We start from the raw sequence: 56,170 nt of genomic DNA on the forward strand, positions 1-56,170 counted from the left end.
TGCTCACCCCGCGCGACAGCGGCGTCCTGCGCTCGTCGGTGCTGTGGGCCGTCGGCCTGGTGGGCGCGGTCTGCTTCGGGGCCGGCATCATGGGCCTCGGCGCCACCGCGCTGCTCGGCCGGGACACCATCGAGAGCACGGACCGCACGGGCAACGCCTCGGTGCTGCTGCTCGCCCACGAGCTGGGCGGCAGCCTCCTCACGGCGCTGCTGACCTGTCTGGCGTATCTGACGCTGCTGGCCGTGGCGGTCGGTCTCACCCTGGCCGCGGCCTCCTCCCTCGCGCACGACCTGTACAGCGAGGTGATCCGCAAGGGCAGGGCGAGCGAGACCGAGGAGCTGACCGTGGCCCGGCTGTCCGGAGCGGTCATCGGCGTCCTCGGGATCCTGCTGGCGCTCGTCGCCTGGGGGGCGAACACCGCCACGCTCGCCTTCCTGGCCTTCGCCATCGCGGCGTCCGCGATCCTGCCGACGATCGTCTACACCCTGTTCTGGCGGCGCTTCTCGGCGAAGGGAGCCCTGCTCAGCCTCTACGGCGGACTGCTCTGCTCGGTCCTGCTGACCGTGTTCTCCCCCGTCGTCTCCTCGGCCCGGGGGTCGTTCTACCCGGAGGCCGACTTCGCCTGGTTCCCGCTCCAGAACCCCGGCATCGTCTCCATCCCCGTGGGCTTCCTGCTGGGCTGGCTCGGCACGGCGCTGGACAAGGACCCGGGCGAGGACGCCGCCGCTCATGAGGAGTTCGAGGTGCGGATGCTCGTGGGCACCGGCGACTGACCCTCCACTGCCGCCCGTCGAGGAGGCGTGCGGAACGCTACGCGCTGAGGGCCGGGCGCTCCGCCTGGGCGTAGAAGTGCGCCCGGACCCGGCGCAGCCACGCCTCGACGGGCGCCTCGACGGGCTCGCCCGGCAGCGCCGTGGGGCCCTCGTCGAAGGCGGCCTCGTAGTGCCTGAGCAGGGGCAGCGCGGCCGACGGGTCGGCGGCGACGCGCTCACCGAAGGCGTGGTACTCCTCCGGGTTCTCGACCCGGATCATCAACCGCCCGGTGGTGTACAGCTGAAGACCCTGCTCGCACAGCCGCTTGAGGTGCCGGGCGTGCTTCGCGGTGCGCCCCCGGGTGTCCGCGGAGAACGCACCGTCGCCGCGGGCCTCCAGCCGCCGGAACTGCTGGGTGGCGTAGCCGAGGTAGGCGTCCCTGACCCGCTTGGCGCTCAGGAACGCCGTGCGGATGCCGATGAGCTCGTCGCCGAGCGGGGTGCGCACCTCGTACAGGTCGTCGGGGAGCCACACCAGCTCCATCGCGGTCGGATTGCCGCCCAGGGCCAGCCGGCACCACTTGGCGGCCTCGTGCAGGGTGCGGTCCGGCGCGGTGCTGACATGGGACTCCTTCGGCCGGCGCAGCCCGTGCAGCTCCTCGGTCGGCGCGGCGAAGAGGCCGAGCCGGTCGATGTCCGAGCCGGGGCGTGCGAGGCCGTAGGCGGTCGATCCGACGATGCCGGAGAGCAGGACGTTGGGGACGGTCACGGTCGGCCGCCTTTCGCTACGGGACACCCGACATTGTCCTGACGTGCCGGGACGCGGTCACCCGGTTTTCCGGCGGTGGCCGCCGCGCCCGACGGCGGAATACCGGCGGCCCCGTCCGGCGTAGAACCTCGTATGGAACCCGTGCGCCTGTCCGTCCTCGACCGCTCCCGCACCCGCGAGGGGCACACCCACCCCGAGGCGCTGCGCGACACCGTGCGGCTGGCGCAGGAGCTGGAGCGGCTCGGATACCACCGGTTCTGGGTCTCGGAGCACCACGGGGTGCCCGGGGTGGCGGGTTCCGCGCCGACCGTGCTGGCCGCCGCCGTCGCGGGCGCGACCCGCACGATCCGGGTCGGCACCGGCGGGGTGATGCTGCCCAACCACCGTCCGCTGGTCGTGGCCGAGCAGTTCGGGGTGCTGGAGTCGCTGTTCCCCGGCCGGATCGACATGGGTCTCGGCCGGTCCGTCGGATTCACGGACGGGGTGCGCAGGGCCCTGGGCCGCGACAAGGGCGACGCCGAGGACTTCGAGGTGCAGCTCGGGGAGCTGCTCGGCTGGTTCCGGGGCACCTCGCCCACGGGAGTCCACGCGCGGCCCGCCGAGGGCCTGAGCGTGCCGCCGTTCGTCCTGGCCATGGGCGAGGGCGCCGGCATCGCCGCGCGGGCCGGGCTGCCGATGGTGATCGGGGACCTCAGGAACCGGGAGAGGATACGGCGCGGGATCGACCACTACCGCGACCTGTTCCGCCCCTCCCCCTGGGCGGCGGAGCCCTACGTCGTCGTCTCCGGCACCATCGCCGTGGCCGCCACCCCCGAGGAGGCCCGGCGGCTGCTGATCCCCGAGGCCTGGTCCATGGCGTACTCCCGCACCCACGGCACCTTCCCGCCGCTGCCGCCCGCCGAGCGCGTGGCGGCGCGCGCGATGACGGAGAAGGAGCGCGGCTTGTACGAGTCCGGCCTGACCGGGCACATCGCCGGCACCGAGGAGCAGGTCGCGCACGAGCTGGAGACGGTGCTGAAGGAGACGGGCGCGCAGGAGGTACTCGTCACGACCAGCACGTACGACCGCGAGGCCCTGCTGGACTCCTACCGTCGGCTGGCCGCGATCACCTCCGGTTAGAGTCGTCTTCCATGCACGACCGCGACCCCCATGACCCGTTCGTCCGCGTGCGCGGAGCCCGCGAGCACAACCTCCAGGGCGTCGACGTCGACATCCCCCGGGACGTCCTGGCCGTGTTCACCGGCGTGTCCGGCTCGGGCAAGTCGTCGCTGGCATTCGGCACGATCTACGCGGAGGCCCAGCGCCGCTACTTCGAGTCGGTCGCGCCCTACGCGCGGCGGCTGATCCACCAGATCGGCGCGCCGAAGGTCGGGGAGATCACCGGTCTGCCGCCGGCCGTCTCGCTCCAGCAGCGCCGCGCGGCACCCACCTCGCGCTCCTCCGTGGGGACGGTCACCAACCTCTCGAACTCCCTGCGGATGCTGTTCTCCCGGGCCGGCACCTACCCGCCCGGCGCCGAGCGGCTCGACTCCGACTCCTTCTCGCCCAACACGGCGGTGGGGGCCTGCCCGGAGTGCCACGGGCTCGGGCGGGTGCACCGTACGAGCGAGGAGCTGCTGGTGCCGGACCCGTCGCTGTCGATCCGCGACGGCGCGATCGCCGCGTGGCCGGGAGCCTGGCAGGGCAAGAACCTGCGGGACATCCTCGACGCGCTCGGCCACGACGTGGACCGGCCCTGGCGGGAGCTGCCCCCCGACGAGCGGGAGTGGATCCTGTTCACGGACGAGCAGCCGGTCGTCACCGTGCACCCGGTGCGGGACGCCGACCGCATCCAGCGGCCCTATCAGGGCACGTACATGAGCGCCCACCGGTATGTGATGAAGACGTTCTCGGACTCGAAGAGCCCGGCCCTGCGGGCGAAGGCCGAGCGGTTCCTGACCAGCGCGCCCTGCCCGGCGTGCGGGGGCAGCCGGCTGCGTCCCGAGGCGCTGGCGGTGACGTTCGGCGGCCGGACCATCGCCGAGCTGGCGGCGGTGCCGCTGGTGGAGCTGGCGGCCGGTCTCGACGCGCGGTCCGAGGCCGCCCGGGTGCTCACCGACGACCTGAGGTCGCGCATCGCGCCGGTCGTCGAGCTGGGGCTCGGCTACCTCAGTCTCGACCGCCCCACCCCCACCCTCTCGGCGGGCGAGCTCCAGCGCCTGCGCCTGGCCACGCAGCTGCGCTCCGGCCTGTTCGGCGTCGTCTACGTCCTGGACGAGCCGTCGGCCGGACTGCATCCGGCGGACACCGAGGCCCTGCTCACGGTGCTGGAGCGGCTGAAGGCGTCCGGGAACTCGGTGTTCGTGGTGGAGCACCACCTGGACGTGATGCGCGGCGCGGACTGGCTGGTGGACGTGGGCCCGGACGCCGGCGAGCACGGGGGCCGGGTGCTGCACAGCGGCCCGGTGGCCGGCCTGGCGGGCGTCGCGGAGTCGGCGACTGCGCGCTACCTGTTCGACCGCTCCCCCGCCCCGGCCCGGGCGGTACGCGAGGCGGCCGGGTGGCTGAAGACCGGCCCGGTCTCCCGTCACAACCTGCGCGGGGTGAGGGCCGCGTTCCCGCTCGGGGTGTTCACCGCGGTCACGGGGGTGTCGGGCTCGGGCAAGTCCACGCTCATCGGCGAGATCACGCAGGACACCCCCGGGGTGGGCCGGCTGGTCTCGGTCGACCAGAAGCCGATCGGGCGCACCCCGCGCTCGAACCTCGCCACCTACACGGGCCTGTTCGACGTCGTACGCAAGGTGTTCGCGGCCACCGAGGGGGCCCGCGCACGCGGTTACGGGGTCGGGCGGTTCTCCTTCAACGTGGCGGGCGGTCGCTGTGAGACCTGCCAGGGCGAGGGGTTCGTCAGCGTGGAGCTGCTGTTCCTGCCCAGCACGTACGCGCCCTGCCCGGACTGCGGAGGGGCCCGCTACAACCCGCAGACCCTGGAGGTGGCGTACCGGGGTCGGACCATCGCGCAGGTGCTGGATCTGACGGTGGAGAGCGCGGCGGAGTTCTTCGCGGACACCCCGGCCGTGGCGCGCAGCCTCGGCGCCCTGCTCGACGTGGGTCTGGGCTACCTGCGTCTCGGCCAGCCCGCGACGGAGCTCTCCGGCGGGGAGGCCCAGCGCATCAAGCTGGCGAGCGAACTGCAACGCGGCCGGCGCGGCCACACCCTCTACCTCCTTGACGAGCCCACGACCGGTCTCCACCCGGCCGACGTCGACGTCCTGATGCGGCAGTTGCACGGCCTCGTCGACGCGGGCCACACGGTGATCGTCGTGGAGCACGACATGTCGGTCGTGGCGCGCGCGGACTGGGTGATCGATCTCGGGCCGGGCGGCGGTGACGAGGGCGGGCGGATCGTGGCGGCGGGACCGCCCGCGGAGGTGGCGCGCGCCGCGCAGAGCCGGACGGCTCCGTATCTGGCGCGCGCCCTCACCGGCTCCCGCTGAGGGGGCTACGCCACGAGCGCGGTGTGCGCCCAGGCCGGCGCAGCCGTCTGCCGCGGCTGCGCCGAGCGGGCGAGCGAGCGGCGGTCGGGGCTGCTGCCCGGGCGGATGGCATCCCGGACCTCGACCGTGGCGACGAGGCCGCGGGCCGTCACCACCCGCCACACGGAGGCCACGAGCGTGTCCTCACCGACGTACGCGGGGACCGTGGTGGCCGTCGCGCCGCCGGCCCGGTAGCCGATGCGTACCGGCTGGACCGGCACCCCCGCGTCCAGCGCCGCCTGGAAGACGGCACGGCGGAAGGTGCCCTGGGCCCGGCCGCACCAGGTGCTGCCCTCGGGGAAGGCCGCGACCGCGGCGCCCGTGCGCAGCGCCCCGGCGATCCGGGCGACCGTGTCCGGCAGGGCCCGCAGCCGGTCCCGGTCGATGAACAGGGTTCCGCCGCGCGCGGCCAGCGCACCGACGACGGGCCAGCGCCGCACCTCGGCCTTGGCCAGCATCCGCGCGGGGCGCACGGCGGCCAGCAGCGGGACGTCCAGCCAGGAGATGTGGTTGGCGACCAGCAGCAGTCCGCCGGTGGGGGCGGCGGCACCGGTGAAGCGGACCCGGACCCCCGCGGCCCGTACGATGCACCGGCACCACCGCCGGACCATGGACTGCGGTATCCGGGGGCCGAGGGGCGTCAGCGCGATCCCCGCGAGGAGCAGCAGCAGGACCGCGGCCAGCCGCAGCACGGCCCGGGGCACGGCCCGCGCCCGCACGGCCGCGGGGGTCTCGACACAGGACCGCGGTGTGCAGGGCGCGGTGGGCAGCCAGGTGCTCATCAGGCCGGCACAAGGGAGAGGAAGTGCCGCAGGTAGCGTGCGTTGACGCGGCTCATCGGCAGCAGCACGTACAGGTCGGCGACGCCGAAGTCCGGGTCGTGGGCCGGTTCCCCGCAGACCCAGGCGCCCAGGCGCAGATAGCCGCGCAGCAGGGCGGGCAGTTCGACGCGGGCGGCGGGCGGGGGACCCGGGGTCCACGGCAGCAGGGGCCGCACCCGGAACTCCGCCGGGGCGAGGTGCCTGCCGCTCACCCGGTCCCAGGTGGCGGACGCGAGGGTGCCGCCGTCGCCGAGCGGGACGGAGCAGCAGCCGGCGAGCCACTCGTGGCCGCGCTCGACCATGTAGCGGGCGATGCCGGCCCAGATGAGGCTGATGACCGCGCCGTCGCGGTGGTCGGGGTGCACGCAGGAGCGGCCGACCTCGACGAGCCGGGGCCGGATGTCGTCGAGCGAGGTGAGGTCGAACTCGCCCTCGGAGTACAGCCGTCCGGCGACCGCCGCGCGCTCCGGCGGCAGCAGCCGGTAGGTGCCGACGACCTGGCCGGTCGTCTCCTCGCGGACGAGCAGGTGGTCGCAGTACGCGTCGAAGGCGTCGGCGTCGAGGCCCGGCTGCGGGCCGGACAGCGCGGCCCCCATCTCCCCGGCGAAGACGTCGTGCCGCAGCCGCTGCGCGGCCCGCACGTCCTCCTCGTTCCGGGCGAGGGCGACGGTGTAGCGGGTGGGGGCCGTGGGCTGCGCGGGGCGGTCGACGGTCAGTACGCCGGTCATGGCTCTCTCCTGGTCACGGGCCGGTTCGGTGCGGCGGGGCAGGGCGCTGAGCGGTGTCGTGCGGTCCTCAGGACCCTGTTTTCCCGACGCCGGCTGACCGTCGCGTGTCATGCACAGAGAGAGCGGATGTGGGGTTGCTGAACGGCTCGCGCCCACGGACGCGGGGAACCGCGCGCTCCGCCACGACGCACCCACGGCCGCCGCGGCACCGGAGCCCCTGCGCCGCTACCGCTTCACCTTCCGCGCCGCCCGCAGCCACTCCTTGTTCATGCTCGTGATGGACATCAACGGGATGCCCTTCGGGCAGGCGGTGGCGCACTCACCCGCGAGCGTGCACCCCCCGAACCCCTCCGCGTCCATCTGCTCCACCATGTCCAGCACCCGCGTCTCCCGCTCGGGTGCCCCCTGCGGCAGTACGTTCAGATGGTTGATCTTGGCGGAGGTGAACAGCATCGCGGCGCCGTTGGGGCAGGCCGCCACACAGGCCCCGCAACCGATGCACTCGGCGTGCTCGAAGGCGAGGTCGGCGTCGGGCTTGGGCACGGGCGTGGCGTGCGCCTCGGGGGCCGAGCCGGTCGGCGCGGTGATGTACCCGCCGGCCTGGATGATCCGGTCGAACGCCGACCGGTCCACGACCAGGTCCTTGATCACCGGGAACGCCGACGCCCGCCACGGCTCGACGTCGATCGTGTCGCCGTCCGAGAAGGACCGCATGTGCAGCTGGCAGGTGGTCGTCCGCTCGGGTCCGTGCGCGTCGCCGTTGATGACGAGCGAGCACGCCCCGCAGATGCCCTCGCGGCAGTCGTGGTCGAAGGCGACGGGATCCTCGCCCTTGACGATGAGTTCCTCGTTGAGGGTGTCGAGCATCTCGAGGAAGGACATGTCGGGCGAGATCCCGTCCACCTCGTACGTGGACATCGTGCCGTCTGCTCGGGCGTTCTTCTGCCGCCAGACGCGCAGGGTGAGCTTCATGCGTAGCTCCGCTGGGTGGGGTGGACGTACTCGAAGACCAGGTCTTCCTTGTGCAGGACGGGAGCCTCGCCGGTGCCGGTGAACTCCCAGGCGGCCGCGTACGCGAACTCCTCGTCCCCGCGCGCGGCTTCGCCGTCGGGTGTCTGGGACTCCTCGCGGAAGTGACCGCCGCAGGACTCCTCGCGGTGCAGCGCGTCGAGGCACATCAGCTCGGCGAGCTCCAGGTGGTCGACGATGCGGTTGGCCTTCTCCAGTGACTGGTTGAACTCCTCGCCGGTGCCGGGCACCTTGATGCGCCGCCAGAACTCCTCCCGGATCTGCGGGATGCGCTCCAGTGCCTTGCGCAGTCCCGCGTCGGTGCGGGCCATGCCGCAGAACTCCCACATGAGTTCGCCGACCTCGCGGTGGAAGGAGTCGGGGGTGCGGTCGCCGTCGACGGACAGCAGCAGGTTGAGCCGGTCCTGGGTGTCGGCCAGCACCTCCTGGACGACGGGGTGTTCGTCGCTGACCGCGTCGGGGTGCGGGGTGCGGGCCAGGTAGTCGTTGATGGTCGCGGGGAGGACGAAGTAGCCGTCCGCGAGTCCCTGCATCAGCGCGGAGGCGCCGAGCCGGTTGGCGCCGTGGTCGGAGAAGTTGGCCTCACCGATGGCGAACAGTCCGGGGATCGTGGTCTGGAGGTCGTAGTCGACCCACAGTCCGCCCATCGTGTAGTGCACGGCGGGGTAGATCCGCATCGGCACCTCGTACGGATCCTCGTCGGTGATCCGCTGGTACATGTCGAAGAGGTTGCCGTACTTGGCTTCCACGGCCGCTCGTCCCATCCGGCGGATGGCGTCGGCGAAGTCGAGGTAGACGCCCTGCCCGCCGGGTCCCACTCCCCTGCCCTCGTCGCAGACGTTCTTCGCGGCCCGGGAGGCGATGTCGCGCGGAACGAAGTTGCCGAAGGACGGGTAGACGCGCTCCAGGTAGTAGTCGCGCTCGTCCTCGGGGATCTCGCCCGGGGACCGGTTGTCGCCCTTCGTCTTCGGCACCCAGATGCGGCCGTCGTTGCGCAGCGACTCGCTCATCAGCGTCAGCTTGGACTGGTGGTCGCCGGTGCGCGGGATGCAGGTGGGGTGGATCTGGGTGAAGCAGGGGTTGGCGAACAGGGCTCCGCGCCGGTGGGCCCGCCAGATGGCGGTGGCGTTGGAGTTCATGGCGTTCGTCGACAGGTAGAAGACGTTGCCGTAGCCGCCGGAGGCCAGGACGACGGCGTCCGCGAAATAGGTGTCGATCTGCCCGGTGATCAGGTCCCGGGCGACGATGCCGCGCGCCCGCCCGTCGACGACGATCAGGTCGAGCATCTCGGTGCGCGGGTGCATCTCGACGTTCCCGGCGGCGATCTGCCGGCTGAGGGCCTGGTAGGCGCCGAGGAGCAGCTGCTGGCCGGTCTGGCCGCGGGCGTAGAACGTGCGGGAGACCTGCACGCCGCCGAAGGAACGGGTGTCGAGCAGCCCGCCGTACTCACGCGCGAAGGGCACGCCCTGGGCCACGCACTGGTCGATGATCTCGACGGAGATCTGCGCGAGGCGGTGGACGTTGGACTCGCGGGCGCGGAAGTCGCCGCCCTTGACGGTGTCGTAGAACAGGCGGTGCACGGAGTCGCCGTCGTTGCGGTAGTTCTTGGCCGCGTTGATGCCGCCCTGCGCGGCGATCGAGTGGGCGCGGCGGGGCGAGTCCTGGTAGCAGAACTGGACGACGTGGTAGCCCTGTTCGGCGAGGGTGGCGCCGGCGGAGCCGCCGGCCAGGCCGGTGCCGACGACGATCACGGTGTGCTTGCGCCGGTTGGCCGGGTTGACCAGCCTGGCCTCGAAGCGGCGCTTGTCCCAGCGCTCGTGAATCGGCCCGGAGGGGGCCTTGGTGTCGGTGACCGGCTCGCCGGTGACGTAGTCCGCGTAAGAGGTCATTCAGCTCACCACTCCGGTCATGACGGCCACGGGTACGGCGATGAAGCCGGCCGTGAGCAGCAGCGCGAGGACGTTCGCGAGGGTCTTCAGGGCGCGGTCGCGGGTGCGGCTGCCGGCGCCGAGGGTCTGGGCGGCGCTCCAGAAGCCGTGCCGCACGTGCAGGCCGAGCGCGAGCATCGCGACGATGTAGACGACGTTGCCGTACCAGGTGGAGAAGGTGTCCACGACGTTCTGGTACGGGCGGCCCGTCTCGAAGCCGGGGTGCACGGTGCCGGTCGTCAGGTCGAGGATGTGCCAGACGATGAACAGGCCGAGGATGATCCCGCCCCAGCGCATGGTGCGCGTGGCGTAGGAGGCGCGGGGCTTCTTGTGCACGTACTTGCCGGGCCGCGCCTTGATGTCGCGGCGGCTGAGCTGGTAAGCGGAGACCGCGTGCGCGGCCACGGCGACCACGAGGACGACGCGGACGAGCCAGAGCGTCCACTCGTAGTGCATGAACGGCTCGCCGACGGTGCGCAGCCAGTGCGCGTAGTGGTTGAACTCGCCCGCCCCGAAGAAGATCTTCAGGTTTCCGATCATGTGGACGACCAGGTACAGCAGCATGATGAGACCGCTGACCGCCATCACGGTCTTCTTGCCGACGGTGGAGTCCCACACGGTGCGTGCGAAGGACGGCCGCCGGTCCGTCCGCGTTGCCAGAGCCATGGAACAGCACGCTACGGACACGCGGCCGATCGGTCCAAGACATGGTCCGGCTTGTTTCCATAGGTTGGGGCTATCGTGTGAGGGTGCAGTTCCAGCAGCTCCAGTACTTCGTCGCCGTAGCCGAGACCCGGCACTTCACCCGGGCCGCAGAGCTGGTCCATGTCGCGCAGCCGTCGCTGTCGCAGCAGATCAAGGCGCTGGAGCGGGAGCTGGGGGCGGATCTGTTCCTGCGCGCCCGGGGCAACATCACGCTCACGGACGCCGGGGAGGCGCTGCTCCCCCTCGCCCGGCGCATCCTGGCCGACGCGGACACGGCCCGGCACGAGGTGCAGGAACTGGCGCAGCTGCGCAGCGGGCGGGTGCGGCTGGGGGCGACGCCCAGCCTGTGCACCGGTCTGCTGCCGGACGCGCTGCGCGCCTTCCACGACCGCTACCCCGGGATCCGGCTCCTGATCGAGGAGGGCGGCTCGCACGATCTGGTGCGGGAGCTGGCGCGCGGGGCGCTGGACCTGGCGCTGGTGGTGCTGCCCCTGCCGTCACCGGCACCGGCGCTGACCACGGTGGAACTGCTGCGGGAGGACCTCGTCGTGGTCTCCTCGCCGGATGCCCCGCGTCCCGGCCGGGGGCGGCGCACCGTGCGCGTCGCCGACCTGGAGGGTGAGCGGCTGGTGATGTTCCGGCACGGGTACGACCTGCGGGAGCTGACGGTGGCGGCGTGCCGGGCCGAGGGCTTCGAACCCGACTTCGCGGTGGAGGGCGGGGAGATGGACGCGGTGCTGGGGTTCGTGCGGGCCGGGCTCGGGCTGGCCGTGGTGCCCCGGATGGTCGCGACGCGGTCGGGGTCCGGCCTGCGGGTCACACCGCTGGCCGGACCGGGTCTGCATCGCACGATCGCGCTGGCACATCGCAGTGACGTGGCTCCGCCCCGGGCCGCCCGGGAGTTGCAGCGGATGCTGCTGGAGCGGTGAGGGCCCCTACCGCGCCGGGAGGTGGCCGGTGGCCTGCCGGGGGGAGGACGCGAGCCGCAGGAGCTCGTCGACGGGCCACTGGTCGTAGACGTGGTCACCGTACTTGGCCGCGAGGATCCGGCCGTCGGGGCCGATCAGGAAGTCGGCGGGCAGGCCGAGCCTGCCACCGGGCTGGCTGGCCGCGGGGAGTCGCTCGCGGCCGCGGAGCACCTCCCATCCGCTGCGCAGCACCGCCCCGACGACCGGCCCCCAGGCGCGCGGACTGAGCAGGGCCCGGGGAGCCGACTCGACGCCGAACTCGACGTACAGACGCTTGTCCGGATCGGCGACGACCGCGAAGGGCAGGTCGGCGGTGTGCGGGAGCAACTCCTGGGCCGGTGAGTGGAAGACCACGACCTCGCGGATTCCCGCGGCCTCGATCTCGGCGTGCCGGCGGACCACCGACCGCAGGTGCAGCTGGCACACGGGGCACCCGGCGAACCGCCGGAACTGGAGGTGCACCAGGCACTCCGGGTCGGGGACACCCACGGGATCGCCCGAGACGGTGGCGAGCCGGCGCGCGGTGACGGTGGAACCGGGCCGTAACGGTCGTGCGGGCATACGCGTCAGCATGGACATCCCTCCGTAGGCGTACGATGTACTCCTACGGAGCGTAAGCGTATCCCGTACACCTGACAAGGTAGGCGTATGACGTACGCTGATGGGCGTCATGCCTCGTCCCCGCTCACTCAGCCACGCCCAACTGGCCTCGGCCGCCCTCGCGGTGATCGACCGCGACGGCCTCGCCGGCCTTTCCATGCGCTCGGTCGCGAAGGAACTCGGCATGAGCACCATGGCGCTCTACCGGTACGTGGACGACCGCGAAGAGCTGGAGAGGCTTGTCGTCGACCTCGTCCTGGAGAGCATGGACACCGAAGCTCCCGGCCCGGGAACGCACTGGCACGAACGGATCGAGGCGCTGGTGCGACGGCTGCGCGACGCCATGGCGGCCCATCCGGAGACCGTGCCCCTGACGGTCGCCCACCGGCACCGGTCCCTCGCGGGGCTGCGCTGGTCGGAGTCCGTGCTCGGCGTGCTCACGGAGGCCGGGTTCGACGGCGAACGGCGGGTGGTCGCGCTGCGGGGCCTGCTGGGCTACGTCATCGGCGCCATCCAGCTGGAGCACCTCGGTCCCCTGTCCGGCGAGGGCACGGTCGCCATCTCCGAGCTGCCGCCCGACGCCTTCCCCCACATGACCGAGACCGCCCGGCACGCCCGGAAGGTCAGTGCCGACCGGGAGTTCCTGGGCGGTCTCGCGCTGCTGCTGCGCGGGTTGGGCACCTGACCCGGTCGCGCGGCGGCCCCGGAGCGTCAGCCGGTGGCGTCCACCAGGGCCAGTTCGTGCAGGCGCTCGGGCGGGCCGGGCCTCGCGTAGTACCAGCCCTGCGCCGTGTCGCAGCCGAGTACGCGCAGTTGTTCGGCCTGGGCTCCCGTCTCCACGCCCTCGACGGTCACGGCCAGGTCCAGGCTGTGCGCCAGCGAGACGATCCCCTCGACGATCTTCAGGTCGACCGGGTCCGCGGGGAACTGCTGCATGCTCTGGGTGAAGGAGCGGTCCAGCTTCAGGACGCTGACGGGCAGCCGGCGCAGATTGGCGAGGTTGGAGTAGCCCGTCCCGAAGTCGTCCAGGGCGATGTCGACGCCCATCTCCGCCAGCCGCCGCAGCGGCTTCAGCAGGTCGTCGTCGGCACCGATCAGCGCCGACTCCGTGACCTCGAGGCACAGCGCGTCGGGCGCGACTCCGGTCCGCTCCAGGATGTCGACCGTGTCCTGGACGAGGCCGGGGTGCGTCAACTGGCACGGCGACAGGTTCACGTTGATCCGCAGCGGCCCCACCGCCTCGACGCCGCCCTGCAGTTCGCGCCATTCACGGGCCTGGCGCACCGACTGCTCCAGCACCCAGCGCCCCAGCGGCACGATGAGCCCGGTGTGCTCCGCGAGCGGGATGAACCGGTCCGGCCCGAGCACACCGTGCTGCGGATGCAGCCAGCGCACCAGGGCCTCGGCGCCCCGGACGCTGCCGTCCCCGAGATGCACCAGCGGCTGGTACTCGATGAAGAACTCGCCCCGCTCCAGCGCCGTCGGCAGCGCCGTGGTCAGGCCGTGACGCGTGATGACGCGGGCGTCCGCCTCCGGATCGGCGAGTTCGAAGCGATTACCGCCCGCCGACTTGGCCCGGTACATGGTGATGTCCGCGCTGCGCAGCACCTCCGCCGGGCTGCGCTCCCCGGCCGGGCCCTCGACGATGCCGATGCTGCCGCGCACGGTCAGCTCGCGGCCGTCGACACTGATCGGCGCGAGCAGCGCGTTCATGATGCGGCCGGCGAGTTCGTCGACCTCGCGCTGGGTGTCGGGCCCGGTGGTCAGTGCCACGAACTCGTCACCGCCGAGCCGCGCCACCATCTCGCCGGGCGCGGTGGCGCAGGACTGGAGCCGGTCGGCGACCTCCACCAGCAGCCGGTCGCCGGCCGCGTGGCCGAGGCTGTCGTTGACGGTCTTGAAGCCGTCGAGGTCCAGGTAGCACAGCCCGAACCGCTGGCCTTCCCCGGCGCCCAGGGCCTTCTCCAGGCGCTCGAAGAAGAAGGTGCGGTTGGGCAGCCCGGTCAGGGCGTCGTGCGTGGCCTCGTAGCGCAGCCGGAGGTTGAGCAGCCGCCGCTCGGTGGTGTCCTCCATCAGGGCGAGCTGGTACTGCGGATCGCCGTCGGCGTCCCGCAGCAGGGAGACGGTCAGATTGGTCCACAGGACGGTGCCGTCCGGGCGGTAGAACGCCTTCTCCAGGTGGTAGTGCTCCCGCTCGCCCCGCACGAGTTCGTCGTAGAGCCGCCAGGTCTGCGGAGCGTCGTCGGGGTGCGTCCACTCCCGGACGTTGCGGCTGCGCAGGGTCTGCTCGGACACTCCGAACATGCGCAGCAGGGCGCCGTTGACCTGCAGTATGTTGCCTTCGAGGTCGGCCATGCCGATGCCTATGGCCGCGCCCTCGAAGACGGCGCGGAACCGCGCCTCACTCGCGTGCAGGGCCTGCGCCACCACGCCCTGCGCCTGGAGCGCGGCCCGTGCGATGGCCTCCTGCTCGGCCAGGGTCCGCTCGCGCAGCGCCCGGGCGAAACCGGCGGCCATCGCGTGCTGGAGGCGTGCGCACCGGGCCCGCAGGCCCTCCTGGTCGCCGTCGCCGCCGCAGTACAGCACCAGGTAGGCGTCGACGCAGTCCAGGGTGCGGCTGAGCGCCTCCGGGTCGGTGCAGTGCACGTCCACGAGGGCGGCGCCGACCGTCCGGGCCGCGTCGGAGTCGAAGGTCCGGGCCAGCAGCGCCTCACTCAAGCGGCGTGCCAGGGGCAGCAGTTGGGCCTCGAACTCGGGGCGGGTCGACGACGTCGAGGTCACCGGGAAGACGGCCCGGCTCCAGATCGTCGCGAAGCGGCGCAGTCTGTCCTCCGGCCCGTCCGGCTCCGCGATCACGCCGTACGCCCCACGCCGGCGAACCCCGAGAACGCGTACGGATCCTCGTCCTCCGGTGCCGTGTCGGGCCGCCAGTGCGGCGGCGGCACCAGTCCGGGTTCCACCATGTCGTACCCCTCGAAGAACCGCGCGATCTCCTCGCGCGAGCGCATGATCAGCGGGTTGCGGATGTCCTCGTACACGTCAACCGCGCCCCCGGCCCGCTCCGGCGGCAGGGGGATCCCCTCGTAGGAGGCGTGGGTGAGCACGAGCAGGCTGCCCGGTGCCAGCGCCGCGCCGAGCTCCGCCACCGCCCCGTACGGATCGTCCTCGTCTTCCACGAAGTGCAGTATGGCAACGAGGAGCAGCGCCACTGGCTGATTCAGGTCGATCAGCCGCTCCACCCCGGGGCTGTGCAGGATCTCCTGGGGCTTGCGCAGGTCCGCGGCGACGACGCCCGCGTCCGCGTTGCCCTTCAGGACCGCTTCGCTGTGCGCCACGGCCACCGGGTCGTGATCGACGTACACCACGCGCGCACCGGGGCGGGCGGCCTGGGCCACCTCGTGCACATTGCCGAAGGTGGGGATGCCGGAACCGATGTCGAGGAACTGGGAGATGCCCTGCCCGGCCGCGTGGCGCACGGCGCGGCGCATGAACGCGCGGTTCGCCTGCATGATCTTGGGGAGCCCCGGCAGGAACTCCATGGCCCTGCGGGCCGCTTCCCGGTCCACCTCGAAGTTGTGCGATCCGCCCAGGTAGTAGTCGTACATCCGGGAGACGCTGGGCACCGAGATGTCGATGCTCCGTGGGGCCCAGGCGGGACGCTCCATCTATCTCTCCAAGGCGTAGGCGATCCGGTGTTCGAGCAGAGGCTACTGATCGCCCGCCAATGGAGCGACCCGAAACGGAAATTGACCATCCGTTCCCGGTCACTGCCTGCGGCACGTGCCGAATTGATACCCCTCCGCATGCGCCTCGAACATATGACGATCAGTGTCCGGGGCAATGCGGAGAGTTCCGGTCCGCAAGGGGAGGAAGGTCAGGGGGTCGAGGGGTTCGGGTGAAGGCACGCACAGCGGTCCGCCCCTCCGTGGGGTACGGAGGGGCGGACCGGGTCTGCGCTTCGGACGGGCGGGGCGATCCGCCCCGGGGAGGTCTCCTCGCTACTCCGAGGCGCCGACCAGCTTCCCGTCGGGCCGCACGGCGTACCAAGTGCCGCCGACGCCCTGGCCGTTGGTGTCACCGGGAGCCTTGTCACCGGCGAAGGTGTAGATGGGAGAGCAGTTGATTGTCTGCTGCGCGCCCTGGCCGTCGGTCCGCTCGAAGGTCATGTAGCCCTTCTTCTGGATGCCCTTGGTGTCGGCGAAGTCGACGGGCTCCACGAGCGGCCACTTCTCCAGGCACGCTCCACTGCAGTTGGAGACCGGCTTGGGCCAGGCCTCGTCCTTCTTGAACCGGTAGACGGTCATGCCGTTCTTGTCGACGACGATCTCGCCGAGCTTGGGGTCCTTGCGGGTGGACAGCCCGGCCTGGACCACTTCGCCACCGGCGTCGGCCCCGCCGCCCTGCGCCTTCTTGCCGTCGGGGGCGAGCGCGTACCACTTGCCGCCCACGCCCTGGCCCTTGACGTCACCCGCGTTGACGTCCTTGGCGTACCGGTAGGCGGGCCAGCCGCCGACCGTGAGCTGCTTGGTGCCGTCGGCCCGCGTGACGGAACCGAGCAGCGCCTTGTCGATGCCCTCGCCGGCCTCGGCGTCGTCGGCCGGGACCGGCGGCCAGGTCTTGGCGCAGTCGCCGTCGCAGTTCGTCTTGGGCGGCTCGGCCGTGTCCTGGTCGAACCGGTACAGGGTGAGGCCGAGGCTGTCGGTGACCACCTTGCCGACCTTTTCGGCGGTGGAGACGGACAGCTTGCCCGCGGGGCTGGAGGGACTGGAGGGGCTCGGCGCGGCCGGCTGGCCGGTCGCGGTGGTGCCGCCCGTCCCGCTGCCCGCGCCGATGCTCCCGTAGTCCCCGGCCGCGGCCGTCGCGCCCACGTTCTGGCTGGCCGCCGGTGGGCTGTCCTGACCGCACGCCGTCGTCAGCGCCAGGACCGCCGCGGCGCTCGCCACGAGTGAGGCGCTCCGCCAGGAGGTCTTCATCGTCAACTCCCCATAATCGCAAGGGTGTTGCAGCGCCCTGCTGCGCCGCCGCACGGCCATGAGTACGCATGGGGACCCCGGTGGCGTTCAACCGTCGGCCGAATTTCTTTCCGGGACCCGTCACGAGCGCCGCACGTCGTCGCACACGCGTGCGCGCAAGGCCCCCTGCGGGCTACCTCTGATCAAACCGGCGACACCCGAAGATCCCTCTTTCGGGGCAATACCCTTGCGCTCCGGCACGTCCTGGCGGCAGAAGGTTCATGATCTTCGTCGTGCATGGACCCCTTTCGACCCAACCCGCCCTTGCCGCACGGGCCTTGGCGGTGGCGACGCTGACCTGGGTGCTCGTCGGCGCACCGGCCGGCGTGGCTGCGGCCGACGCCTGCGCGTACGCCTCGACGGGGCCGGACGGCACCGAGGCGGTGGCGTACGCCGGAAGCAGGAAGACCTGGCCGACCAAGCCGCCGTGCCCACCCCCCACACCGACCCCCACGCCGACCCCGACCCCGACTCCACCACCGCCGAAGCCGACACCTCCGCCGAAGCCGACACCCCCTCCGAAGCCCACGCCCCCGCCCCCGCCGAAGCCGACACCGGACCCGCCGCCCGCGCCGAAGCCCCCTCCCCCACCGCCGAGACCGGCACCCACGGCCGAGCCCGAGCCTCCGCCCCCGCCACCACCCGCGCCACGCCCGGCTCCGCCCCCGCACCGGCCCGCTCCGCGGCCCGTGCCGCCACCGCCTCCGCCCGCACCCCCGGCACCGGCTCCGCCGGCCACGCCCGCACCGAGTCCGTCCGCGGCACCCGTGCACTACCCGCGGTACCGCGTGACGCCGCCGCGGCCACGGACCGCCGACGGCACGATGTCGCCGCTCACCTTCGTCCTGCTCGTCACGGTGCCCGCGGTGGTGGCCGTCGCCGCGCTGCGCGCGCGCTGATCCCTGAAGCCCTGGAGGTACCCCTTGCCGGAATGGCTTGTTCTCACCCTCGCGATGCTGGCCGCCTGCGCCGTGGTGGTCGTCATCACCTTCCTGCGTCACCGCACGGCGGCCGAGGACGAAGACCCCAGTGAGACCCCGGACGTCATCGAGTACATGACGATGTGGATCGGCGTGGTCTACGCCATCGTCCTGGGCCTGGCGATCGCCGGCGTCTGGGAGGGGCGCAGCGCCGCCCAGGACCACGTCCAGGCCGAGGCCACCGCACTGCACGAGATCTCGGAGCGGGTACGGGTCTACCCGGCCGACGAGCGCGACCGCATCCGGACCGACATCCACGCCTATGTGAGCCACGTCGTCACCACCGAGTGGGACTCCATGGCCGACAAGGGCGAGATGACCGAGCGCGGCACCGAGCTCTTCGAGCGGATCCGCCAGGACGTGACCGACTACGAGCCGGCGACGGACTTCGAGGCCCAGGCCTACCAGCCGCTGCTGGACCAGGTGACCGCGGCGAACCAGGCCCGGATCGCCCGGGCGGAGTCGACCGGGGAGACCATGCCGGGCGTGGTGTGGTTCGGGCTGATCGCGGGGGCCGTCGTCACCATCGGGATGATCTTCGTTCTCCAGATCCGCAGGACGACCCGCGAACTGATCCTCGCCGGGCTGTTCTCGGCCCTGATCGCCTTCCTGCTGTTCCTCATCTGGGACTTCGACTCGCCCTACAGCCGGGGCGTGACCGCGTCGGCGGATCCGTTCCTGAACCTCTTCCCGGGCGCCGGGGACTGACGGCGGCCCAAGCACGGATCCCGGCCGGGGGGCGCGCGACACACCGTCGCCGTCCCCCGGCCGCGTGGGCGGCGTTCCCCCGGGCGGCCCACACCCGTGACCCATTCGCGCTACTGCGATCGCGCCCTCGTGTGCGCCTTTCTAGCGTTTCGGGCATCGAGGTGCATTTGTGACGTGAGCGGAACAGGTCCGCGACTGCTCCTCGGGGACCCGGAGGATTCACCATGCGCGCGATAGGCCTCGCTTCGGCCGTACTGCTGGGCGCCGGCGCCCTCACCTCCTGTGTGCCCGCCGACGCGGCGATGCGTAACGACTTCGTCTTCAGCGTCGCGCCCTCCACCATCAGGCCGGGCGGCGAGGTGGCCCTGCGCGTGGAGCGCAACCGTGCCTGCCGGGGCGAGGCGGTCGTCAACTCGGCGGTCTTCGACATGGTCACCATCGCGCCGCACGAGACCTGGGCCCCGGCCGTCGTCGACTGGGACGCCGAACCCGGCGCCGTCTACGACGTGGAGTTCGAATGCGGCAGGTCGAGCGGGGTGGCCCGCCTGACGATCGCGGGCGGCCACCCGACGCATCACCCCACGCACCGCCCCACCCATCACCCCCACCATCCGCACAAGGGGGTGCACGCCGGTGAGGGCGGCACCGTCGCCGGTTTCGACCTGAAGGAGATCGGCCTCGGCGCCGCGTTGATCGCCGGGTCTCTCGGCGTCGCCTACCGCTTCTCGCGGCGCCGCACCGACGAGGACGCCGGCTGACGAGGACGCGGGCCGCGTGGACGCCGGCCGCCGCACCCCGGGCCGCATGCCTTCGCCCCGGCCCCCCTTGAGAGGGGGCCGGGGCGAAGGCCGTCCACGTGCGAGGCGAGGACGTGTCGGAGCAGTGGCGCGGGGCGTGGCGTCAGATGTGCCGCTCGGCCCGGCGGCGCATCCAGAACACCCCGCCGCCCACGACCGCCGCGGCCACCAGACCGCCGCCGATGGCCATGTCCGTCGGGGTCGCACCGGTGGTGCTGCTGCCGCCGATGCCGCCGCGGACGCCGCCGATGACGGTGAAGGCCTGCGGCTTGGTCAGGGTCCTGCCGTTGCAGGTGACCGTGATGTCGTACGAGCCGGGGCGGGCGTTGCTGTTGATGGTGGCGGTGCCCCGCGCGGTCCCATTGCCGCCGTCGCCCCGGCCGCCGTCGTTACCGCCGTTGCCCCGGCCGTCGTTACCGCCGTTGCCCCGGCCGTCGTTACCGCCGTTGCCCCGGCCGTCGTTGCCGCCGTTGCCGCCGTTGCCCCGGCCGTCGTTGCCGCCGTTGCCCCCGCCCGCGTCGTTGCCGACACCGCCCCGGTCGCCCTCGTTGCCCTTGCCGGAGTGGTGGACGGGCGACAGCCGGGTCGGCGCGAACGCGTTGGAAGTGGCCGTGCCGCCGTTGCGGCAGCCGTCGACCGTGATGGTCAGCTGGCCGCCACGGGCGATCACGCCGGGCAGGGCGACGATGTTGCTGGGCGTGTCCCACGCGAGGGCCGCGGGGGCGGAGAGGCCGACGGCGGCGACCGCTGCGCCTGCCACCGCCAGGGCACGAGTGTTACGCATGTGAACCTCCGCGGAAGACGCCCCGGGACCCGTCCCCGGTCGATCGGCGAGAAAGCGCCTCCCAGAAAGACAGTCAGTTGCCGTGCCCTGTACCGCATGTCGGGAATGGTCCGTCCTGGTGAGCGGGGGTGCTGCGGGGAAACCGCGCGATCGGGTAACGCCGCAGGTCACGGACCGTCAGAAAATTCCTGGGGGCGGCAACTCGGATGGCGCACCTGAGATCCCCGGCGGCCCGCGGCACGCCCCGCCCGGCCCCGGTCCACCCGTTCGCACCCGCCCCGTCGCCGGTTTCCCGCAGGCCACTTAGCTTGCTGGTATGCGCGATTGACCCGGCGACGGCCGCGTCGAGAGGGGAAGGCGAATGTCTGCGTCCGAGCTGGCCGAGGCCGAAGAGGAGGCGCGGCCGAAGAAGCGGGCCCCGTGGGGCGTGATAGCGCTGGTTCTGCTGACCGGCCTGGCGCTTATCCGGAACGGCTCGGGAGAGTTCGACGAGGGCCCGCCGCAACCGGCGACGGCGGCCGCGGCCGACAGCCGGGTGCCCGCCCGCACCTTCGCCGGATCCGTGCCCCCCTTGCCCTACGCGCTTCCGGACCGGGTCAGGATCCCGGCGATCCAGGTCGACGCGCCGGTCATCCCGGTGGGCCTGGACGCGGACGGCTGGGTCGGCGCGCCGCCGCCGGAGGACCCCAACCTGGCCGGCTGGTTCACCGGTGCCGTCACGCCCGGGGAGAAGGGCACCGCGGTCGTGGTGGGCCACGTCGACAACCAGCAGGGCCCCGCCGTGTTCTACGGGCTCGGGGCGTTGAAGAAGGGCAATCGCGTCGAGGTGGCCCGCCAGGACGGGAAGACGGCCGTGTTCGAGATCTACGGCGTCGAGGTTTTCGAGAAGGACAACTTCCCCGGCGACCGGGTCTACGCGTCCAAGGGCGCGCCGGAACTGCGGGTCATCACCTGCGGGGGCGGTTTCTCCCAGCAGGAGGGCTACGCGGGGAACGTCGTCGCCTTCGCCCGCCTGACCGAGGTGCGCTGAGCGTTCCCGGCCGGGCGGGCGAGGGCCCCGGTGGCGCCCCTCACGCGTAGTGCCGCCGGGGCACGGTGACGCGGTAGCCGGAGTCGAGCAGTTCCGGCAGATAGCGCCGCAGGGCCCGCACACTCTGCGAGCGGTCGCCCCCGGCGTCGTGCGAGAGCACCACGACCCCGGGGGCGGCGCCGTGTTCGACCCGGTCGGTGATGGAGCGGACGCCGGGGGTGGTCCAGTCGAGGGTGTCGACGGTCCAGGAGAGCGGTTCCATGCCGAGTTCGGCGCCCAGTTGGAGGGCGGCGCGGTTCCAGGTTCCGTAGGGGGCGCGGAACCACTCGGGGCGCTCCCCGTAGGCGTCCTCGATGACGTCGCAGGTGCGTTCCATCTCGGAGCGGATCTGCCGGCGGGTGAGCCGGGTGAGCAACGGGTGGGACCATGTGTGGTTCCCCACGACATGTCCCTCGTCGGCCATCCGGGCCAGCAGGTTCTTGTTGCCGACGGCCATCTCGCCGCACACGAAGAACATCGCGCGCACGTCGTACTCGGCCAGGGTGTCCAGGATGTCCGGGGTGTAGCGGGGGTCGGGCCCGTCGTCGAAGGTCAGCACCATGGTGCGGCCGCGGCCGGAGACGCGCAGCAGCGGTTCGCGGCGTACCAGGGTCCGGCGGGGCGCGGCGTGCGGCGGGCCGTAGCCGGTGATGGGCTGGAGGCGGTACGCGGAGGACGTGACGGGGCGGTGGGCCTGCGGGCCCGCTGCCGGGGCGGCCGGGCCGTCCACGGTGACCGCCGTGAGCACACCTGCCGTCGCGGCCGCTCCCACGGCACCGGCGCCCGCGATCAACGCCCGGCGCCGGGTGAGCAGCCGGGAGGGCATCTGATCCTTCTTCATGACTCATCAGTCGCCCGGCGGGTGGCCGACGCACCTGAGCAACACCGGTGTGGCGGCACGCATTCACCCGTTCGGCGTACGCAGCTGGGTCAGCGGCGGCGCACCAGGGGGAAGGGCAGGGTCTCGCGGATCGTCAGGCCGGTGAGGAACATGACCAGCCGGTCCACGCCGATGCCGAGGCCGCCGGTGGGGGGCATGGCGTATTCGAGGGCGTCGAGGAAGTCCTCGTCGAGTTCCATCGCCTCGGGGTCTCCCCCGGCGGCGAGCAGGGACTGCGCGGTGAGGCGGCGGCGCTGCTCGACGGGGTCGGTCAGTTCCGAGTAGGCCGTGCCGAGCTCGGTGCCGAAGGCGACGAGGTCCCAGCGTTCGGCCAGGCGCGGGTCCGTGCGGTGCTGGCGGGTGAGCGGGGAGACGTCGGTCGGGAAGTCCTTGTAGAAGGTGGGCAGCTGCGTCTTCTCCTCGACGAGCCGCTCGTACATCTCCAGGACCACGTCGCCGTGCGCGTCGTCTGCGGTGTAGGGCACGCCGGCCCGGTCGCACAGCCGGAGCAGCGCGGGCAGTTCGGTGCCGGGGTGGATCTCCTCGCCGAGGGCCTCGCTGATGGCGCCGTAGACGGTCTTGACGGGCCACCGGCCGGAGATGTCGTACTGCGTGCCGTCCTTGTGGGCGACGGGCCGGCCGAAGGCGGCGGTGGCGGCGCCCTGGACGAGTTCGCGGACGAGGTCGAGCATCACGTCGTAGTCGGCGAAGGCCTGGTAGGCCTCCAGCATCGTGAACTCGGGGTTGTGCTTGTAGGAGACGCCCTCGTTGCGGAAGGTCCGGCCGAGTTCGAAGACCTTCTCCATGCCGCCGACGCACAGCCGCTTCAGATACAGCTCGGGGGCGATGCGCAGATAGAGGTCGAGGTCGTAGGCGTTGATGTGGGTGGTGAAGGGGCGGGCGTTGGCGCCGCCGTGGATCTGCTGGAGCATCGGCGTTTCGACCTCGAGGTAGCCGCGCTCCAGCAGGCCCTGGCGCAGCGCCTGGACGGCGGTGGAACGGGCGCGGATCACCTCGCGGGCGTCGGGGCTCGCCACCAGGTCGAGGTAGCGGCGGCGGACCTTGGCCTCGGGGTCGGCCAGGCCACGGCGTTTGTCGGGCAGGGGGCGCAGGCACTTGCCGGTGAGCTGCCAGGAGGTGACGAAGACGGTCGGCTCGCCCTTGTCGCTGACGCCCGCACGGCCGGTGGCGGTGATGTGGTCGCCGATGTCGGTGTCGGCGCGGAAGCGCTCCAGGGCGGGGCCGGAGCGGTCGCGGGTGAGGGCGAGCTGGTGGTCGCCGGACCAGTCGCGCAGGACGGCGAAGACGATGCCGCCGAAGTCGCGGACCAGCATGATCCGGCCGGCGACGGTGACCTGCTCGCCCTGCCGGACCTCGGCGAGGGTGTGGGTGCGGGCCGGGATGCCCACCGGGTAGGGGTCGGTGCCGTCGGCGCGCAGCCGGTCGAGCTTGTGGTGCCGGACGCGGACCTGGTCGGACAGGCCGGAGAGGGGGTCGGCGGGCTCGGTCCCGTCCCCTCCGGCGAGGCCGAGCGCCGCCAACGACGGCAGGCCCGCCGTGGTGGCGGGCCGCTGCCCGCTCTTCGGGTGCCCTTTTCCCCAGAGTTTGCGCAGGGACGGTACGGAGACGAAACCCTCGGCGATACCGGAGGCGAGGCCGACCCGGGCGAGGGAGGCGGCCTCCGCGTAGCAGAGGAAGCGGGGGTACCACTCGGGGTGGTACTTGGCGTTGGAGCGGTACAGGGCCTCCAGTTGCCACCACTTGGAGAAGAACAGCAGCAGCCGGCGCCACAGGCGCAGCACCGGTCCCGCCCCGATGCGGGCGCCTTCCTCGAACACGGAGCGGAACACGGCGAAGTTCAGCGAGACCTTGCGTACGCCCAGCTTGGGTGCGACGGTGCACAGTTCGGCGACCATGAACTCCATGACGCCGTTGGGGGCAGTGCGGTCACGGCGCATCAGGTCCAGGGAGACGCCGTCCCTGCCCCAGGGCACGAAGGACTGGAGGGCGAGGAGCCGGCCGTCCGGGTCGAGGGCCTCGGCGAGCAGGCAGTCGCCGTCCGCGGGGTCGCCGAGGCGGTCCAGGGCCATGGAGAAGCCGCGCTCGGTCTCGGTGTCGCGCCAGGCGTCGGCCCGCTCGACGAGCTGCCGCATCTCCTCCTCGGAGAGGGTGGAGTGGCGGCGGACCCGGCAGGTGACGCCGAGGCGGCGTACGCGGTTGACGGCCTGGCGGGTGACGCGCATGTCGCGGCCGTCGAGGTCGAAGTCCAGGACGTGCAGGATCGCCTCGTCGCCGAGCTGGAGCGCGCCGAGTCCGGAGCGGACGAAGGCCCGGGCGCCCTCTTCGGAGGCGCCCATCACGGCCGGGACCCAGGCGTGGCGGCGGGCCACGTCCTGCCAGGCGGCGATCGCGTGCGGCCAGGCCTCCCGGTCGCCGACCGGGTCGCCGCTGGCCAGGCACACCCCGGCCTCGACGCGGTAGGTGACGGCCGCCTTGCCGCTGGGGGAGAAGACGGCGGCCTTGTCGCGGCGGGTGGCGAAGTAGCCGAGGGAGTCCTGGTCGCCGTAGCGGCCGAGGAGGGCGCGGATGCGGGCTTCCTCGTCGTCGTGCAGGGCGGCTTCGAGGCGCTGGGAGCGGAAGAGGGTGGCGGCGGCGTTCAGCAGGGCGAGGGCGCCGAACAGGCCGAGCAGGAAGAACAGGGCGTGCGGCGGGCGGCCGTCGAAGCTCCCGGCGGGGACCAGGCCGCCGCAGACCCGGTTCGCGGCCCAGGCCAGGCGTTGGGCGCTGGGCAGGCTGCCCGGGAAGGCCTCGACCAGGGCCCAGCCGATCAGGATCGCCACGACCAGGCCGGCCACCAGAACGGCGAGGGCACGGCGTACGGCGGCGCGGCGGGAGGCGGCGTAGAACTCCTTGCGGGCGTAGATCAGCAGGATCAGGGCGAGGCCGCACACCACGAAGGAGGGGACGGACTCGGCGAACTCGCCGACGGCCATGCCGAGGATGTCGGTGAGGACCAGCAGGCCGAGGTAGACGACGACCAGCCACCAGGCGATCTTCTTGCGGGCGCCGGTCGCGGCGGCGAGCAGGAACAGGAAGACGGCGTAGGCGAGGTTGGCGCTGACCGGGACGAGCAGCAGGTCCAGGAAGCGCACGAGCGGGCGCAGGCCGGTGCGCAGCGGGGGGATCAGGGCCAGCAGGGCGCAGAGCAGGCCCAGTGCCCCGAAGAAGATCGCGAAGCCCTCGGGCACGCGGCTCAGCACGCCGTGCGCCCGATGGGGCGGCCGTATCGGACCTGCGGTGTCCTCGGCCGTCCCGGTGTCCGCGATGACGCTCATGCTTTCGACTGTAGGAACCGCCGGGCCTCCTCGCCCGTCGAGCGCCCGCCCGGCGGTCCGGCCACGGGGTTCCGATAGCCTCGCGGCGTGACGGAACAGCACTCCTCCCGGTTCGAGCGGGGCACGGACGGGCCGAAGGTGATCGTGGTCGGGGTGGACGGCTCCGACTCCTCGTGGCGGGCCGCGGCCTACGCCGCGGGTCTGGCCCGGCGGCAGGGCGCGCTGCTGGCCGTGGTCTACGTGCAGCCGGTGCTGGCGGCGGGTGCGGCGTTGGGGGTGCCGGTGGCGGAGACGACCGACGAGATCGCCGAGGACCTGGTGGCGCAGATCCGGGACTCCGCCGAGCGGCTGAAGGGGATGTTCGAGGTCCGCTGGGAGTTCCACACGTTCCGTGGTGACCCGTACAACGGCCTGGTGACGGCGGCCGACGAACTCAGGGCGGACGCGGTGGTCGTGGGCGCCTCGGAGCAGGCGGGCCACCGCATCGTCGGCTCGGTGGCGGTCCGTCTGGTGAAGGCCGGCCGGTGGCCGGTGACGGTGGTGCCGTAGACCGGAACGGGCGTTTCATCCGATCCATGCGTGGTGTCTTCCGTCGGGCGGTCGCGTGAGCCATCATGATCCGCCGTCAGCCGTTTGCCACTCGTGAAGAGGTGAGGCGCATGGCCGGGATCCGGATGGGTGAGGGGATTCTCCGCCGCAAACCCATCGAGCAGATCGACGAGACGGAAGCCGGCGAGGGCGGCGGTCTTGAACGGTCGCTGGGGCTGTGGCAGCTGACCGCGATCGGCGTCGGCGGCATCATCGGCGCGGGCATCTTCACGCTCGCCGGAACCGTCGCCAACGGCACGGCGGGCCCCGCCGTGCTCCTGTCCTTCCTCATCGCGGGCGTCGCGAGCGCCGCCGCGGCCCTGTCCTACGCCGAGTTCGCCGGGCTCATCCCGAAGGCCGGCTCGGCCTACACCTACGGCTACGCGGTGCTCGGCGAGCTCGCGGGCTGGTTCATCGGCTGGGACCTGCTGCTGGAGTACACGGCGATCGTGGCGGTGGTCGCGATCGGCATCTCCGGCTACTTCAGCTTCCTGGTCGGCGAGATGGGCGCCGATCTGCCGGCCTGGATGCTGGGCGCCCCGGGCACCGGGGACGGCCACCGGGTCGACCTGTTCGCCGCGCTGCTGTGTCTGCTCACCGCCTACCTGCTGAACCTCGGCATCAAGAACGCGGCCCGGTTCGAGACGGTCGTGGTGGTCCTGAAGGTCCTGGTGGTGCTGCTGGTGATCGGCGTGGGCGTGTTCCACATCGACACGGCGAACTACAACCCCTTCTTCCCCTACGGCGTGGGCGGGGCGTTCACGGGCGCGGCGACGGTGTTCTTCGCGGTGTTCGGCTACGACGCCATGTCGACGGCGGCCGAGGAGTCCAAGGACGCGCAGCGGCACATGCCGAAGGCGATCATCTACTCGCTCGTCATCTCGATGGTGCTGTACGTGGCGGCCTGCCTGGTGCTGACGGGCATGCAGAACTACAAGGACATCGACAAGGAGAGCGGCTTCTCGACGGCGTTCAAGTCGGTGGGGCTGAGCGGTCTCGCGGACGTCATCGCGGTGGGTGCGATCATCGGCATCCTCACGGTGATGTTCACGTTCATGCTGGGCGTGACCCGGGTGTGGTTCTCGATGTCCCGGGACGGACTGCTGCCCAAGTGGTTCGCGAAGACCCACCCGACGCGGCACGTCCCGACGCGGGTCACCTGGATCGTCGGGGTGGCGTCGGCCGCCATCGCCGGGTTCCTGCCGATCGGCGAGGCGGCCGAGCTGACCAACATCGGCATCCTGCTGGCCTTCGTCGTGGTGTGCACGGCGGTGGTCGTGCTGCGGTACCGCCGGCCGGAGCTGCCGCGCACGTTCCGAACGCCGTGGATGCCGGTGGTGCCCGCGGTGGGCGTCGTGTTCTCGATCTGGCTGATCACGTTCCTGCAGTGGCAGACCTGGGTGCGGTTCGCCGTCTGGTTCGTCCTGGGGCTGGTGGTCTACTTCGCCTATTCGTACCGCCGTTCGGAGTTGGCGCGGCGCGGGACGCCGGAGCGGACGTAGGCGCTACTCCCCCATCACCAGGCCGTCCTCGGCCGCGCCCCGGCTGAGCACGACGTCGCGGATGCGGTCGCGGACGGCCCGGAGGTCGGCGCCCTCGGCGATCGCCCGGTTGAGGTTCACCACCCGGCCCGCGTCGACGTCGAAGAGCTGCGGTACGAACTCCGCCTTCGTGACCTCCCAGCGCCCGCCGGGCCGCGCCGGCGGGGCGAAGGTGAAACGGCCGAGGGTGGACTGGTTGCCGCGGGGGTCCTTGGCGCCCTCGTGGTTGGTCATCTCGCCGGCGATCTGGTCGCCCATGCCGTAGATTACCCAGGTGCCGTTGACCTTCTCGTAGGCCTGCGGGACGTGGGCGTGGGTGCCGAGGATCAGGTCGATGTCGGGGCGGTCGCCGGTGCGCGCGGCGGTGAGGTTCCGGGCCAGGGTCAGCTGCCGGTCGTCGGGGGCGTCCTGCCACTCGGTGCCCCAGTGCAGGGAGACCAGGACCACGTCGGCGCCCGCCCGGCGCGCGGCCCTGGCGTCGGCCACGATCGTCGCCTCGTCGATGAGGTCGACGGCCCAGGGCTGCCCGTCCGGGAGCGGGAGGCCGTTGGTGTCGTAGGTGTAGGCGAGGTGGGCGATCCTGGCGGGGCCGGCCCGCAGGACGGTCGCGGTGGCCGCCTCCTCCTCGGTGCGTGCCGAGCCGGCGTGCCGGACACCCGCGCGGTCGAGGGCGTCGAGGGTGCGGCGGATGCCGTCGGCACCGTCGTCCAGGGTGTGGTTGGAGGCGGTGGAGCAGCCGTCGTAGCCGGTGACGGCGAGGGCCCGGGCCACCTCGGGCGGGGACTTGAAGGTGGGGTAGCCGGTGTAGACGCCGTCCGCGCCGTAGACGGTCTCCATGTGGCACAGGGCGAGGTCGGCGCGGGAGACGACGGGGCGGATCCCGGCGAGCATCGGCCGGAAGTCGTAGCCGGCGCCACCGGCGTCGAAGCGGGCCCGGTCGATGATCGTGTCGTGCGGGAGGACGTCACCGGAGGCGACCAGCGTGAACCCGCGAGGCCCGGCGTCCGGTGCCGGGCGTCCGGGGCCGGGTGTGTCGTGGCCGCGGGCCTGGCAGGCGGCGCCTGCGGCGAGGACGACGGTCAGGGCCAGGGCGATCTGTCGACTGCGTGCGAGCATGCATTCACCCCACTGTGGGCGTTGTGGTCGTATTTACACACAAACAGGAAAGAAGGCCCGCGCCGCCTCACACGGCTCCGACACGCTCATCGGCCCCTCCGGCACCCGCATGGCCGGGCGTGCCGACCGTTCGTCGAACCGTTCGTCGACGCGATCGACCGTCCGCCGCACAGCCGGGTACGTGCCCTGTGCCCCGGCCGCCCCCTGCGGTGGCATACGGCCATGACGGCCGGATCCACACTCATGAACGGGACGACCGCCGAGCACGAGCTCGCCGCATTGCAGCGCGAGCACGGCCGGCCTCTCTTCGCGCTGCTGCTCCGGCTCTGCGACGGTGACCGGCAGCGCGCCGAGGACCTGGCGCAGGAGACGCTGGTGCGCGCCTGGCAGCACCCCGAGGCCCTGCGCGCCGACGACTTCGACTCGGTGCGGCCCTGGCTGATGACCGTCGCGCGGCGGCTCGCGATCGACGCCCGGCGGGCCCGTCAGGCGCGTCCGGCCGAGGTCGGCGACGCGGTGCTGGAGAACGCGCGTGTCAGCTCCGACCACGCCGAGCGGGCCGCGGCGATGCTCGACGTCCGCCGGGCTGTGAAGACACTCACTCCCGAGCACCGTGAAGTCCTGGTGCTGGTGTATTTCCAGGGGGCGAGTGTGGCGGAAGCCGCGTCGGCCCTCGGGATCCCGCCCGGTACCGTGAAGTCCCGCGCGTACTACGCGCTGCGTGCCCTGCGCAGGGTGCTCCCGGGATACGCCGCCGACCTGCGGTGAAACCAATGGGTGGGTCAAGCCTCCGTAAAGCGCCTTGCCGGGGACCCCGGTTGAGTAATCGGCTGTCCTCATCCGTGTTCCGGAGGGGGCCGTCAGTGTCCCCGGGGGCCCGGTGTCGGGCGACGCGCACGTACCGGAGGAAGGCAGGAAGGGATGCTGGACGAAGAGCAGGGGAGCACGGACGGTGCCGACGGTGAACTGACCGTCCCCATGGCGTGGTTGTACGCCGAGTACATCGCCGACGAGCTGCTGCGGACCGGCGATCTGATGCCGCCGACGTCCTTCGAGTTCCGCGCCGGGCGGGATGCCCTGGCGCTCACCATCTTCCTGTCCGACACCGACGGGGAGCTGTCCGGCATCCGGGTGGTCACCCAGCTGGAGACCTGGCTGTCGCTGACCGCGTACGACCAGCCGTGGCAGGAGTGGGTGCGTGAGCGGCTGGCGCAGCTCGCCGTGGGCGCCGCGCGCTCGGGCCGGCCCGCCCCGGACCTGGACCTCGCGCGGGAGGCCTGGCGCTGGCTGCGGGAGACGGAGCTGCTCGCGCCCGATCTCAACGCGGTGCCGGGGGGCGCGCCGGTGGTCGGGGAGGACGAGGGACCGAAGGTCTGGACGCCCGCCTGGCAGCTCGGACTGCCGCTGGGACACCTCGCGATCCATCTTTTTTAGATTTCCGCGGCCCGGGACCAATCCGCGGGCCGGAGGGCTCCGAATCCTTTGGTTGCGATTGTGTCACCGGCTTGAGTGATTCCGCTGCCTGGTCCGTACCGGTGGGAGCAAGGAGTAACCCCACCCGCACCCAACGGCACGAGGATTCGGCATGAGGTCCCTGGAGAGGCATCGCGACGTCGCGGCCTACGCGCTCGGCGTGCTGGACGAGGCGGAGGCCTTCCGCTTCGAGGACCACCTCATGGAGTGCCCTCGGTGCGCTGCAGAGGTGACGGAATTCGGCGCGACCACACGGCAGTTGATGCTGTACCGGCGCTCTACGCCGAGGTTCGTGCACCCGATGGCGCAGCCCGGGCCGCGCATGCTGGACGGGCTGCTGGCCGAGGTCGCGACCCGGCGCCGGACCGGACGCAGGCGCCTGCTGTTCACCCTCGCCGCCTCGGTGGTCTTCGCGGCGTCGGTGCCCGGCATCGCGATGATGGCCGAGGGCGACTCCCCGCAGCCCCGCACGGTCGCGGCGACCGACACGCGGACGGGGGTGTGGGCGCAGGTCACCACGGCGGACGAGGCCTCCGGCAGCCAGGTCGAGCTGAAGGTGAAGGACGGCTCGGGGCCGCGCGCCTGCCACCTGGTGATCATCGGCCACGACGGCACCGAGGAGACCGCCACCAGCTGGCACGGACCCGGCCACGACGGCCCCGACACGATGATGGCCAGCTCCTCCATGCATCCCGGGGACATCGCCCGCTACGAGATCCGCTCGGCGGCCGGTGAGGTCCTGTGGAGACTCCGGCCGAGCTGACCATCCGTCCGCCCCCGCCGCCGGGCGCCCGGCGCGCCCCGGTGTGAGACTGCCGGGTGACGCACCCGGACAGCGCGCGAGGGGAGACGAAGTGGCGACGGCGGAGACCGGCGACAGTCGTCTGGAGGAGTTCCTCGCCGACCCGCGGACCGCGGCGCTCGACCTGGCCACCGCGGCCGCCCGCTGCACCAAGGCCCTGGGGATCCCGCGCTCCGTGGTCTACCTGGCCGACATCCAGCAGCGCCGGCTCGTGCCCCTCACCGACGTCACCGCGTCCCTGCTCGTCGACGACTCGCTCGCGGGCTGGACCTACCGCACCCAGTCGCTGCGCGTGACGGACTCGGAGTCGGGCGGCATGACCGCCTGGCTGCCCCTGGTGGACGGGGCGGAACGGCTCGGCGTCCTCGCCGTGCATGTTCCCGCGCTGACGCCGGCCGTCCTGCGCAGCAGCCGGGCCCTCGCCACGCTGATCGCCATGATGATCACGACGAGCCGGGCGTACGAGGACTCCTTCGTCCGGCGGACCCGCACGCACCGGATGCGGCTGCCCGCCGAGATGCTGCGGGCCTTCCTGCCGCCCCGCACGATCGGCACCGCCCATGTCGTCTCCACGGCCGTGCTGGAGCCCGCCTACGAGATCGGCGGGGACGCCTTCGACCACTCCCTGACCGAGACGGCCCTGCATGCCACGGTCCTCGACGCCATGGGCCACGACCTGGCCGCCGGGCTCACCACCGCCGTGTCGCTGGCGGCGTGCCGCAACGCCCGGCGGACCGGCGCGGACCTGCCGGAACTGGTGCAGTGCGTCGACGAGGCGCTGGCGCAGTGGCTTCCCGACCAGTTCTGCACGGGTGTCCTGGCCCAGCTGGACCTGGCCTCGGGAGTGCTGCGGTGGGCCAACTGCGGTCATCCCGCACCGCTGGTGATCCGCGACCGGCGCCTGCTCGGGGACGCCATGCTGCGTGAGCCCGAACCGCCGATGGGCCTGCCCTCGCTGCTCGCGGGACGGAAGCGGTCCGTGCACGAGATCGCGTTGAAGCCCGGCGACCGGGTGCTGATGTACACCGACGGGGTCACCGAGGCGCGGTCGGCGGACGGCGGGGAATTCGGCCTCGAACAGTTCGCCGACTACATCATCCGGGCGACGGCCGCCGGTGAGCTGGCGTCCGAGACACTGCGGCGTCTCATCCACTCCATCCTCGACTCCTCGACCAGCCGGCTGCGCGACGACGCGACCATCCTGATGTTCGAGTGGGCGCCGCCGTCCCGGTGACCCGGGCGCGGTCCGCGGGTCACTTCAGCAGGCGGGACATCCTGCGGTCCGCGAGCGGCTTGCCGCCCGTCTGGCAGGTCGGGCAGTACTGGAGCGAGGAGTCGCTGAAGGACACCTCCCGGACGGTGTCGCCGCACACCGGGCACGGCTCACCGGTGCGGCCGTGGACCCGCAGTCCGCTCTTCTTCTCGGCCTTCAGCCGCCCGGCCGCCACGCCCCGGGAGCGTTCGACCGCCTCGGTGAGTGTGTCGCGCAGGGCCGCGTACAGCCGCCCGGTCTCGTCCTCGCTCAGGGACGCCGCCAGCTTGAACGGCGACATCCTCGCCGCGTGCAGGATCTCGTCGCTGTAGGCGTTGCCCACGCCCGCGATCAGACTCTGGTCCCGCAGGGCGCCCTTGAGCTGCCGCCGTTCACCGGCCAGCAGCCGGGCCAGGCGCCGCTCGTCGAAGTCGTCGGCCAGCGGATCGGGACCGAGCCGGGCCACGCCGGGGACCTCCCCCGGGTCGCCCACCACGTACACCGCGAGCCGCTTCTGGGTGCCGGCCTCGGTCAGGTCGAAACCGGCGCCGGTCTCCAGGGCCACGCGCAGTGCGAGGGGTCCCTTGCCGGGGCGCGGGGGCCCGTCGGGCAGACGGTCCTTCCAGTGCAGCCAGCCCGCGCGGGCCAGATGCGTCACCAGGTGCGGTCCGTCGGCGGTGGCCAGGTCGAGGAACTTGCCGTACCGGCGCACGGCGGTGACCTCGTGGCCCTCCAGCGCGGACAGGGGCGGTTCGTACGTCTTGAGGACGCTGATCGCGACGGGCAGCACCCGTACGATCTCGTGGCCGACGAGGTGCTCGGTCAGGAAGTCCTTGAGCGCCTCGACCTCGGGGAGTTCCGGCATGGTTCCAGAGTGCCACGCGGGGTCAGTCCTGGCCGGGCACGACGAACTCGCACCACACCGCCTTGCCGCCGCCCCGGGCCTCCACGCCCCACACGTCGGTGAGCAGCTCGACCAGGAGCAGGCCCCGCCCGGAGACGCCCGACTCGCCCGCCTCGCGGCGGCGCGGCAGGGCGCTGGAGGAGTCCTCCACTTCGACGCGCAGGCGGCGCCGGGAGCCGGTGAAGGCCCGCAGCGTCACGACCGCGGAGCCCTCGGTGTGCATCAGGGCATTGGTGATCAGCTCGTCGGCGACCAGTTCGATCTCGTCGGCGCGATCGCCCGCTCCCCAGGCGGCGACCGCGGTGCGGATCATCCGCCGGGCCTCGGTCAGGGCCGCCGGGTCGCCGGGGGCGACGTGCTGCTGGAGCCGGCGGCCGGACTGCGGGTGGTCGGGGCCGCGGCGGCGCAGCAGGAGCAGGGCCACGTCGTCGTCGCCGCAGCGTTCGGCGGCCACGTCGATCAGCCGGTCGGCGAGCTCCCGTACGTCGTCGGGGCCGGTTTCGACGAGCGCGCCCAGGGTGCGCATGCCGTCGTCGAGATCGGCGCCGGGCTGCTCCACCAGGCCGTCGGTGCACAGCAGCAGGGTGTCGCCCGGGTCGAGCTCTATGGCGCCGACCGGGTATTCGAGACGGCCGAACTCGGCGGACAGCCCGAGCGGCAGCCCGCCCGGGACGGTGACGCGGCGGCAGGAGCCGTCGGTGTGGCGCACCAGCGGGTCGATGTGGCCGGCCCGGACCATCTGGAGCACGCCCGTGGACAGGTCGGCCTCGGCGTAGAGGCAGGTCGCCGAGCGGTCGGTATCGAGTTCGTGCAGGAAGACGGAGGCCCGGGCCATGACGGTGGCCGGGGGATGGCCCTCGGCGGCGTAGGCGCGCAGCACGATGCGCAACTGGCCCATGACGGCGGCCGCGTGGGTGTCGTGGCCCTGGACGTCGCCGATGACGGCGCCGACCCGGCCGCCGGGCAGGGGGATCAGGTCGTACCAGTCGCCGCCGATGTCCCGGCCGACGGGGCCGCCGATGGTGGCGGCGCGGTAGCGGACGGCGACGTCGGCGCCCGGCACGCTCGGGATGGTCCGGGGCAGCATGGCCTGCTGGAGTCCCTGCGCGAGGTCCATCTCCTGTTCGAAGAACATGGCCCGTTGCAGGCTCTGGGCGATGCTGCTGCCGAGGGCGACGAGGATGTTGCGCTCCTCGGGGGTGAAGCCGTACCGGTCGCTGTAGAGCAGGCCCATCGCGCCGATCGGCCGGGCCTGGACGATGAGCGGCAGATAGGCGGCCGAGGTGATGTCGAGGCCGGTGATGTGGGGCCACAGGACCGGGTAGCGCTCGGCGAACTCCTGCGGCGACTCGATGAAGCACGGGCCGAGCGTGCGCACGGCCTCGCTCATCGGGTAGGGCTCGTCGATCCCCGTGACGCGGGTGCCGGGCACGAAGCTGTCCGTGGGGCCCTCGGCGACCAGGCGGATGCGGCCGGCCTCGACCAGGCCCATGACGAGGCTGGTGGCGCCGAGGTGAACGAGGCCGTGGGTGTCCTTGAGGACGTCGATGACGTCCTGGACGGTGCGGGCGTGGGCGAGGGCGGCCGTGGTGAGTTCGACGACGCTGGTCTGCTCCCGGCGGGCCTCGTCCTTGGCGGCCTGGTCGCGGCGGGCGTCGCTCTCGCCGAGCTCCTGGGTGGCGTCCCGGACGATGCCGATGATGCGGCGCGGGCGTCCGGTGTCGTCGCGCCGGATGTAGCCCTGGGTGTGGGTCCAGCGCAGGGTGCCGTCGCGGCGGCGGACGCGGAAGTAGGCGCCGTAGTTCTCGCTGCCGTTCTTCAGCGCCTGGGAGACCGCGGTGTCCAGGCGCCGGGACTCGTCGGGCGGCACGCGCTTGGCGAGGGTCTCGGGATGGTCGTCGTACTCGTCGGGGCGCACGTCGAAGATGTCGTGGGCCTGGGCGTCCATCTGCATCAGGCCGGTGTCCAGATCCCAGTCGAAGCTGCCCATCCGGTTGAGCGCGAGGATCGGGTCCGGGTGGGCGGGCCAGTCGTCCGGGAGGGAAAGGGCGTTCGCTCCCCGATCAGCCATGGGCCCACCTTGCCAGGATTCGTCCGATTCTTCGACCGGATGTGCCGAGTGTACGGGCCGCCCCGCCGGAGCGGCCCTCAGTCACCGAAGACGCCTGTGGGGCCGCCGGGGATGCGTTCGGCGGCCCGGTCGTCGGGGATCAGCCCGGCTCCGTCGGGCGGATCGGGGTCGTCCGGGACGGCCGCGGGGCCCACCTCCTCGGGGTCGTCAGGGTCCTCCGGGGCGGCCGGCTCGTCGGGAAGCGGGACGGTCTCCTCGGGCGGGGGCAGGGCCGCCTGCGTGTTCGTGTCCGCTGCCGGGCGGCTGGGGGCGGCGGGGATGTCACGAGGGGCGGAGCCACCCGGGTCGGGGGCCGGTTCCGCGAACGGATCCCTTTCGGGCGAGACCTGGGGCCGGGTCGGGGTGGGCGGTGGGGGCGGCTCCGGGGTGCCCGTCGCCCGGGCCGGTGACGGCAGGGCCCGGTCGTGGCGTACGTCGTGGCCGGTACGACGCTCGATCCAGGCCCGGGCGACGATGTCGACGATCGTGAAACCGGTGACGGCCCGAGGGGCGGGCGTCACGACCATCACGTCACCTGGCCGGTAGCCGGGCCAGGGGGTGCCCCGGGTGACCGGCGTGCCGCGCGGCGCCGTCGGAGGGCGCAGCGGGTTGCCGCAGGCGCAGCGCACGCGCGGCACGCCCCGGTCGTCGACCAGGACGGCGGTACCGGCCTGGAGGACGGACTGGTGACGGGTGACGCGTCCGGCCCGCAGCCCGTGGCCGGTGACGCGGGTGTCGGCGCGCAGCACGACCGGGGTCAGCGCACGGATGTAGTCGGGGACGGCCGCCGGGGAGACGCCCACGACCCGGGCGAAGGCACGGCGCCCCACCCGGTCGCGGGTGAGGTGGCCGATCTGCCGGCCGATGTCACAGCTGCCGGTGCGCTCGGTGCCGCCGTACAGGCCGGGTGTCGCGCCGGACAGGGAACGCGGCCCGCTCCGGGCGGCGAGGGCCCGATCGGTGCCGCTCGGCGTTCGCGGGGCGGTGGACGGGGTAGCCGCCGTGAGGGCCGTGGAGTCCGTGAAGGGGTCGGGCCCCGGAGCGGCGGCCGGCTGGAGGAGGAGTTCCTCCCGGGCGCCCGCGCCGCCGCGGGCGGTGGCGTCGCCGCGCCCGGTGATGTCGCCGCGCCCGGTGATGTCGTTGCCGCCGCAGCCGGAGAGGAGGAGCACCGTCACGAGGGCGCAGGTCGGAACGAGGGTCCCGGTGGGTGTCCGCACCTCGTCCTCCCGCTCACCTCGGCCCTTTTCGGCCCCTGCGTCACTATTGTTTGCTTCGCTCACTCGGGTCACGCAACCGGAAGCGCCGGTACACGCTGCGTGACGACCGGGCCGGGCGCCGCACCGGAAGGAGGACCGCACGGCCGTGGACTGGTTCACCACGTCCGGCTACTGGCTGACCCGGCTGGTCTTCCAGCGGGCGCTGGCCGCCGTGTACCTCGTGGCCTTCTTGACGGCGGCCCTTCAGTTCCGGGCCCTGATCGGGCGGCGCGGCATGCTGCCGGTGCCGCGGTTCGTCGAGCGGGTGCCGTTCAAGCGGGCGCCGAGCCTGTTCCAGCTGCACTACTCGGACGGCTTCTTCGCGCTGTGCGCGTGGGCGGGCTGCGCCGTGTCGGCGGCGCTGCTGGCCGGAGTGGACTCGCTGCTGCCGTTGTGGGGCGCCATGCTGCTGTGGCTGGTGCCATGGGTGCTGTACCTGTCGATCGTGAACGTCGGGCAGACCTGGTACTCGTTCGGCTGGGAGTCGCTGCTGCTGGAGGTCGGGTTCCTCGCCGTGTTCCTCGGCAACGACGAGGTGGCGCCGCCGGTCGTGGTGCTGTTCCTGCTGCGCTGGATCCTGTTCCGGGTGGAGTTCGGGGCAGGGCTGATCAAGATGCGCGGCGACGCGTGCTGGCGGAGGCTCACCTGTCTGGACCACCATCACGAGACGCAGCCGATGCCGGGCCCGCTGAGCTGGTTCTTCCATCACCTGCCCAAGCCCCTGCACCGCGTCGAGGTGGCCGCCAACCACGTCACCCAGCTCGTGGTGCCGTTCGCGCTGTTCACCCCGCAGCCCGTCGCGACGGCCGCCGCGTCGTTGATGATCGTCACCCAGCTGTGGCTGGTGCTGTCGGGCAACTTCGCCTGGCTGAACTGGATCACGATCGTGCTGGCACTGTCGGCGGTGCGCTTCCCGGCCGATCCACCGGACCTGCCCGGCGCGCCCCTCTGGTACGTCGTCGTGGTGCTCGCGGTGTCGGCGCTGCTGGCCGGCCTCAGCCACCGGCCGGTCCGCAACATGCTCTCCCGCCGCCAGGTCATGAACCGCTCCTTCGACCCGCTCCACCTGGTCAACACCTACGGGGCGTTCGGCAGCGTGAGCCGGGTGCGCTACGAGGTGGTGGTGGAGGGCACGGCCGACGAGGTGCCACGCGCGGAGTCGGGCTGGCGGGAGTACGAGTTCAAGGGCAAGCCGGGCGATCCGCGGCGCTGGCCGCGCCAGTTCGCGCCCTACCATCTGCGCCTCGACTGGCTGATGTGGTTCGCCGCCCTCTCCCCCGCCTACGCCGAGCCCTGGTTCGGGGCGCTGGTGGAACGGCTGCTGGAGAACGACCGCGCCACCCTCAAGCTGCTGCGCCGCTCACCGTTCCCGCCGGACCGACCCCCGACGTACGTGCGCGCCCGTCTGTTCCGCTACCGCTACACGACGTGGCGTGAGCTGCGGGAGACGGGCGCGTGCTGGGAGCGGACGTACGTCAGGCAATTCCTGCCGCCGACGCGGCTGGCGAAGCCGGTTCACAGGCCGTAGACGCGGGGGGTTCGCCCTGGACCTGGTGGCGGATGCCCTTGAGGTACCGGCCGCCGGGGAGGGCGCGCAGGCGGGCGAGTTCGTCGGCGACGTCGGGGCGGGTGAGGTCGGTCCAGCCGACGACCCCCGCGATCAGGTCGTGCTCGTCGGCCAGGGCCAGGAACTCGGGGGTCTCCTCGGCCACGGTGACGGTCTGGACGAGCACCGTGCGGTCCACCCCGGCGGCCCTCGCCTCGGGTTCGAGGTGCTCCATGGTGAAGTCGCGGCGCAGGGGCGCGAGTTCGGGGCCGGTGAGCCAGTCCTGGTCCCGGACGGACAGGTCCCAGACGTGGTGGTGGGCGTCGACCGCGGTCATGACGGCTCCTCGCGGGGTACCGGGGCGTCGTCGGGCAGCAGGCCCCCGGCGCGCAGGTCCCGCCAGAACCCGTCGGGCACCCGGGCGGCGAACTGGTGGGCGCAGTCGCGCACTTCGTGCGCGGAGCGGGTGCCGACGAGGACACTGGCGACGGCCGGGTGGGCGGCGCAGAAGGCCAGGGCGGCGGCGCGCAGCGTGGTGCCGTGCCGGTCGGCGACCGACTTCAGGCGCAGGGCGCGCTCGACGAGGTCGGAGGGGGCGACGGTGTAGTTGTACCTGGCCCCGGGCTCGGGGTTGGCCAGCAGGCCGGAGTTGAAGGCGCCGCCGATCACGACGGACGTGCCGCGTTCGTGGGCCGCGGGCAGCAGGTCGGTGAGGGCGCTCTGGTCGAGCAGGGTGTAGCGGCCGGCGCACAGCACCACGTCGACGTCGGTGTCGCGGACGAAGCGGGTGAGCATCTCCGCCTGGTTCATCCCGGCGCCGATCGCGCCGACGACACCCTCGGAACGCAGGCGCTCCAGCGCCGGGTAGCCCTCCCGGAAGGCCGCCTCGGCGTGCTCGTCGGGGTCGTGGAGGTAGACGACATCGACCCGGTCCAGGCCGAGGCGTTCCAGGCTGGACTCCAGGGTGCGGCGGATGCCGTCGGCGGTGAAGTCCCATACGCGACGGTGGGTCGCGGGCACGGCGAAGCCGTCCGCCAGGTCGTCGCCGGAGCCGTCCGAGGGCTCCAGGCGGCGGCCCACCTTGGTGGAGATCGTGTACCGGTCGCGCGGGTGGGCGCGCAGGGCGGCACCGAGGCGGCGTTCGGACAGGCCGAGGCCGTAGTGCGGGGCGGTGTCGAAGTAGCGGATGCCGCGCTGCCAGGCGGCCTCCACGGCGTCGTGGGCCTGCCGCTCACCGACCTCGGTGTACAGGTTGCCGATGGCGGCGGCGCCGAAGGACAGGGCGCTGACCGCGACTTCGCTGCGGCCGAGCCGGTTCACCGGGCCACCGGGCGCAGTCGCAGGCCCTGCATGCCGCCGTCGACGGCGAGCGCGGTGCCTGTGGTGGCGCCGGACAGGGGGCTCGCCAGGTAGGCGACGGCGCCCGCGACCTCGGCCGCCGAGACGAGCCGGCCGGTGGGCTGGCGGGCCTCCAGGGCGGCCCGTTCGGCGGCCGGGTCGGGCGCGGCGTCGAGGAGGCGGCCTACCCACGGGGTGTCGACCGTGCCCGGGTTGACGCAGTTGACGCGGATGCCCTCGCGGACGTGGTCGGCGGCCATGGCCAGGGTGAGGGAGTACACCGCGCCCTTGGTCGCGCTGTACAGGGCGCGCTGCGGCAGGCCGGCGGTGGCGGCGACGGAGCAGGTGTTGACGATGGCGGCGTGCGCGGAGGCGCGCAGGTGGGGCAGGCAGGCGCGGGTGGTGCGGACCATGCCGACGACGTTGACGTCGTAGACCTGGTGCCATTCGTCGTCGGGGTTGTCCTCGACGGTGCCCTGGGCGCCGATGCCGGCGTTGTTGATCAGCACGTCCAGTCCGCCGAGGCCGGCGACCGCGGCCGCGACGGCCTCGCGCACGGACGTGTCGTCGGTGACGTCCGCGCGGTGGCCGGTCAGCGGCTCGCCGACCGGCGAGGGGTCGAGGTCGAGGACGGCGACGCGGGCGCCGCGTTCGGCCAGGAGCTCGGCGGTGGCCCGGCCGATGCCGGAGGCGCCGCCCGTCACCAGGGCTCTGAGGCCCTCGAAGTCGCTCATTCAGTGCTCCTTCACGAGGTCGGCGGCCCAGAACGCGCCGCCCGGGTAGCTGTAGCGCGCGAGCGACTCGGGCCGCATGGCCGCCGAGAAGCCCGGCGCGGTGGGTGCCGTGTAGTGACCTTCCCGGATCACCACCGGGTCGAGGAAGTGGTCGTGCAGATGGTCGACGTATTCGATGACGCGGTTCTCGGTGGTGCCGGTGAGGGCCACGTAGTCGAACATCGACAGGTGCTGGACGAGTTCGCACAGGCCGACGCCGCCCGCGTGCGGGCACACCGGTACGCCGAACTTGGCCGCGAGCAGCAGGATCGCGAGGTTCTCGGGGACGCCGCCGACCCGGGCCGCGTCGATCTGCACGATGTCGAGCGCGCCGGCCTGGAGGAGCTGTTTGAAGACGATCCGGTTCTGCACGTGTTCGCCGGTGGCGACCTTCACGGGGGCGACGGCCCGGCGGATCGCCGCGTGGCCGAGGATGTCGTCGGGGCTGGTGGGCTCCTCGATCCAGTAGGGGTCGAACTCGGCGAGGGCCCTGGTCCAGCGGATCGCCTCACCTACGTCCCAGCGCTGGTTGGCGTCGACGGCCATGCGCACGTCCGGGCCGATGACCGAGCGCGCCACGCGGCAGCGGCGGATGTCGTCGTCGAGGTCGGCGCCTACCTTGAGCTTGATCTGCCGGAATCCGTCGGCGACGGCCCGGGCGGCGAGCCGGGTGAGTTTCCCGTCGTCGTAGCCGAGCCAGCCGGGCGACGTGGTGTAGGCGGGGTAGCCGGTCTCCAGCAGGCGGGCCGTGCGCTCCTCGGCGCCCTGCCGGCCCCGGCGCAGCATGGTCAGGGCCTCCTCGGGGGTGAGGGCGTCGGTCAGGTAGCGGAAGTCGATCTGGCGGACCAGCCATTCGGGTTCGGCCTCGGCGAGCAGCCGCCACAGCGGCAGGCAGGCGCGTTTGGCGGCCAGGTCCCACACGGCGTTGACGACGGCGCCGATCGCCATGTGCATCACGCCCTTCTCGGGTCCGAGCCAGCGCAGCTGGCTGTCGCCGATCAGGTCGCGGTCGAGGGTGGAGGGGTCGGCGCACAGCGCGTCGAGGTCGCGGCCGACCAGGTGCCCGCGCAGCGCCTCGATCGCGGCGACCTGCACCTCGTTGCCCCGCCCGATGGTGAAGGCGAATCCGTGCCCCTCGTGCCCGTCGGCCGCGTCCGTGCGCAGGACGACGTAGGCCGCCGAGTAGTCGGGATCCGGGTTCATCGCGTCGGAGCCGTCGAGTTCGCGCGAGGTGGGGAAGCGGATGTCGTGGGTGTCGACCGCGGTGATGCGGGCGGGCGTCGGGGACACGGAGGGCCTTTCGGGCGGAGGCGCGGCGGGGAGGTCGGTCCTGGGCGGGGCCGGTGATGCCCCGGGCGTGCCGCGGGCGGCGAGCAGCGGGGGTTCCGGCGGCCGGCGCACCCGCGCCGGGGCCCGTGACTGGTCCGGTCTCCGCCCTGTGCTTCCGGGCATCCCAGGGGGCTCCCTCCGACCGGTGGTCCAGCAGATGTCCGCATACCTATCAGACCAGTCGCCCGCCAGAACACCCTCCGGCAGCGGATTGCCCCATCTGCGGTCCGGAGTGGTCCGACCACCTGGCTGGTTAGACTGCGCCGGAGCTCGTGATCGGAGGAACGGCGTGGACGACGGAACAGCCCCGCGGAAGGGCACCGTGACGCAGCGCGCCATCGAGCGGATCAAGGCGATGATCGGCGAGGGCCTGCTCGAGCCCGGCCAGCGGTTGCCGACCGAGCGCGATCTGGCCGTCCAGCTCGGCATCTCGCGCAGTTCGATGCGGGAGGCGATCCGCGCGCTCACGGTCCTGGGCGTACTGGAGGCCCGGCACGGCTCGGGCATCTACGTCACCCGGCTGGAGGCCGGCGATCTGCTGGAGACCTTCGGCGTCGTGGCCGACCTCTCGCGCGGCCCGCAAGTGGTCGAACTGCTGGAGATCCGGCGGGTCCTGGAGTCGACGGCGACGGCCCTGGCCGCCGCGCGGATCACCGCGGACCAGCTGGCCGAGGTGGAGAAGCACCTGGCGGCCATGAACGCCACGGACGATCCCGAGGAGATCCTCGCCCACGACCTGGCCTTCCACCGGGAGATCGCGGCCGCCGCCGGCAACGAGACGATGGCCGCGATCCTGGAGGGCCTGTCGTCGCGGACGTTCCGCGCCCGCGTCTGGCGCGGCTACCAGGAGGAGGGCGCCTTCGCCCGCACCCGCCGCGAGCACGCGGCCATCCACCGTGCCCTGGCGGCCCGCGACCCGGAGGCGGCCCGCACGGCGGCGGCCACGCACGTGGGTGAGGTCGAGCAGTGGCTGCGGGCACGACTCGGGCCCTAGGAAATCCCCAGGGCCCGGTACCGCGCGGCTACTTGAACTGGCCGGGCTGATAGTCGCCCGCCGGCTGCTGGAGTATGACGTTCAGCCGGTTCGCGGTGTTCATGAAGGCGATCAGGGTCACCAGCGCCATGAGCTGTTCCTCGTCGTAGTGCTTGGCGGCCCGCTCCCACACCTCGTCCGGCACCCCGCCGGCGCCGTCGGCGATCCGGGTGCCCTGCTCGGCCAGTTCCAGGGCGGCGCGCTCGGCCTCCGTGAAGACCGTGGCCTCCCGCCACCCCGCGACCAGGTGGAGCCGTACGGCGCTCTCGCCCGCGGCGGCGGCCTCCTTGGTGTGCATGTCGAGGCAGACCGCGCACCCGTTGATCTGGCTCACGCGCAGCGAGACCAGTTCCCGGGTGGCGGCCGGCAGCGGTGACTCCGCCACCAGCCGCCCGACGGCGGAGAACTGCTTGACGAGCTTGCTCGCGCTCGGGCTGCCGAAGATGTCCAGTCGTGCGCTCATGGTGAGCTCCTCTGCCCTTGTCGGTGCGTACACCCCTATGAGGCAGCGGCCCCTCACGATGTGACATGGACGAATGTGACCTGCGTCTCCCCCCGGCAGCTCGGCGGAGGCGCGGGGCCAGGACCGGGCCCGGCCTGTTCATCCCGTACCCGGCGGGGTCACACTGGGCCGTATGCGGCTTCGGGGCATCGCCTGCGCGGCCGCCGGAGTGTTGCTGGCTCTCGCCACGGGCTGCACCGGCGGTGCCGGGGACGCCGTGCCCGCGACCTCCACGGCATCGGCCCGGGCCGACGGGGCCGGTCCCCGCACCGCCTCCCCCACCCCGGCCGACCCCGTCTCCCTCCAGGCCCTGATGCGGCGCGATCACACGGGCTCCGGCCTGCGCCTGGGCACGGTGCTCGACCGCACCTCCGCCTACACCCGCTACGCCGTCACCTACGAGGCGAACGGCCTGACGATCTCGGGGATCATGAACATCCCCGAGGGCGAGGGCCCCTTCCCGGCGCTGGTGCTGGCCCACGGTTACATCGACCCGGACGTCTACTTCAGCGGCCAGGGCATGCCCCGCGAGCAGGACCGTCTGGCCCGGCGCGGCTACGTCGTCCTGCACACCGACTACCGCAACCACGCCCGCTCCGACAAGGACCCGGACAACGACGTGAACCTGCGCCTCGGGTACACCGAGGACGTCATCGGGGCCGCTCTGGCCCTGCGCGATGCCGGGCGGCCCGAGATCGACGGCGACCGCATCGGGCTGTTCGGGCGCTCCATGGGCGGCGGAGTCGTGTACAACACGCTGGTCGTGGCACCGGGCCTGTTCGACGCGGCGGTGGCGTACGCCCCGGTCAGCGCGCGGCCGGAGGAGAACATCGACCACTTCCAGCGGCCCGACGGCGACCCCGTGGTGGCCGAGATCGAGGCCGAGCACGGCACGCCCGAGGCGAACCCCGCCTTCTGGCGCGGTGTCACGCCCCTCAGCCACCTCGACCGTGTCACCGAGCCGCTGCTGATCCAGCACGGCACCGCGGACGACACCTGCCCGCCGGCCTGGTCCCGGGAGGCCGCCGCCGCCTTCGCCAAGGCGGGCAAGGACGTCGAGCTGCGCAGCCTCCCCGGCGAGGGGCACACCTTCGGGGCGAAGTGGGCGTCCTCGATGGACGTCACCGAGGCCTTCCTCGCGCGGCATCTGCGCTGAGCCCGCACCGCGGCGAAGCACGCAAGCGGTCGGCGATCTCGACGCGCGGTCCCCACCCGGTGCACAGTTCTCCCTACGTACTCGTCAGTAAGTCCGTCCTCTCCCCTCCGAGGAGCCGCTGTGACCACCTGGGCCGGCCGCACCGCCGCCGAGATATCCGCCGCCGTACGCGAGAAGCGGGTCACGCCACGCGAGGTGGTCGCCGAGCACCTCGCCCGGATCGAGCGGCTCGACGGCCGGGTCGGAGCCTTCCGCACGGTGCGCGCCGAGGCGGCCCTGGCCGAGGCCGACGAGGTGGCGGCACGCGGCGACTTCGCCGAACTGCCGCTGGCCGGGGTGCCCGTGGCCGTCAAGGACAACCTCGCCGTGCGCGGCGAGTCCCGGCGGATCGGCTCGGCGGCCACACCGGACACACCCGCCCCGCGGGACCATGTGACGGTGGCCCGGCTGCGAGCCGCCGGCGCGGTGGTCGTGGGGCTGACGAACGTCCCCGAACTGTGTGTCTTCGGCACGACGGACGGCGTACTGGGCACCGCCCGCAATCCCTGGGACCCCACGCGTTCGGCGGGCGGTTCGTCGGGCGGCAGCGCGGCGGCGGTCGCCGCCGGGATGGTGCCGATCGCCCTCGGCAACGACGGCATGGGCTCCCTGCGCATACCGGCCGCCAACTGCGGTCTCGTCACCATCAAGCCGGGGCAGGGAGTGGTCCCGGCCGGCGACGGGGACAGCACCTGGTTCGGCATGGCGGAGAACGGGCCGCTCGCCACGACCGTCGAGGACGCCCGGCTGATGTTCTCGGTCCTCGCCGGCCTCGCACCCGCCCCCGTGTCCGCGCCCGGTGTCCTCAAGGTCGCTCTGTCGCTGCGCAGTCCGCTGGCCGGCGTCACCGTCAGCCGCCCGTACGCGGCGGCCGCCCGGGACGCGGCCGGGCTGCTGATGCGGGCCGGCCACCAGGTGCGGCGCGCCGACCCGCCCTACCCGATGTCCCTCGCCACGACCTCCCTGGCCCACTGGACGGCGGGCACCGCCGCGGACGCCCGGCCGCTTCAGACCGGGCTGCTGACGCGCCGCACCCGTGTCCACGCCCGGCTCGGCCGGCCCTTCCTGCGCACCGCCGCATCCGGCACGAGCCGGGACCGGCTGCGCCGGCGGCTCGAGCCGTTCTTCGCCGAGCACGACGTGCTGCTCACACCGGCGCTCGCCCGCCGTTCCCCGAAGGCCGGGCCCTGGCACGAGCGGGGCTGGCTGGCCAACGTGCTGGTGAACACGGCCTATTCGCCGCTGACGCCCCCGTGGAACCTGACCGGCTGGCCGGCCATGTCCGTGCCCTGCGGGACGCTCCCCTCCGGGGCGCCGTGCGCCGTCCAGCTGGTGGGCCGCCCGGGTACGGAGTCCCAACTCCTGGAGGTGGCAGAGCAGCTGGAGGAACGAAACCCGTGGCAGCGGACGGCGCCCATGGACTAAGGTCGGCCGGGTGACTGCCGGGTCGGCCGTAGGCCATGCACGAGTGAGGCGCCCGGCCTCGGCGTGAGCGCGGCGGGGGTGACCCCGCCCGGACCCGCCCGAGAGCCGGACAGGGCACGCGCCCCGCCTCTCGTCTCCGTGTCTTCCTTCTTTCCCGCGCCCCTCAGCGGCGCCTCATCACGGACCACGAGACCCGGAGACGAACCCACGCATGTCCCTCATCCCGCACGCCCCCGAAGCGCCGGCCACGATCGCCCACCTGAACCACACCGCCGTCTACGCCCGCGACCGCCGGCTGTCGGCGGAGTTCCTCGCGGCCGTCCTGGGTCTGCGGGTGGGCGCCCCCTTCGGCCCCTTCCTGCCCGTCGACCTGGGCAACGGCGTGACCCTCGACTACTACGAGAAGACCGACGAGCCGATCCAGTCGCAGCACTACGCGTTCCTCGTGCCGGAGGAGCAGTTCGACGGCATGATCGGCCGCCTGGAGGCGCTCGGCGTCACCTACTACGCCGACCCGAACCACACCCGGCCCGGCCAGGTCAACGACCTCTTCGGCGGCCGCGGCGCCTACTTCGCCGACCCGGACGGCCACAACATGGAGATCATGACCCGCCCGTACGCCCGGCCCTGACCGCCATGACCGCCCGGACGGTCACAGGGCGCGGTACATGATGTGCAGTCCCACCCGGCCGTGCCGGGGGTGGTCGAACGCGTCGGGCACGGTGCCGAGGATCGTGAAGCCGAGGGAGGTCCACAGCCGCACGGCCGGGTTGGTCTCGACGACGGCGTTGAACACCATGCCCCGGTAGCCCGCGGCCCGGGCCTCGGTCAGCAGGTGTTCGGCGAGGGCCCGGCCGTAGCCCCGGCCACCCCGGCCGGGGTCGACCATGAACCCGGCGTTGGCGATACGGGCCGCGGGGCCACCGTAGTTGGGGGTGAGATAGGCGGAGGCGACCACGGCGCCGCTGTCGTCCTCGACGACGTACACACGCTTCACGGGATTCATCCACAGGACCCGGGCCTCCTCCTCGGAGGTACCCGGGTCCCAGGCGTAGGTCTCACCCGCGGCGACGATGCGGTGCCAGAACGGCCAGATGCGAGGCCAGTCGTCAGGCGTCGCTTCCCTGATCAGCATGATCGTGAGTCTGGCACGTCCATGCGCCGCGATCGCGGTGGGGGCTGCCCGCTGTCAGTCGACGCTGGGCAGGATGTGGGGCTCCGCGAGGTCCTCCTCGTAGCCCGCCAGGCGGATCGGGGCCGAACGGGCCCACACGTCGAGGCTGCCGAGCTCGTCGACCCGTCGGCCGGCGCGCTCGCCGCGTTCCTTGGGGCGCTGATCGCGATTCGTCTTCTCCGGTGTCACCGCGCACTCCTTATGTGTCGGTCACCCTCGGGACGTACGCGCCGGTCCTGCTGCGCCTGACGCCCGCTCGGGCCTCTATGTCACTTGCAGTTCGGACGCGGTGGCGCCGGTCGACTCACGGGAGAGCCCGTGGTGTACCGGCTGGTCCCATGACGGACGTGGGTGTGGGTAGGACCCCGTGGTGCTGTCCGTCCGCATCAGACTAACCAGATGAGCGGGGCCCCGCTCGATGGGGCTGAAAACGGCCGGTAACGATCCCGCGTCATCTGCGGTTCAACTCGGGTTTCCACGCGGGTTTGTAGGCAGAAGCCCCTTTTGCGAATCACCCGAACGGCGTACGTCGGCGACGGCGCTTTCCAGCCGGTCGCGCCGTTGACGAGCCGTGGCCGAGCCCGGGTGGCTCGGCTCACGGCCCGTCACGTGGGGCGCGTGACTACCACTTCCCGGGCGCGTAGTCCTTCATGAAGACCCCGTACAGGTCCTCCCCCGCCTCGCCCCGCACGATCGGGTCGTAGACGCGGGCCGCGCCGTCGATCAGGTCGAGCGGCGCGTGGAAGCCGGCCTCGGCGAGGCGCAGCTTGTCGTAGTGCGGCCGTTCGTCGGTGATCCAGCCCGTGTCGACCGAGGTCATCAGGATGCCGTCGGTCTGGAACATCTCCTGGGCGCTGGTGCGCGTGACCATGTTCATCGCGGCCTTCGCGGCGTTCGTGTTGGGGTGGCCCGCGCCCTTGTAGCCCCGTCCGAAGACGCCCTCCATCGCCGAGACGTTCACGACGTACGCGCGTTTGCTCTCCGCCTTCCTGGCGGCCTCGGCCATCGCCGGACGCAGCTTGCTGATCAGGATGAAGGGCGCCGTGTAGTTGCACAGCTGCGTCTCCAGCAGCTCCACGGGGGAGATCTGCTCGATCGTCTGCACCCAGGTGTTGGAGTCGACCACGTCGGGCACCAGCCCGCCCGCGTCGATCGCCGTGCCGGCGAGGTGCCGTTCGACGCTGGCGTTGCCGGCGACCAGGGCGAGGTCGGCGACCTGCTGGGCGTCGAGACCGCTCGTGCCGAGGGGCAGCGCGGCGAGGCCGTCCACCGCACCGGAGTTGAAGGCGCCGATGACGTGGTGGGCGGGCAGCTCACCGGCGGGCAGCGGCGCGCTCTCGCCCTCGACCAGCGCGGCGTAGGCGGAGGGCAGACGGCGCACGGTCTGCGTCGCGTTGTTGACGAGGATGTCCAGCGGTCCCGCTTCGGCGACCTGCTCGGCCAGGGCCACGGCCTGGGCCGGGTCGCGCAGGTCGATGCCGACGACCTCCAGGCGGTGCAGCCAGTCCGCGGAGTCGTCCATGGCCTTGAAGCGGCGGATGGCGTCCTTCGGGAAGCGCGTGGTGATCGTGGTGTGGGCACCGTCGCGCAGCAGCCTCAGCGCGATGTACATGCCGATCTTGGCCCGGCCGCCGGTGAGCAGGGCACGCTTGCCGGTGAGGTCGGCGCGGACGTCGCGCTTCTCGCGGTTCATGCGGGCGCAGTCCGGACAGAGCTGGTGGTAGAAGTAGTCGACTTCCACGTAGCGGGTCTTGCAGGTGTAGCAGGACCGCGGGCGCTGGAGTATCCCCGCGATCCGGCCCTCCTCGGTGCGCGAGGAGGGCAGCAGACCCTCGGTCTCGTCGTCGATGCGCTGGGCGGACCCGGTCGCCGTGGCCTCCGTGACCGCCTTGTCGTGGGCGGTCTTGGCGGCCCGGCGCTCCTGGCGGCGGCGCTGCTTGACCGTGCGGTAGATCCCGGCCGTGGCCCGGCGCACCGCGATGGCGTCCGGGTGGTCGACCTCCAGCTTGTCGAGCTCCTCGAGCACGCTGAGGCAGACGGCCAGCCGCTCCGGGTCGATGCCGGGTCCGTGCGAGTGCCCGCTCGCCTCGTCCATGGCCTGCGGGCCGTCCTCTGTCACCGTCATCGCCGCTGTCGTTCCCTGCTCTGCCGTCGCGGCGCGCCGGTCGCGCCCGCTTTCGAACGGCGAATTCTACGGAGCGTCGGGCCACACCGCCAAAGTCGCCTTGATCACGGGCGGCAGGCCTTGATCAGCGTCGCCACCTCCTGGGAGACGGCCGTGGCGAACAGGTCGAGGTCGGGGACGGCCTCGCCGTCGGCCACGAGGCCGTAGTGGACGCTGCCCCGGTAGGTCGAGACGGCGACCGCCAGGGAGTGGCCGGGGGCCAGCGGGGCGAAGGGGAAGACGGCGGTGAGGGGGTGGCCGCCGAGTTTCAGGCCCAGGCTGGGCAGGGGCACGCTGGTCACCAGGATGTCGAACCAGAGCCGGGCCGCCTGACCGACCAGGGGGCCGCCGAGCCGGTGGGCGAGGGCGGGGACGTGGTCGGCGAGCAGGGCGACGGCGCCCGCGCCCCGGTTGGGGCCGGCGTCCTTGTTGCGGTCCATGGCGTCCCGGACCGAGGCGAGGCGGGCCAGCGGGTCCGGGTCGTCCACCGGAAGCCGCATCAGGTACCCGGAGAGCCGGTTGCCCTGGGGGTAGGCGGTGCGCGGCCGGCGCTTGGACACCGGGATGAGGGCGCGGGGTGCGACGTGCTCGCTGCCGTCGCCGCGCTCGTCGAGCCAGCGGCGCAGGGCGCCCGCGACGACCGCGATGAGGACGTCGTTGACGGTGCCGCCGGCGGTCTTGCGGATCCGGTGCACGTCGTCGAGGTCGAGCACCACTCCGGCGGTGCGGCGGGTGCCGCTCGGCTCACAGGTGAGCGCGGGGGTGGAGCGCACGTCGAGCGAGGAGCGGGCGACGGACGCGCCGATGTCCAGGGCGCGGCCCATGTCGGACAGGGCGTCGCGCATCATCCCGGGCAGATCGCGCACGTCCGGCACGAGGCCGCGCGGGGGTGCGGCGGGTCGGGGCCGGGGTGGGGGCATGTCCATCGGGTCCATGACACCCGCGGCCAGGGTGAGCGCCCGCAGGCCGTCGGCCAGGGCGTGGTGGAACTTGAACAGCACCGCGAAGCAGACCCCGTCCTCGCCCGGCAGCACATGGGCCTCCCAGGGTGGCCGGCCGCGCTCAAGGGAACGCTCCATGAGCCGGCCCGCCGCCGCCTGGAAGTCGGCGGTCGGGGCGTGCAGCCGCACGTGGTTCAGGGGGTCGAAGTCCGGGTCCGCCTCGCGGGCCGCGCCGCCGAAGGCCAACGGCCGGCGCAGGGCGGAGGGCAGCGGCTGCCACACGTCGCGGATGCGCATCCGCAGTCCGGGAACACCGGCGGCCCGGGCCGCGAGCAGGTCCGCCGCGTGGGCGCCCGCGGCGGGCGCGTGAGCCGAGAAGATCCCGAGCGCACCGAGGTGCATCGGGTGTTCGGGGGACTCGATGTTCCAGAACGCCAGATCGAGGGGAGCGAGCAGGTCAGCAGTCAAGGGCTTGCCTCGCGTGGACGACGGGTGGGCCAGCAGTCAACCGCCCCCAGCCGATTACGGTCAAGTACGATCGCGCTACGCACAGTTAACAGCACATTAAGCCCCGCCCGGAGAAAAGGGTGGGACTCATGGTGCATGTGCGGTCAGTCCAGCACAGATCGCGCCGCCGGGCACCCCGTGGGAGTCACCCGGGAGGCGTCACGGAACCCACCCGGTCGGCGCCGGCCCTCGACCAGGGCCGGTGCGCCCCGCGTCAGGGGACCAACTGCCCCTTTCCCAGGGCGATGACGCCGCCCTTGGACACCGTGTACAGCTCCGCGTCCCGCTCCGGGTTGACGCCGATGGTGGCGCCCGGCGGCACCTCCACGTTCTTGTCGAGGACGGCGCCGCGCACCACCGCGCCCCGGCCGATGTGCACGTTGTCGTGCAGCACCGAGCCCTGCACCACCGCCCCCGGGTCGACCACCACACCCGGCGACAGCACGGACCGCGTCACCTGTCCGCGCACCAGGCAGCCGGCGCTGATGATCGACTCGCTGGCGATACCGCCGGCGTTGAAGCGGGCCGGCGAGAGCTGGTACGAGTGCGTGTAGATGGGCCAGCTGCGGTTGTACAGGTTGAAGGCGGGGCGCTCGGCGATGAGGTCCATGTGGGCCTCGTAGTAGGCGTCCAGCGTCCCCACGTCCCGCCAGTAGCCCTGGTCGCGGGTGGTCTCGCCGGGCACGTGGTTGGCGCTGAAGTCGTACAGCGCGGCCTCGCCCCGCTCGGTGAGCTGGGGCAGGATCGAGCCGCCCATGTCGTGCACGGAGGACTCGTCCTCGGCGTCCCGCTTGAGCGCCTCGATGAGAGCCTTGGTGGTGAAGATGTAGTTGCCCATCGAGGCGAAGACGCAGTCCGGGTCGTCCACGAGGCCCGGCGGGTCGGCCGGCTTCTCCAGGAAGCGCTCCACCGTCTGCCCGTCCGAGCCCGGCGTGATCACGCCGAACGACGAGGACTCGGTGCGCGGCACCCGGATCCCCGCGACCGTCACGCCCGCACCGCTCTCGATGTGCTGGGTGAGCATCTGGCGCGGGTCCATGCGGTAGACGTGGTCGGCGCCGAAGACGGCGACGTACTCGGGGCGCTCGTCGTAGATCAGGTTCAGCGACTGCAAAATCGCGTCGGCGCTGCCCAGGTACCAGCGCGGGCCGAGGCGCTGCTGGGCGGGCACGGGCGTGACGTAGTTCCCGAGCAGGTTGGACATCCGCCAGGTCGTGGTGATGTGCCGGTCCAGCGAGTGCGACTTGTACTGCGTCAGGACGCAGATGCGCAGGATGTCGGCGTTGACGAGGTTGGACAGGACGAAGTCGACCAGGCGGTAGGTGCCGCCGAAGGTCACCGCCGGTTTGGCACGGTCCGCGGTCAGGGGCATCAGCCTCTTGCCCTCACCGCCCGCCAGCACGATCCCCAGGACCGAAGGACCACCACCTCGCATGGCCGCTCCCCTCACGCCGATTTCCCGATGCCTGCCCCTGAGCAGTACCCACTAAGCCTGTTTGACGATCTCCTCGTAGAGCCGGACCGTGCGGCGGGCCACCGCGTCCCAGCCGAATTCGCCGACCGCGCGCTCCCGCCCGGCCTCGCCCATCCGCCGGGCGGCGGCCGGATCGCCCAGGACGGTGTCCATGGCACGGGCCAGGCCCGCTTCGAAAGCGTCACCGGGCGCGACGAGCAATCCGGTGGTGCCGTCGTCCACGACCTCGGGGATGCCGCCGACCGCCGAGGCGACCACCGGGGTGCCGCAGGCCATCGCCTCCAGGTTCACGATCCCGAGCGGCTCGTACACCGAGGGGCAGACGAACAGCGCGGCGTGCGTCAGGAGCTGGATGACCTCCGGGCGCGGCAGCATCTTCGGGATCCAGAACACCCCGTCGCGGACCTCGCTCAGCTCCGCGAACAGCTCGCGGAACTCCCGGTCGATCTCCGGCGTGTCCGGGGCTCCCGCGCACAGCACGACCTGCGCGGCCGGGTCGATGTCCCGCACCGCGCGCAGCAGGTGGGGAACGCCCTTCTGGCGGGTGATCCGGCCGACGAACAGCACGTACGGGCGGGAGCGGTCGAGGCCGACGCGGTCCAGGGCGTCCGTGCCGTGGTCCGGCCGGTAGAGCGTGGTGTCGATGCCGTTGTGCACGATGTGGACCCGGTCGGGGTCCAGCGCCGGGTAGCAGCCGAGGATGTCCTCACGCATGGCGGCGGACACGGCGATCACCGCGTCGGCCGTCTCGATCGCGGTGCGCTCCGCCCAGCTGGACAGGTCGTAACCGCCGCCGAGCTGCTCGGCCTTCCAGGGGCGCAGGGGCTCCAGGGAGTGCGCGGTCATCACGTGCGGGATGCCGTACAGCAGCTTGGCGAGGTGGCCGCCGAGGTTGGCGTACCAGGTGTGCGAGTGCACCAGTTCGCGCCCTTCGAGGGCGGCGGCCATGGCGAGGTCGACGGAGAAGGTGCGCAGCGCGTCGTTGGCGCCGTCGAGCGCGGACCAGGGCCGGTGGCGCCGCACACCGTCGGCGCGGCCCTCGCCCCAGCAGTGCACGTCCAGGTCGACGAGCGGTCTGAGCTCGCGGGCGAGGAACTCCACATGGACGCCCGCACCGCCGTACACATCCGGCGGGTACTCCCGGGTCAGCAGTCCGACGCGCACCCGCAACTCCCTGCTCTCAGCGGCCGTTCCCTTTCATGGTCACCCAGAAGAGGCGCGTGGGGAAGAGCGGGGCGGCCGTGTGAAGCAACAGTCACCGCAGACGCCCCCGCCGGGCACCCGGTAGTACAGGCAGCAGCTGCGGCGCCGGAAGGCGGTGCCGGTCAGGCTTCCGGCGTCCCCGAGCAGGGGGTGCGCGAGGAGTTCCGAGGCCAGGGAACGGGCCCGGGCGGCGACGTCCGTACGGCCGTGCCGCCGGGCCCAGCGGTCCAGCTCCCGGGCCGCGCCGGCCAGCGCGGAGGCGGCGTTGCCCCGCAGCAGGCCCGGCGCGAGGCGGTGGTGGGCGCGCAGGGCCGCCGCCAGGGGTACGAGGTGCCCGCGCAGCACGAGGTCCGCGACGGTCGCCGCGTCCCCGGGCAGGGGCCGTACCTCTGTGAGCCACAGGTCGTCGGGAGCGCTGCCGTCGGCGTCCCAGCGCAGCAGCCGGGCGTCGAGGTCGGGGACACCGCCGTACAGCGCGGCGCAGCCGAGGGCGATCGACCAGAGCCGGGCCGCGAGGCCCTGGTGGGTCACGGACGCGGCCACCCGCGACTCCGGGGCGCGCAGCGCGGTGGCCACCTTCCGCACACGAAAAATCAGGGGATTTACTGACACGTCCGGTGACGCGGCGGCATAGGCCTGTGCGAGAGTGGGAAGGGAACTCGCCGACGCTCCGGCCGGCGCCCCTTCCGTGCGCAGCACGAAGAAGCCGGCGAGCGGGCGGAGCGCGGCAAGGTCGGGGTCGAGGTCCACGAAGAGCAGTAGTACCAAGGCCCCTAAGGGATGCGACCCGGTGGCCCCTCACCGGAGCGCCCACCCTGGGGATGACGGGGCTCCCCTCGTACTCCATCGGCAGTAGGACCCAATGAGTGCTCAGGGACGACGACGGGAAGACCTGGACACGGCAGGGTGTTGGTCATGAAAGCCCACCTTTCGCCGCGCCGGGCCGAGCGCCCCCGCCTGACGCAGAGGAGCAGCCGATGAGCGCCCTCGCGTTGTCCGTCCTGCTCTCCCTCGTCTCGGCGTTCGCCTACGCCGGCGGGGCGATCGTGCAGGAGCGGGTGGCGGAGTCCTCGCCGGGCGAGCAGTACGCTCCGCTGCGCCGGCCGGGCTGGTGGGCGGCGGTCGGGCTGAACGGCCTCGGTGGTCTGCTGCACGTGGTGGCGCTGGCCTACGGTCCGCTGAGCCTGGTGCAGCCGCTGGGCGCGCTGACCATCGTGGTGGCCCTGCCGATGGCGGCCCTGTTCGTCGGCCGCAAGGCCGGTGCGACGGCCTGGCGTGGCGCGATCATGGCGACGGTGGGCCTCGCCGGTCTGCTCTCCCTGGTCGCCGCGTCCGACGCGCAGTCGCTGAGCGCGGTGCAGCGGGTGGCCGTCGCCGTGGTCACGGCCGGTGTGGTCGTCGCGCTGATGATCGCCGCCAGGGCCGCGCACCGGCACCCGGCGGTACGCAGCATGCTGCTGGCGACGGCCTCCGGGATCGCCTTCGGCATGTCCTCCGTCTTCACCAAGACCGTCGCGGTCGACTGGACCGGCGGCGTGTCGGCCGCGGACGTGCCGTCCCTCGCGGTGATCGGTGTGCTGGCCACGGCCGGCATGCTGCTGTCGCAGGCCTCCTACCGGGGTGCCGGCCTCGCGGCCCCGCTGGCCACGCTGACGGTCGTGAACCCGGTGGTCGCGGCGGCGGTCGGCATCACGATGTTCGGCGAGACCTTCCGCTACGGCACGACGGGCACGGCACTCGCGCTGAGCTGTGGCGTGGTGGCCGCGGGTGGCCTGATCCTGCTCACGACGGAACGGCTCACGCACGACCGGCCCGCGACCGCGGAGGGCCTGCCGGCGGCGGGACCCGCGCCGCGGGTCGTGGGCGAGGCCGTCGTGGGCGAGGCTTTGGAGGAGGCGTCTGCCTCACTGCTCGTGACGGCGGACGGGGAGCTTCTCACGGCAGGGCCGGAGCCCCGGCGGGCTGCGACTGCCGCGGTGCTCGTGCCGGGGCCGGGGACACCCGCGGTACTCGTACCGGGACCGGTGATCCCCGCGGTGCCCGCACCGGGGCCGGGGGGGACGGCGATCGCGGCCAGGGCGGAGACCCCGGCGGAGGCGCTGGTGCCGGTGTCGGTACCGGACGCACCGGCGGCGGTCGGGATTGCGGTGACCGTGCCGGTGCCGGACGTGCCGGCGGCGGTCGGGATTGCGGTGACCGTGCCCGAGACGCCGGCCGCGATACTCGAACCCCTGCCGGGGCCGGACACGGAGGCCGACGGGACGGCCTCCGTGGAGGACGGGCCGTACGAGAGCGGGGAGTCGTCGGTGCCGGTGTCCGACGAACGCCCGCTCTACGTACCCTTCTACGGCATCCCGTACGTGCCGCTTCCCACGGTCGACCGGCACCGCATGCGTGTCAGATCCTGACGCCACCGGCCCGGAGGTACGCCACCGGGTCGACGTCCGAACCGAACCCGGGCCCCGTCCGCACCTCGAAGTGCAGATGCGGGCCCGAGCTGTTCCCGGTGGAGCCGGAGCGGCCGATGCGCTGGCCCGCGCTCACCGACTGCCCGTCCCGCACGGAGATCGCGGACAGGTGGGCGTACTGGCTGTAGCGGCCGTCGGCGTGCCGGACGACGACCTGGTAGCCGAACGAGCCACCCCACCCCGCGCTGACGACGCTGCCCGCCGCGACCGACTTGACGGTCGTACCCGTGGGCACGGGGAAGTCGATGCCGGTGTGGTAGCCCTTCGACCAGGAGGAGCCCGCCTTGCGGTAGGGCGTGCCGAGGGAGGCGCTGACGGGGGCGACGAGGCCCTGCCGGGTGGCCGTGGACCGTCCGGCCCGCTCCCGGCTCTCCTCCTTGGCCCGCTCCTTGGGCCGTTCCTTCGCGTGGTCCTGGGCCGGCTTCTTCGCCGGGGGCTCGGCCGACGGCGCCGGGCGGTGCGCGGGGCGCGTCTTCGTGGCTCCGTCGCCGCGCAGCGCGAGACGCTGACCCGGCACGATCAGATCGGGGTCGGACCCTATGGCGGACCGATTCACGGAGTACAGACCCCGCCAGCCGCCCCGGACGTCCTGCTCGTCCGCGATGCCGGAGAGCGTGTCACCCCGCACGACGGTGTACATCTCGGCGTTGCCCGCCCGGGACTGCGGTGTGGACTG

At 72.7% G+C, this 56,170-nt stretch carries 50 protein-coding genes and 1 pseudogene (2 of these 51 only partly in view); 21 read left to right on the plus strand and 30 right to left on the minus strand.

Annotated features, from left to right (window positions below):
- Positions 1 to 773, plus strand: the final stretch of a protein-coding gene (locus tag AB0I06_RS01160; RefSeq protein WP_363116619.1) for a cation acetate symporter. It extends 823 nt beyond the left edge of the window; 773 of the gene's 1,596 nt are visible here — the last part of the coding sequence; its start codon lies beyond the left edge, outside the window; the stop codon is at positions 771 to 773.
- Positions 774 to 810: 37 nt separating this feature from the next.
- On the opposite strand, the gene AB0I06_RS01165 is transcribed toward AB0I06_RS01160, so the two are convergent.
- Positions 811 to 1,521 (minus strand): nucleotidyltransferase domain-containing protein, encoded by a 711-nt coding sequence (locus tag AB0I06_RS01165; RefSeq protein ID WP_363116620.1) that lies wholly within the window; start codon positions 1,519 to 1,521, stop codon positions 811 to 813.
- Positions 1,522 to 1,653: 132 nt separating this feature from the next.
- Between AB0I06_RS01165 and AB0I06_RS01170 the strand changes: the two genes are divergently transcribed.
- Both AB0I06_RS01170 and AB0I06_RS01175 read left to right on the plus strand, forming a co-directional pair.
- A complete protein-coding gene (locus AB0I06_RS01170; protein WP_363116621.1) occupies positions 1,654 to 2,640 on the plus strand; it encodes an LLM class flavin-dependent oxidoreductase in 987 nt (328 codons plus the stop codon).
- Between the two features lie 11 nt (positions 2,641 to 2,651).
- Entirely contained in the window at positions 2,652 to 4,997 is a 2,346-nt protein-coding gene (locus AB0I06_RS01175) for an excinuclease ABC subunit UvrA (protein ID WP_363116622.1), read from the plus strand.
- A gap of 5 nt (positions 4,998 to 5,002) precedes the next feature.
- On the opposite strand, the gene AB0I06_RS01180 is transcribed toward AB0I06_RS01175, so the two are convergent.
- From AB0I06_RS01180 to AB0I06_RS01200, 5 genes are all read right to left on the minus strand, one after another.
- Positions 5,003 to 5,818, minus strand: coding sequence for a lysophospholipid acyltransferase family protein (locus AB0I06_RS01180; protein WP_363116623.1), 816 nt, complete (start codon positions 5,816 to 5,818; stop codon positions 5,003 to 5,005).
- A complete protein-coding gene (locus AB0I06_RS01185) occupies positions 5,818 to 6,585 on the minus strand; it encodes a GNAT family N-acyltransferase (protein WP_363116624.1) in 768 nt (255 codons plus the stop codon). Before AB0I06_RS01185 ends, AB0I06_RS01180 begins: the two co-directional genes overlap by 1 nt.
- 225 nt (positions 6,586 to 6,810) lie before the next feature.
- Positions 6,811 to 7,557, minus strand: coding sequence for a succinate dehydrogenase/fumarate reductase iron-sulfur subunit (locus tag AB0I06_RS01190; protein WP_363116625.1), 747 nt, complete (start codon positions 7,555 to 7,557; stop codon positions 6,811 to 6,813).
- Positions 7,554 to 9,503, minus strand: a complete 1,950-nt coding sequence (locus AB0I06_RS01195) for a fumarate reductase/succinate dehydrogenase flavoprotein subunit (RefSeq protein ID WP_363116626.1) — start codon at positions 9,501 to 9,503, stop codon at positions 7,554 to 7,556. Before AB0I06_RS01195 ends, AB0I06_RS01190 begins: the two co-directional genes overlap by 4 nt.
- Entirely contained in the window at positions 9,504 to 10,208 is a 705-nt protein-coding gene (locus AB0I06_RS01200) for a succinate dehydrogenase (RefSeq protein ID WP_363116627.1), read from the minus strand.
- A gap of 83 nt (positions 10,209 to 10,291) precedes the next feature.
- Between AB0I06_RS01200 and AB0I06_RS01205 the strand changes: the two genes are divergently transcribed.
- Positions 10,292 to 11,176: a LysR substrate-binding domain-containing protein gene (locus AB0I06_RS01205; RefSeq protein WP_363116628.1), complete on the plus strand. Its 885-nt coding sequence runs from the start codon at positions 10,292 to 10,294 to the stop codon at positions 11,174 to 11,176.
- A gap of 6 nt (positions 11,177 to 11,182) precedes the next feature.
- On the opposite strand, the gene AB0I06_RS01210 is transcribed toward AB0I06_RS01205, so the two are convergent.
- A complete protein-coding gene (locus tag AB0I06_RS01210) occupies positions 11,183 to 11,776 on the minus strand; it encodes a peroxiredoxin-like family protein (RefSeq protein ID WP_363116629.1) in 594 nt (197 codons plus the stop codon).
- Positions 11,777 to 11,885: 109 nt separating this feature from the next.
- Between AB0I06_RS01210 and AB0I06_RS01215 the strand changes: the two genes are divergently transcribed.
- The gene (locus AB0I06_RS01215) at positions 11,886 to 12,500 is read left to right on the plus strand and encodes a TetR/AcrR family transcriptional regulator C-terminal domain-containing protein (protein WP_363116630.1); all 615 of its coding nucleotides are present in this window, start codon (positions 11,886 to 11,888) and stop codon (positions 12,498 to 12,500) included.
- Positions 12,501 to 12,526: 26 nt separating this feature from the next.
- On the opposite strand, the gene AB0I06_RS01220 is transcribed toward AB0I06_RS01215, so the two are convergent.
- The 3 genes from AB0I06_RS01220 to AB0I06_RS01230 form a co-directional block, all read right to left on the minus strand.
- Positions 12,527 to 14,671, minus strand: coding sequence for an EAL domain-containing protein (locus AB0I06_RS01220; protein WP_363116631.1), 2,145 nt, complete (start codon positions 14,669 to 14,671; stop codon positions 12,527 to 12,529).
- The gene (locus AB0I06_RS01225; RefSeq protein WP_363116632.1) at positions 14,668 to 15,480 is read right to left on the minus strand and encodes an SAM-dependent methyltransferase; all 813 of its coding nucleotides are present in this window, start codon (positions 15,478 to 15,480) and stop codon (positions 14,668 to 14,670) included. The genes AB0I06_RS01220 and AB0I06_RS01225 overlap by 4 nt, the downstream gene beginning before the upstream one ends.
- A 333-nt stretch (positions 15,481 to 15,813) precedes the next feature.
- A complete protein-coding gene (locus tag AB0I06_RS01230) occupies positions 15,814 to 16,788 on the minus strand; it encodes an SCO0930 family lipoprotein (RefSeq protein ID WP_363116633.1) in 975 nt (324 codons plus the stop codon).
- Positions 16,789 to 17,594: 806 nt separating this feature from the next.
- Here AB0I06_RS01230 and AB0I06_RS01235 point away from each other — a divergent pair.
- The 3 genes from AB0I06_RS01235 (at position 17,595) to AB0I06_RS01245 (ending at position 19,273) form a co-directional block, all read left to right on the plus strand.
- A complete protein-coding gene (locus tag AB0I06_RS01235) occupies positions 17,595 to 17,726 on the plus strand; it encodes a hypothetical protein (RefSeq protein WP_363116634.1) in 132 nt (43 codons plus the stop codon).
- 24 nt (positions 17,727 to 17,750) lie between these two features.
- Positions 17,751 to 18,515, plus strand: coding sequence for a DUF4239 domain-containing protein (locus tag AB0I06_RS01240; protein WP_363116635.1), 765 nt, complete (start codon positions 17,751 to 17,753; stop codon positions 18,513 to 18,515).
- Between the two features lie 224 nt (positions 18,516 to 18,739).
- Entirely contained in the window at positions 18,740 to 19,273 is a 534-nt protein-coding gene (locus tag AB0I06_RS01245; protein ID WP_363116636.1) for a hypothetical protein, read from the plus strand.
- Between the two features lie 142 nt (positions 19,274 to 19,415).
- Here AB0I06_RS01245 and AB0I06_RS01250 read toward each other — a convergent pair whose 3' ends face one another.
- Positions 19,416 to 20,000, minus strand: a complete 585-nt coding sequence (locus AB0I06_RS01250) for a hypothetical protein (protein WP_363117010.1) — start codon at positions 19,998 to 20,000, stop codon at positions 19,416 to 19,418.
- A gap of 457 nt (positions 20,001 to 20,457) precedes the next feature.
- On the opposite strand from AB0I06_RS01250, the gene AB0I06_RS01255 reads away from it, so the two are divergent.
- Positions 20,458 to 21,126, plus strand: coding sequence for a class F sortase (locus AB0I06_RS01255; protein ID WP_363116637.1), 669 nt, complete (start codon positions 20,458 to 20,460; stop codon positions 21,124 to 21,126).
- Positions 21,127 to 21,166: 40 nt separating this feature from the next.
- Here AB0I06_RS01255 and AB0I06_RS01260 read toward each other — a convergent pair whose 3' ends face one another.
- On the minus strand, positions 21,167 to 22,006 hold the full coding sequence (locus AB0I06_RS01260) for a polysaccharide deacetylase family protein (protein ID WP_363116638.1): 840 nt from the start codon (positions 22,004 to 22,006) through the stop codon (positions 21,167 to 21,169).
- Positions 22,007 to 22,095: 89 nt separating this feature from the next.
- A complete protein-coding gene (gene lysX, locus AB0I06_RS01265) occupies positions 22,096 to 25,380 on the minus strand; it encodes a bifunctional lysylphosphatidylglycerol synthetase/lysine--tRNA ligase LysX (protein WP_363116639.1) in 3,285 nt (1,094 codons plus the stop codon).
- 87 nt (positions 25,381 to 25,467) lie between these two features.
- Between lysX and AB0I06_RS01270 the strand changes: the two genes are divergently transcribed.
- On the plus strand, positions 25,468 to 25,929 hold the full coding sequence (locus tag AB0I06_RS01270) for a universal stress protein (protein WP_363116640.1): 462 nt from the start codon (positions 25,468 to 25,470) through the stop codon (positions 25,927 to 25,929).
- Positions 25,930 to 26,039: 110 nt separating this feature from the next.
- Positions 26,040 to 27,470 carry an amino acid permease gene (locus AB0I06_RS01275; RefSeq protein WP_363116641.1) on the plus strand — a complete coding sequence of 477 codons (1,431 nt, stop codon included), beginning with the start codon at positions 26,040 to 26,042 and terminating at the stop codon, positions 27,468 to 27,470.
- 3 nt (positions 27,471 to 27,473) lie between these two features.
- Here AB0I06_RS01275 and AB0I06_RS01280 read toward each other — a convergent pair whose 3' ends face one another.
- The gene (locus AB0I06_RS01280; protein WP_363116642.1) at positions 27,474 to 28,625 is read right to left on the minus strand and encodes a CapA family protein; all 1,152 of its coding nucleotides are present in this window, start codon (positions 28,623 to 28,625) and stop codon (positions 27,474 to 27,476) included.
- A 222-nt stretch (positions 28,626 to 28,847) separates the two neighbouring features.
- Here AB0I06_RS01280 and AB0I06_RS01285 point away from each other — a divergent pair, with 222 nt between their 5' ends.
- From AB0I06_RS01285 to AB0I06_RS01300, 4 genes are all read left to right on the plus strand, one after another.
- Complete coding sequence (locus tag AB0I06_RS01285; protein ID WP_363116643.1) at positions 28,848 to 29,393, plus strand: sigma-70 family RNA polymerase sigma factor; 546 nt, start codon at positions 28,848 to 28,850, stop codon at positions 29,391 to 29,393.
- Between the two features lie 153 nt (positions 29,394 to 29,546).
- Positions 29,547 to 30,059 carry a hypothetical protein gene (locus AB0I06_RS01290; protein WP_363116644.1) on the plus strand — a complete coding sequence of 171 codons (513 nt, stop codon included), beginning with the start codon at positions 29,547 to 29,549 and terminating at the stop codon, positions 30,057 to 30,059.
- Between the two features lie 151 nt (positions 30,060 to 30,210).
- Complete coding sequence (locus AB0I06_RS01295; RefSeq protein WP_363116645.1) at positions 30,211 to 30,861, plus strand: zf-HC2 domain-containing protein; 651 nt, start codon at positions 30,211 to 30,213, stop codon at positions 30,859 to 30,861.
- 91 nt (positions 30,862 to 30,952) lie between these two features.
- Positions 30,953 to 32,134, plus strand: coding sequence for a PP2C family protein-serine/threonine phosphatase (locus tag AB0I06_RS01300; protein WP_363116646.1), 1,182 nt, complete (start codon positions 30,953 to 30,955; stop codon positions 32,132 to 32,134).
- 19 nt (positions 32,135 to 32,153) lie between these two features.
- Here the strand turns inward: AB0I06_RS01300 and AB0I06_RS01305 are convergent, their stop codons facing one another.
- From AB0I06_RS01305 to AB0I06_RS01315, 3 genes are all read right to left on the minus strand, one after another.
- The gene (locus tag AB0I06_RS01305; protein WP_363116647.1) at positions 32,154 to 33,017 is read right to left on the minus strand and encodes a DNA-formamidopyrimidine glycosylase family protein; all 864 of its coding nucleotides are present in this window, start codon (positions 33,015 to 33,017) and stop codon (positions 32,154 to 32,156) included.
- A gap of 22 nt (positions 33,018 to 33,039) precedes the next feature.
- Positions 33,040 to 35,127, minus strand: coding sequence for a SpoIIE family protein phosphatase (locus AB0I06_RS01310; RefSeq protein WP_363116648.1), 2,088 nt, complete (start codon positions 35,125 to 35,127; stop codon positions 33,040 to 33,042).
- A 77-nt stretch (positions 35,128 to 35,204) separates the two neighbouring features.
- Entirely contained in the window at positions 35,205 to 36,383 is a 1,179-nt protein-coding gene (locus AB0I06_RS01315; protein WP_363116649.1) for a DUF6777 domain-containing protein, read from the minus strand.
- 145 nt (positions 36,384 to 36,528) lie between these two features.
- On the opposite strand from AB0I06_RS01315, the gene AB0I06_RS01320 reads away from it, so the two are divergent.
- Positions 36,529 to 37,950, plus strand: a complete 1,422-nt coding sequence (locus AB0I06_RS01320) for a lipase maturation factor family protein (protein ID WP_363116650.1) — start codon at positions 36,529 to 36,531, stop codon at positions 37,948 to 37,950.
- Between the two features lie 7 nt (positions 37,951 to 37,957).
- Here AB0I06_RS01320 and AB0I06_RS01325 read toward each other — a convergent pair.
- From AB0I06_RS01325 to AB0I06_RS01340, 4 genes and pseudogenes are all read right to left on the minus strand, one after another.
- Positions 37,958 to 38,305 (minus strand): annotated as a pseudogene (locus AB0I06_RS01325) (amidohydrolase family protein); the annotation flags it as partial.
- Positions 38,302 to 39,288 carry an aldo/keto reductase gene (locus AB0I06_RS01330; RefSeq protein ID WP_363116651.1) on the minus strand — a complete coding sequence of 329 codons (987 nt, stop codon included), beginning with the start codon at positions 39,286 to 39,288 and terminating at the stop codon, positions 38,302 to 38,304. The gene AB0I06_RS01330 and the pseudogene AB0I06_RS01325, both read right to left, overlap by 4 nt.
- Positions 39,285 to 40,040, minus strand: a complete 756-nt coding sequence (locus tag AB0I06_RS01335) for an SDR family oxidoreductase (RefSeq protein ID WP_363116652.1) — start codon at positions 40,038 to 40,040, stop codon at positions 39,285 to 39,287. Before AB0I06_RS01335 ends, AB0I06_RS01330 begins: the two co-directional genes overlap by 4 nt.
- Positions 40,041 to 41,369, minus strand: a complete 1,329-nt coding sequence (locus AB0I06_RS01340; RefSeq protein ID WP_363116653.1) for an L-fuconate dehydratase — start codon at positions 41,367 to 41,369, stop codon at positions 40,041 to 40,043.
- Positions 41,370 to 41,697: 328 nt separating this feature from the next.
- On the opposite strand from AB0I06_RS01340, the gene AB0I06_RS01345 reads away from it, so the two are divergent.
- Positions 41,698 to 42,402, plus strand: coding sequence for a FadR/GntR family transcriptional regulator (locus AB0I06_RS01345; protein WP_363116654.1), 705 nt, complete (start codon positions 41,698 to 41,700; stop codon positions 42,400 to 42,402).
- A gap of 28 nt (positions 42,403 to 42,430) precedes the next feature.
- On the opposite strand, the gene AB0I06_RS01350 is transcribed toward AB0I06_RS01345, so the two are convergent.
- Positions 42,431 to 42,904 carry a carboxymuconolactone decarboxylase family protein gene (locus AB0I06_RS01350; RefSeq protein ID WP_363116655.1) on the minus strand — a complete coding sequence of 158 codons (474 nt, stop codon included), beginning with the start codon at positions 42,902 to 42,904 and terminating at the stop codon, positions 42,431 to 42,433.
- A 172-nt stretch (positions 42,905 to 43,076) separates the two neighbouring features.
- On the opposite strand from AB0I06_RS01350, the gene AB0I06_RS01355 reads away from it, so the two are divergent.
- The 3 genes from AB0I06_RS01355 to AB0I06_RS01365 all read left to right on the plus strand — a co-directional run bounded on the left by AB0I06_RS01355 (position 43,077) and on the right by AB0I06_RS01365 (position 46,194).
- Positions 43,077 to 44,099 (plus strand): prolyl oligopeptidase family serine peptidase, encoded by a 1,023-nt coding sequence (locus AB0I06_RS01355; RefSeq protein WP_363116656.1) that lies wholly within the window; start codon positions 43,077 to 43,079, stop codon positions 44,097 to 44,099.
- Between the two features lie 120 nt (positions 44,100 to 44,219).
- On the plus strand, positions 44,220 to 45,563 hold the full coding sequence (locus AB0I06_RS01360; RefSeq protein WP_363116657.1) for an amidase family protein: 1,344 nt from the start codon (positions 44,220 to 44,222) through the stop codon (positions 45,561 to 45,563).
- Between the two features lie 211 nt (positions 45,564 to 45,774).
- Positions 45,775 to 46,194, plus strand: a complete 420-nt coding sequence (locus tag AB0I06_RS01365; RefSeq protein ID WP_363116658.1) for a VOC family protein — start codon at positions 45,775 to 45,777, stop codon at positions 46,192 to 46,194.
- A 21-nt stretch (positions 46,195 to 46,215) separates the two neighbouring features.
- Here AB0I06_RS01365 and AB0I06_RS01370 read toward each other — a convergent pair whose 3' ends face one another.
- The 7 genes from AB0I06_RS01370 to AB0I06_RS01400 form a co-directional block, all read right to left on the minus strand.
- Positions 46,216 to 46,698 carry a GNAT family N-acetyltransferase gene (locus AB0I06_RS01370; RefSeq protein WP_363116659.1) on the minus strand — a complete coding sequence of 161 codons (483 nt, stop codon included), beginning with the start codon at positions 46,696 to 46,698 and terminating at the stop codon, positions 46,216 to 46,218.
- A 54-nt stretch (positions 46,699 to 46,752) separates the two neighbouring features.
- A complete protein-coding gene (locus AB0I06_RS01375) occupies positions 46,753 to 46,926 on the minus strand; it encodes a hypothetical protein (protein WP_102913158.1) in 174 nt (57 codons plus the stop codon).
- Positions 46,927 to 47,359: 433 nt separating this feature from the next.
- The gene (locus tag AB0I06_RS01380) at positions 47,360 to 48,862 is read right to left on the minus strand and encodes an SDR family NAD(P)-dependent oxidoreductase (RefSeq protein WP_363116660.1); all 1,503 of its coding nucleotides are present in this window, start codon (positions 48,860 to 48,862) and stop codon (positions 47,360 to 47,362) included.
- 104 nt (positions 48,863 to 48,966) lie between these two features.
- The gene (locus tag AB0I06_RS01385; RefSeq protein ID WP_363116661.1) at positions 48,967 to 50,310 is read right to left on the minus strand and encodes a wax ester/triacylglycerol synthase family O-acyltransferase; all 1,344 of its coding nucleotides are present in this window, start codon (positions 50,308 to 50,310) and stop codon (positions 48,967 to 48,969) included.
- A 253-nt stretch (positions 50,311 to 50,563) separates the two neighbouring features.
- Positions 50,564 to 51,784 (minus strand): glucose-1-phosphate adenylyltransferase, encoded by a 1,221-nt coding sequence (gene glgC, locus AB0I06_RS01390; protein ID WP_363116662.1) that lies wholly within the window; start codon positions 51,782 to 51,784, stop codon positions 50,564 to 50,566.
- A 51-nt stretch (positions 51,785 to 51,835) separates the two neighbouring features.
- Positions 51,836 to 52,987 carry a glycogen synthase gene (gene glgA / locus AB0I06_RS01395; RefSeq protein ID WP_363116663.1) on the minus strand — a complete coding sequence of 384 codons (1,152 nt, stop codon included), beginning with the start codon at positions 52,985 to 52,987 and terminating at the stop codon, positions 51,836 to 51,838.
- Positions 52,988 to 53,026: 39 nt separating this feature from the next.
- On the minus strand, positions 53,027 to 53,776 hold the full coding sequence (locus AB0I06_RS01400; protein WP_363116664.1) for a (2Fe-2S)-binding protein: 750 nt from the start codon (positions 53,774 to 53,776) through the stop codon (positions 53,027 to 53,029).
- 227 nt (positions 53,777 to 54,003) lie between these two features.
- On the opposite strand from AB0I06_RS01400, the gene AB0I06_RS01405 reads away from it, so the two are divergent.
- A complete protein-coding gene (locus AB0I06_RS01405) occupies positions 54,004 to 55,434 on the plus strand; it encodes a DMT family transporter (RefSeq protein WP_363116665.1) in 1,431 nt (476 codons plus the stop codon).
- Here the strand turns inward: AB0I06_RS01405 and AB0I06_RS01410 are convergent.
- Positions 55,424 to 56,170 carry the 3' portion of a transglycosylase family protein gene (locus AB0I06_RS01410; protein ID WP_363116666.1) on the minus strand. It continues 465 nt past the right edge of the window, so only the last 747 of its 1,212 coding nucleotides appear in the window; the start codon falls outside the window, past its right edge; the stop codon is at positions 55,424 to 55,426. The two genes, AB0I06_RS01405 and AB0I06_RS01410, sit on opposite strands and share 11 nt — an antisense overlap.

The sequence above is a fragment of the Streptomyces sp. NPDC050674 genome (genome assembly GCF_040654575.1).
Classification (GTDB): Bacteria; Actinomycetota; Actinomycetes; order Streptomycetales; family Streptomycetaceae; genus Streptomyces.

Excerpts from the sequence above, each read along its gene's own strand:
- AB0I06_RS01210 (WP_363116629.1), bottom strand. The coding sequence starts at position 11,776 with ATGCCCGCACGACCGTTACGGCCCGGTTCCACCGTCACCGCGCGCCGG.
- AB0I06_RS01275 (WP_363116641.1), top strand. The coding sequence starts at position 26,040 with ATGGCCGGGATCCGGATGGGTGAGGGGATTCTCCGCCGCAAACCCATC.
- AB0I06_RS01290 (WP_363116644.1), top strand. The coding sequence starts at position 29,547 with ATGCTGGACGAAGAGCAGGGGAGCACGGACGGTGCCGACGGTGAACTG.
- AB0I06_RS01200 (WP_363116627.1), bottom strand. The coding sequence starts at position 10,208 with ATGGCTCTGGCAACGCGGACGGACCGGCGGCCGTCCTTCGCACGCACC.
- AB0I06_RS01170 (WP_363116621.1), top strand. The coding sequence starts at position 1,654 with ATGGAACCCGTGCGCCTGTCCGTCCTCGACCGCTCCCGCACCCGCGAG.
- AB0I06_RS01405 (WP_363116665.1), top strand. The coding sequence starts at position 54,004 with ATGAGCGCCCTCGCGTTGTCCGTCCTGCTCTCCCTCGTCTCGGCGTTC.
- AB0I06_RS01380 (WP_363116660.1), bottom strand. The coding sequence starts at position 48,862 with ATGACGGTGACAGAGGACGGCCCGCAGGCCATGGACGAGGCGAGCGGG.
- AB0I06_RS01195 (WP_363116626.1), bottom strand. The coding sequence starts at position 9,503 with ATGACCTCTTACGCGGACTACGTCACCGGCGAGCCGGTCACCGACACC.
- AB0I06_RS01175 (WP_363116622.1), top strand. The coding sequence starts at position 2,652 with ATGCACGACCGCGACCCCCATGACCCGTTCGTCCGCGTGCGCGGAGCC.
- AB0I06_RS01225 (WP_363116632.1), bottom strand. The coding sequence starts at position 15,480 with ATGGAGCGTCCCGCCTGGGCCCCACGGAGCATCGACATCTCGGTGCCC.
- AB0I06_RS01260 (WP_363116638.1), bottom strand. The coding sequence starts at position 22,006 with ATGAAGAAGGATCAGATGCCCTCCCGGCTGCTCACCCGGCGCCGGGCG.
- AB0I06_RS01350 (WP_363116655.1), bottom strand. The coding sequence starts at position 42,904 with ATGAGCGCACGACTGGACATCTTCGGCAGCCCGAGCGCGAGCAAGCTC.
- AB0I06_RS01215 (WP_363116630.1), top strand. The coding sequence starts at position 11,886 with ATGCCTCGTCCCCGCTCACTCAGCCACGCCCAACTGGCCTCGGCCGCC.
- AB0I06_RS01280 (WP_363116642.1), bottom strand. The coding sequence starts at position 28,625 with ATGCTCGCACGCAGTCGACAGATCGCCCTGGCCCTGACCGTCGTCCTC.
- AB0I06_RS01355 (WP_363116656.1), top strand. The coding sequence starts at position 43,077 with ATGCGGCTTCGGGGCATCGCCTGCGCGGCCGCCGGAGTGTTGCTGGCT.
- lysX (WP_363116639.1), bottom strand. The coding sequence starts at position 25,380 with ATGAGCGTCATCGCGGACACCGGGACGGCCGAGGACACCGCAGGTCCG.
- AB0I06_RS01190 (WP_363116625.1), bottom strand. The coding sequence starts at position 7,557 with ATGAAGCTCACCCTGCGCGTCTGGCGGCAGAAGAACGCCCGAGCAGAC.
- AB0I06_RS01335 (WP_363116652.1), bottom strand. The coding sequence starts at position 40,040 with ATGAGCGACTTCGAGGGCCTCAGAGCCCTGGTGACGGGCGGCGCCTCC.
- AB0I06_RS01230 (WP_363116633.1), bottom strand. The coding sequence starts at position 16,788 with ATGAAGACCTCCTGGCGGAGCGCCTCACTCGTGGCGAGCGCCGCGGCG.
- AB0I06_RS01310 (WP_363116648.1), bottom strand. The coding sequence starts at position 35,127 with ATGGCTGATCGGGGAGCGAACGCCCTTTCCCTCCCGGACGACTGGCCC.
- AB0I06_RS01285 (WP_363116643.1), top strand. The coding sequence starts at position 28,848 with ATGACGGCCGGATCCACACTCATGAACGGGACGACCGCCGAGCACGAG.
- AB0I06_RS01365 (WP_363116658.1), top strand. The coding sequence starts at position 45,775 with ATGTCCCTCATCCCGCACGCCCCCGAAGCGCCGGCCACGATCGCCCAC.
- AB0I06_RS01180 (WP_363116623.1), bottom strand. The coding sequence starts at position 5,818 with ATGAGCACCTGGCTGCCCACCGCGCCCTGCACACCGCGGTCCTGTGTC.
- AB0I06_RS01295 (WP_363116645.1), top strand. The coding sequence starts at position 30,211 with ATGAGGTCCCTGGAGAGGCATCGCGACGTCGCGGCCTACGCGCTCGGC.
- AB0I06_RS01255 (WP_363116637.1), top strand. The coding sequence starts at position 20,458 with ATGTCTGCGTCCGAGCTGGCCGAGGCCGAAGAGGAGGCGCGGCCGAAG.
- AB0I06_RS01305 (WP_363116647.1), bottom strand. The coding sequence starts at position 33,017 with ATGCCGGAACTCCCCGAGGTCGAGGCGCTCAAGGACTTCCTGACCGAG.
- AB0I06_RS01245 (WP_363116636.1), top strand. The coding sequence starts at position 18,740 with ATGCGCGCGATAGGCCTCGCTTCGGCCGTACTGCTGGGCGCCGGCGCC.
- AB0I06_RS01185 (WP_363116624.1), bottom strand. The coding sequence starts at position 6,585 with ATGACCGGCGTACTGACCGTCGACCGCCCCGCGCAGCCCACGGCCCCC.
- AB0I06_RS01370 (WP_363116659.1), bottom strand. The coding sequence starts at position 46,698 with ATGCTGATCAGGGAAGCGACGCCTGACGACTGGCCTCGCATCTGGCCG.
- glgC (WP_363116662.1), bottom strand. The coding sequence starts at position 51,784 with ATGCGAGGTGGTGGTCCTTCGGTCCTGGGGATCGTGCTGGCGGGCGGT.